Here is a 57671-nt window from a genome sequence, read left to right as displayed (position 1 = left end):
TGGACATCAATTTGGAGGCAATAATGAAAACATATACTTATAGGTATTTATATCATGTGGAGAACTAAACTAATCTACCTTGCCGCCGTTCTGCTCGTTATCGGGCTTGGCCTTGGCTCCAGAGCGTTTGCGGATGTGTTGCCGCTGTTTATCTCCAGGCATTTTGGCGATGCGCTATGGGGCAGTATGGTCTACTTTGGTTTCCGGCTGCTATTAACTAGACGACAGCTCTTGCTCTCCTTCTGGCTAAGTCTGCTGTTCAGTTATGGCATTGAATTCAGCCAGTTATATCAGGCGGACTGGATAAACAGCATACGCGATACTGTACTGGGAGGCCTGGTATTAGGAAAAGGGTTCCTATGGATTGATCTACTCAGGTATACTATCGGAATTACTGTCGTCTTTGTTCTGGATAGAGCGATCTCGCAAGCTTATAAAGTCAAGCATTGGAGATGAATGAGAACATGACCAACAGTCTAATTATTGTATGCCTGCTCACCTTGATCATCCATACCGCGGAGACTCTATCCTATTCGATTAGATTTGCCGGGGTGAGACTAAACAAAATTGCGATTGCCTTATCCCTGACTGGAATCATTGTTCTAGTATCCAGAACGGCCAATATGATACAGGCCCCGCTGACAGCTAAATTCGTCGATTATGCCAAGGTGAATCCCCATTTCCCGCTGCTTAACTATTTAATGATTATTATGCTGGCTTCATCTCTGGGCACCTTAATTGCTATAGCTGTCTTTCCGACATTTGTGGGACTGTTCGAGAGGGTCATCTCCAAGCTGGAAATCGAAGGGTCAATTCCTAAGCTGCTGAACAGTGTCACGATAAGCCAGCTCAAGAACACCCGAAAGTACATAAGAAAACCAAAAGTAAGATTTTACAGCTTCAGGTATCTGGGCATTCCTAAACGTTTTATCGTCATGAATATCTTCGTTACGGCCTTCTACACCGTAGGTGTGCTGTCTTCGCTCTATGCTGCACATCTCGTTCCACAGTTCAGCACGACTGCCTCACAGGCATCAGGACTTATTAACGGGCTCGCAACGATTATGCTTACAGTATTCATTGACCCGCAGCTGGGGATTATTACGCACAAGGCCACTCAGCATGCCGAATATCGGGATCAGCTCGGGAAAATATATGTTGTGCTGATGGGCTCAAGATTCCTGGGCACCTTACTTGGCCAAGTTGTGTTGTATCCTGCTGCGCTCTTCATAAGCATGTTGGTCAAGCTAATCTGAAAATAAAATGTGGCCGCATAAATAGCCCATCAGCACCGGTGTTTATTTGGGAAGTTTCAGCTCCGCTGCACGGAGCAGGGTGGAGATCTGCTTCTCCCAGCCTATCAGCTTCAGTTGCAAGGCTTGAACGATTTTCATCTGGGCAAAAGAGGTTTCCATTCCGGCAGCAGCACCGGGTGCGTCACCTTGCTTCATTCCTGCCTGATAGCGCTTATGCGCTTCTGTGCGAAGCCTTTGTGCAGCAGTAAGCTCTTTATTCCCGGCGGTGGTCTCCTTCCGAAGTGCTGATATAGCTGCTAGAGTTTCCCTCGCTGGCTGGGTCTTGTCAGTGGTCTGCTTTCGGGCTACCGCCAATGCTTCAGATTTAGCTTTGATCTCTGCTTGTGCCGCTGCAGCCGCTGCTTTGAGCTTGTTGCGCTGCAGATCGAGGACCGTGGCATTCTTTAGATCTTTGGCTTTGCGTGCAGCCGCCGCCTGTTGTCCTAGTGTCTTATACTTCTCCAGCAGTGGCGTATGTTTCTTACGTACTGCATCGGCCTGCAGCTTCAAGTTGTCGATTAGAACCTGGTCGGTGGAATTGAGCTTCCCCTGGATTGCCTTCAGCTCGTCATTGTTCTGCTTGCGCAGCTTCTGGAGGATTCCTGTATTCAGTGTGATGTTTTCCTGCAAGGCAGAATAGTCGTTGTACAGATTACTAATCCGTTCCAGCGCCATGTCCCAATCTGATGCTGCCGCTTTGGCTTGAGGCAGATGCAGAAAAAGCAGGGATAGAGTTAGTAAAATAGCGGCAGCGAACGTTCGGTATACCGTTATTCCCTTTGTAACCGCTAAGCGATTCCCCTTTTTGTTACCTGCTTCGTCTGCAATCATTGGCTCCCACATTGATCTCAACCTCTTTTCTGAAATAGTAGTAGGCACAAAAAAAAGCACCCCCAAGAAAGGCATTTCTGCCTGTCCTGCGAGGTGCTTCGCCCGCAAATCTATCATATTTATGTTTTTACTATAACTTGAAAATTACTGGATAGTCAATCAGAAAATAGAACATTTGTTTTCTTTTTGATCATGAAATATACTTTTGTTAACATAAAATAACCTATTGATAAAGGAGGGCCAGGATGACTCCCTACCAAGAACGTTCGAAGGAACAGGTAGCCCTGATAACCGGAAGCTCCAGCGGCTTTGGGCTGCTGACAGCTATTACGCTTGCCAAGAAAGGCTTCAAAGTGGCTGCAACCATGCGAAATCTCAGCCGCAACAGTGAGCTTGAGCAACGTGCCCGGCAGGAGGGCGTGCTGGATAAGCTGTACTTTATACATATGGATGTAACAGACCAGGCTTCCATTGATATGGCTGTGGCTAAAGTGACCGCAACTTTTGGAAGAATAGATGTGCTGGTGAACAATGCAGGATACGCTGTGGGTGGATTCGTGGAAGAAGTGACAATGGACGATTGGCGCGGGCAGATCGAGACGAACCTGTTCGGTCTTATTGCTGTAACTAAGGCAGTGCTGCCGCTGATGCGTAGACAGGAAAGCGGGACAATTATCAACGTTGGAAGTATTAGCGGTCTGTCTGGATTCCCCGGATATGCGCCTTACGCTGCATCCAAATTCGCGGTGGAAGGTTTCAGTGAAAGCCTGCGCCACGAAATGTCGCCGTTTGGCATCAAGGTTGTCATCGTTGAACCGGGCTCATTCCGCACCGCCATCTGGGGCAAAGGACTGGACAGCATTACCACCCGCCCCGATTCACCGTACAGAGAGCGGCTCGATGCCGTACTGAGCTACACCAGAAAGACCGCAGAATCGGCCCCTGATCCGCAGCAGGTAGCAGATTTAATCGGGAGGATTGCAGGAATGTCTTCACCACGGTTACGTTATCCGATTGGAAAAGGAACGCGTATCCTGAGGTGGGCCAAGACGCTTCTGCCCTGGAAGTGGCTTGAAAGAATCATAGATATGAATTTGAAGAAGTAGTGAAGTTTTGTGTTTTTTGGGCTGAATAAGGTAAACTATCATATATGGATTTGATATTTAACAGAAAGAATTGAGGTATGCTGATGCCGAAGCCTTTGGAGCTGCATATATGTTTTGATGAGCGAGGATTTGAGATTGAGGTTCTGGATGTAACCCCGGTAGACCGGGACATGTACCGAATAGAAGAGACACCGATTTTTAATCCTGGCGTATCTATGGGGGATGTAATCCGGCTAAAGGAAGAGCGGGGTGTCTACTACTATCAGGAGACTGTACGGAAATCGGATTTAAAAAGATATGCCTGGTTGCTAACCCAAGATACCGCGTATTCACCGATTTTGGCCGCCTTCAAGCAGCGGGTTAATGGTGCTGGTGGAAGCTGGGAGCAGATTTTTGGCGGATTGGTCGTAATACATATTCCGCAGGACTCTGTGCTGGATGTGGAAGATGAAATGAACCGCATTATTGAATGCTTTGGAGAATGAAGAGCAAAGAGCTAATTATAGAGATTGGTGAGGTGAATAATCATGATGAAATATGCCAAGCAATGGGTGCCGACACTCGTGATTGCCCTTGTAGTTTCCTTATTCCTGAGAACCTATGTCGCTGAAGCGATGAAGGTCCCTACCGGGTCGATGATTCCGACCATCCAGATCAATGACCGTCTTATTGTTGAGAAACTGCTGTGGATGACTTCACTGGAGCATGGCGATATTGTGGTTTTCTACCCGCCGGTGCCGGGCGATGAAGGTAAACGCTATGTTAAGCGGCTTATCGGACTTCCTGGTGATACAATAGAGATCAAGGAGGGGGCTTTGTACAGAAACGGCCTCAAGGTAGATGAGCCTTATCTGAAAGAGCCGATGAACTATAGCTTTGGACCGGTTACGGTCCCGGCGGATCATTATTTCTTCCTCGGAGATAACCGGAATATCAGTTATGACGGCCATTTATGGGAGAAGCCGTTTGTTGCCAAGGATCAGTTGATTGGAAAAGTGATTGCGGAAATTCCGACTCACCTACTTTTTCAGCGTTAACGGCGTTCCCGGTTCAGATTATGTATATGTAAAAATGATAAAGTAACCTCTGGAATCTTCTTAAGAGGTGAGGATGAGATGCTGGATCCATTTACAAAGAAACGTATAGAGAAAATCATGGATCATTATATAAAAGTCCAGAACTCCGGGCGCTCTAACCCGCAGCGTAAACTCAAGTATCGGATACATGAGGATACGGTAACACTGCTGGATGAGCGTCCGATTCTTCTGAATGGGCAATGGATAGAATGGGGTATTGCCCAATTTTGCAGGAGTGATCAAGGTTGGGGCATTTACTGGCGGGACCTGAAGAACCACTGGCATGTTCTGGACAATGTTAAGCCCGACGCTGATTTTGAGAAACAGCTAAAGATTGTAGAGCAAGATTGCCAGGGGATCTTCGGAGCCTGAACGACTGCTGCAATTTTGTTATCGTAGATCGAGAGCCAGTTCCGGTTATTGGATGGGGTAGTCCGCCACGACGACATTATCCAGGATGTCTGTCAGCATTTGCACAAATGCTTGATGTTTCGGATGAGGGCCGTATTGGCGCAGGGCTTCCTTATTTTCAAAAGTTACCCGTAGTCCCAGTGTATAACCACGCATATTGTCTGTTTCCTCAGTCTCATTCACGCCGGCTGTAATTTGCACAATGCCCGGAATTTCCCCTTTAAAAGATAATAAAGTCTCCACAAGCTGAGGTCCTGTCGCTGGATCATAGTTGGCATTGAATTTAAAAAGAACCAAGTGTTCGAACATTGTAAAAACTCCTTTATACATGAAGTGTAGGGCTAATGGACGTTGCTGCTCTAGCTTACCACAAAGAATTTTGTCAACAAAACCTGAAAAACGCGAGATAAGGCTAACTTCTCTCTTTGATATGGGTAGTGCTGCTAAAGTCGGGATACTTTGGACCTAGTCTACGGCGTTTATGTGACTTTCACCATATTGTCAGGCCAAACGTTAATAGACTATGATCAAGTAAAAGCAACAGGAAAAAATTCCTATACATAAGAAGGGGTGCTGATTCTTGAAAGTTCATGTCACGGATCTAAAACACGGCGACTGTCTTCTGACAGACACTTTCAATAGTGTTGGTCTGCACGTGCTCCCGAAAGGGACTGTCGTCCAAAGTGAAGAAATCACCATCCTCATCCGGCACAAGATTGATTATGTGGATATTGAGCCGCGCTCCATGCAACTGGGGGGGCAAGTCAATAATCTAGGGCAGAATCTGAAAGCCAATCTGGATCTTACAATCCAGAACTACGAAGCCATTTTTCTGGAAGCACTTGCCAAGGGCAGTTTCACCCAAAGCATGGTTGACAATACGCTTCAGCCCTTACTAGAGAGTCTGGATGAGCAAAAGGATGTCGTTTCGCTCCTGCTTTTGTTTGAACGTGACGACGTAGATACATACAATCATTCCCTGCAAGTCGGATTACTATCGTATTATATCGCTTCCTGGATGGGCCATTCCAAGGCAGAGCGATATGAGATCAGCAGAGCAGGTTATCTGCATGACATTGGTAAAAGCCAGGTTCCGGCTGGAATTCTGCATCATACTGGCGCTCTAACGCCTTCACAAGAGGAAGAATTGAAACGTCACACTACATACGGCTACGAGATTATTCGTGAATCCATGAAGGATGAAACTACCGCTCTAGTGGCCCTCCAGCATCACGAGTTCGAAGATGGCAGCGGCTATCCGGGCAAACTGCACAAGAATGATATTCACCCCTATACACGGATCGTGTCTGTCGCCAACACTTACATGGGCATGACGGCTGCGAGAGCTAATCAACCTAAGCAAGGCCTTGTTACAGTACTGCGTAAGGTGCATGAGCTTGGGTTTGGCAAGCTGAACGGGAATGCAGTACAAGCGTTGACAGGACACCTGCTGCCTAACTTTGTCGGGAAGACAGTACAGCTCAGCAATGGGGAGATGGGTACCATTGTCATGAACAATCCGCTGGACATGTTCAAACCGCTGGTGAAGGTGGATGAATCTTTTAGAGACTTGTCCAAAGAACGTAATCTGTCTGTTGAAGAAGTCTTTATCTAGTATGCTATGAAAATAAAGCTGTCCTTTGGTCTAACGACCGGAAGGGCAGTTTTATTGCTTTAAACCCCTTTTTCTTCCAAATTTGAATTCCGGTAGCGGATTGGCTATGATTAATTCATAACCTGATGAAGGAGATTTCCATGAAGACCGAAGATCAAATTGAGAAAATGAAGAGATTCCGTAACGAAATTACCCGGTTTATGCTGCTCTACAAGTTCGCACTGGATGAAATGGAGACCAAGGTTGAAATTCTGAAGCAGGAATTCCAGTCACTTCATGACTATAGTCCCATCGAGCATACGAAATCACGGTTGAAGTCTCCTGAGAGTATTATGAATAAAATGCTGCGCAAGAACTGCGAGATCTCGCTGGCCTCCGTGAAGCAGGATATTAAAGACATTGCGGGCCTGCGTATTACCTGCTCTTTTATTTCTGATATTTATCATGTTAGCGAGATGCTGCAGAAGCAGGATGACTTGACGGTGCTGGAGATCAAGGATTATATCAAGAATCCCAAGCCCAACGGCTATCAAAGCCTGCATCTGCTGATTCAAGTTCCGGTATTTATGTCCGACGGTCAGGAACTGGTGTGTGTCGAAGTACAGATCCGTACCATTGCTATGGATTTCTGGGCTAGCCTGGAGCATAAAATCTTCTATAAATACAACCAGTCCGTTCCCGAGCGTCTCACTCTCGAATTGAAACAGGCTGCTGAATCTGCGAACATGCTGGATGTGCAGATGGAACGTCTACACCGCGAGATTAAGGAAATCAAGGATGCACAGGGTGAGGACGACATGATAGAAGACCTGAAGCGGATTATTATCAATAATCAGAAAATTGCCTTGCCTTCCGGCTTCCTCAAACTTTTAGGCGAATAACAGGGCTTGTCTTTCTAACAGTCTTAATAGTGAGCAGAGCAGCGATTCTCCCGTTGGGGGATCGCTGCTCTGCGTTTTGGGTTATCATGGCTGAGAGCGTATAAGATAGATATGGCATTTTTTTCTTACCGTTCATGTGATGCTTTCGTTTATAATAAAATTAATCAAATTAACCATTGTTTTATTGTAAGAGTCACGTAAAAACACAGGGGGTGCAGGATGCCTTTACACCAAGAAGCCCATTTGGGTCGCAGACAAAAAATAGGCCTTACAGCGCTCCTCATTGGCTTGGTAACAATGGTCTTTGTCCTAACCTCAGCTATTCTTTTGATTGCATCTTACCAATCCGAGAAGGAATCCCTGACCGAAACGACATTGAATCTGAACTACGCGAATGCAAGTCGGATGAGTCAAACGGCAGAGTCACTCTTTCAATCCATGCTCAGCACCCTGGATTTTAGTGCGCATAACCTCATGAGTGCAGATGGACCAACGGAAGACCTGTACAATCATTATCTTGAGTTAATGCGACAAAGCAGCAGTTATTTCAATTCGATAGCTTTGGTGAACGAGAACGGGATGATCCGTAATGTGTCTCCAGAATCGCTGGGAACCGCCGGGCTACTGTATACCAGCAAACCAGTATTGGATGCTCTGGCCGCAAAGAAGACTTATATCTCACAGCCGTATATTACGAAAAACACCGCAAAAATGACTATGTTCATAAGCGAGCCCTTATTCGACAGTGAGGGGCGATATCAGGGGATGCTGGGTGGTACCGTATACCTTGAGGATAAGAATATCTTCAGTATGATTTTTGAAAATAATGAGAGGGATGAGACCGGCTCATATTATTATATCGTGGATTCTAAGGGGCATCTGCTGTATCACCCGGATAAAACGCGAATCGGTGAGGATATCAGTACTAATAAAGCGGTTGTGGAGCTAATGAAAGGTCACAGCGGCGAACAAGAGGTTATGAATACCGGCGGTGTGAAAATGCTGGCCGGATATGCTAATGTTCCCACTAGCGGCTGGGGGGTTGTGGTGGTGTCCCCTGTCGAGGTGATCCACAAGCAGATTATAGGCCATATGGAGAAAATCTTTTGGTATACTCTGCTACCTTTTGTGCTGTTGTTGGCCGTTGTTATTGTAGTGGCCCGCAGGCTTGCTAGTCCCTTCGTTTATCTCGCGAATTTGGTAAGCAAAGTCGGGAAGGGAAAGATCGAAATTCCTGCTGCCAGATCCCACTGGAACAGAGAAGCTGATTTGCTGACCAAGACGCTTTTTACAGCTCTAACTGTCATGCAGAAGCAGACGGATCAATTAACACGGCATGCCATGACGGATGCCTTGACCGGCCTTGCAAACCGCAGAGCTCTGGAGCTAATAATGGAGGAATGGATTGCAGAACGTACTCCGTTCTCTCTGATTGTAATGGACGTGGACAAATTCAAATTTGTTAATGATACCTATGGCCATCTCACTGGGGATGAGGTACTTAAGCGTGTTGCTACGGTTCTAGCGGCATCCGTCAGACCAGGCGATATTTGCAGCCGTTATGGCGGAGAGGAATTTATTATTTTGCTGGCTAATACACGAGTGGAGGATGCTTATATTGTGGCTGAACGCTTCCGTTTAGCGCTGGCAGCAAGCGAGGCCCCCACCGTGACGCCAATAACCGTATCGCAGGGCATTGCCCAGTATCCAACCCATGGACAGTCCAGCGAAATGCTGCTGAGGAATGCGGATCAGGCGCTGTATTATGCCAAAAATACGGGAAGAAATAAAACGATAATCTCCGGCAGTGAATCGGAGCAAGCGTGATTTGTGCATTAACGACAGGATTGGAGGAGTATCTTTTGTCGAATGATGTGCTAATTTTGGAGAATCCTGTGAACGCGGGTGCATTGCTTGGTAAGGAATAGTTTGAAGTGATCGTCCTGCCGCTGCGAATTCGGTCGGATTCCGCGATTGCCCGGGTAATCGCCAGGGTTGGCTGATGGACTGGGCAATATAAAAAATCTGCACCTGGGCCTAGGCAAACACATATCTTACCTTAGAGAGTCCAAAATTGGGATGAACAGAAGGGTAGGAATGTATTTTGACTTCTTATATGGATTATACGTCTCCAGGGACGCAATTTACTGCGGATGTGAACAAAAGCCCGCTTTTCAAAAAAGATGATCGGAACTTTATCAATGTGCTGTCTGTTCAACAATTGAACACGCTGGAGAACACGTCACTGCTGGATATCTTCCTCAGTAAATCCAATGTGGTAGAACCCCATTATCATCAGAATGCGGCAGAACTGGTCTATTGCATCTGTGGTTCGGCTGTGGTTTCACTGATTAACCCGTTCACGAATGAGCTTTTGCACTTTCCGATCACCCCTGGCCAAGTAGCGAATGTTCCGCAAGGCTGGTGGCATTACGAGGTGGCTACGATGGATGACACGCATTTGCTGGCTATTTTTGATGCGCCAATTCCAGAGGTTATCCTGGGTTCTGATATTCTGAAGCTTACTCCGACCAATGTGCTCGCCCATACTTACTGCCTGGATGAAGCTAAAGTAAAAGACGCGCTCGCTCCTATTCAAAAGAAGACTTTCATCGGTCCACCGGTGGGCTGTGTAAAAGGGGCGGTCAAGGGCAAGATGGAGAATGCGATGCCGAATCTCCAACCTCATGGTCAATCTCCTTATGGAGCTATCCCTCAGCAATATGGTCAATCTCCTCAGCCCCAATGGAATGCACCTCAACAAGGGTGGGCACAGACACCGCAGCCTTATGCACAAGCACCACAGCCCTATGGCCAACCCGTGTATACCCATCAGGTGTATGGACAGAGCAATCGGCAGCAGCCGTATGCACAACAGCAGCCGAACGTACAATACGCCGGAGCACCCGAGTCATTCTAATCCTCAGATGTCAAAGGGCGTCCACCAAGCCAGAACAACGGCTGCGGTGACGCCCTTTATTTAGCATATATGATCTTTAGGATAAAGAAACAAGCACACGTCCGCGGGTCCGGAAATTCAGAATATCCTCCAGCGCTTCAGGCAGTTCCTCCAGGGTCACTTCCCGGTCTACTAGAAGCTCCAGGTCATCAGGTTTTAAATCGCTTGCCATGCGTACCCAGACGCTTGCTCTAGTCTCCGCATCACAGAACACTGAATCAATACCTAGCAGGTTGACTCCCCTAAGGATAAACGGCAGAACGGTAGTCGGTAAGGCGGTCCCTGCGGTCAACCCGCTTGCAGCTACAGACCCCTTGTAAGCGAGCTTGCTCAGGACGGCTGACAGTGTAGTCCCGCCGACAGAATCGACGGCAGCCTGCCATAATTGTCTGTCCAGAGGTTTGGTGGATGTCCCAAGCACATCTTCACGGGAGAGGATTTCCTCAGCGCCCAATGCTTGGAGATAGTCTCCGGCCGCGCTGTTTCCAGTACTGGCTGCGACGCTGTACTCCTTGGCAGCCAGCATGGCGACAGCAGCTCCGCCGACACCGCCGGTAGCTCCGGTGACCAGCACTGTTCCTTTTTCAGGAGACAGTCCATGCTCTTCCAGTCCTTGAATGGACAAGGCAGCTGTAAAGCCGGCGGTGCCATAGATCATAGCTTCTCTTAAGCTAAGACCGTCCGGGAGGGGTGTGATCCAATCTGCGGGAATACGTGCATACTGGCTAAAGCCGCCAAAATGAGTTACGCCAATGCCATAGCCGCAAGCGATCACGGGCTGGCCTTCGGTAAAACGTTCGTCGCTAGACGAGACTACATAGCCTGACAAGTCTACGCCCGGGATGAATGGATATGATTTGAGAATTTTCCCATCGGGAATGCTGGCTAGACCATCCTTATAGTTTACACTGGAATAAGCGACCTTGATGATAACTTCTCCGGCAGGCAGGTCTGCCAAGGTAAGAGATTTGATGCCGACAGAGAAAGAGTTATCGGTCTTATCAACGATCAGGGCTTGAAATGAGTCTGGTAGTTGTGAGTTCATGTACGAAGGACTCCTTTGCTCGAAGTGAAATGTAAGACAGTTATATAATATTTATTCTGACCGGTCAACTTTTTTATGTCTGTGATATAATATGCATTATTACCCTTTTAATGGAGGTATTATGGTACGTTATAAGAAATCTGAGGAAAAACGCAAGCAAATCCTCTCCGCAGCCTTTCGGGCGTTGGCCGAATATGGATATGATGCCGTGACACTACAAGTCATAGCGGATCACGCCGAGGTGAGCAAGGGGGTAGTACATTACTATTTTGAGAATAAGGAAGCTGTCCTGACGGAGCTGCTGGAGTGGCTGACCGCCAGAATCTATGAAAAAGAACACGCAGCTGTTCAGCGACAGACGACGGCTACTGGTAAGCTGGAAGCGTACATCGATGCCGTATTCGTTTCCCCGGAGAAGAATCGCTCCTTTTACCGGGTCTACCTGGATTTTCTGGCCCGGGCCAGCCGACTTCCTGTGTACCGTGAGATCAATCAGCGATTCTATGACAACTGTACCCGCATTAGCACAGAGGTGCTGTTGCTCGGTCAGGAGGAGGGGCTCTACGCCGCCCATCTCTCCCCGGATACAACGGCTCCGGTTATCCGGGCCGTGATTGACGGTTGTCTGATTCAATGGCTGATGTCAGACCGGGATGATCTGCATGCTGTTTTTAAGAAATCCTGTTATGATGCGGTGTTCAATGTGCTTAGCAAGTAACCGGCAGTCTTTTTAAAGTAGATGCTAGACCAAGTTGCGCGAATACATGGAGGCTGTAGAAAATGAGGTGGCTACTATAAGCGGGAATGTGAAAATTGGATTGCTTAGACACTTCAAAGTTAATTTGCAAACAGAGAGAACATGGATGAGCGCGAAGCAATTCAATGCTTGGGTGGACGAATATAATGTGTGCGGCATACAAATGCCTCAGGCCATAGATGCTCTTGATGCAGGCTGGACACGTTGCTTATCGAGCAATTTATATCGGGCGACCGAAACAGCTAAGACCATGCACACTGGAGAAATTGTTATAACGGATCAGCTCCGGGAGATCGATGTTCGTGCATTCACTAAACTCCCTGTAAAACTGCCTCTAAGCTGGTGGATGGTGATTGGAAGGCTGGCCTGGTATGGATCACATCGTTCTCAGCAAGAGAGCAGGAGAGAGACGATATTAAGAGCAAGAAGTGTCATTGATCAGCTGGAACAAGATCAGAATAAGGCTACATTGCTCGTGACTCATGGCGCATTTATGAAGGTTCTCCGTAAGGAGTTGCTGCGAAGGGGGTACCAGGGGGAATCATTTACTGTTCCGAAAAATGGCGGTTTGTACACGTTTGAGAAGTCTCTTAAGTAGGGTGGATAGCAAACATAATTATAGTTATACTTTCCATGTTCTTCTGGTCAGTGACTGTGCTAAGTTAAAATATAGCGGTCTACATATATAGCGCGGTCTGGCCGGAAGCAAATCATTGGTGTATTGCCTACTAGCGAGAGTTAATGAAAAATGAACATAATCAAAAGCTTTAGTCTCGTAGACACCATACCTGATGTCTTTGGTCACGGTGCTGGGTGGAATGTCGTTCTGTGAAAGATACTGGTTTAGAAAGATTGGAGTACAAAGGAAGTAGGCTGAAGGATATGTTAAGACAGTAGGACTGTAAAGTTCTTCTGTCTTATTTTGTATGCATTTGTTATATTTATAAGGGATATCAATGTATAAAAGGAGTATATTGGAATTATAGGGCGAAAAACAAATAATTAAATGTAATCAATGGTAGAGCATACTTTTGGTTTATGATTATGAACTAAAGTTCATGTTACTTCTACGAATCAATTCTAATATGACCTAATAACTACGAATTATTTGGAGGTATTAATCCTAATGAACATTTTATATTTAGCTCAGTTTGCTGGAGTAAATGAGACCGAAATGAAACTAACTGAAGAAGAAAAACATTATGCAAATTACCAAAATAAGATCTTAGAGATTCTTAATACATCGAACCATAATATTGCGGTTAGTAACGACTTGAACAGAGTTATACACATGGAAAATAAACCCGAATATATTTTCACGTTGTACAACCGAGCGAGTTTTAATAACTCTGAAATCTTTGTTTCAGCTTTAGCCGAGTATTATAAGATTCCTTATTTAGGAGCAAGACCTAATATTAGAGCAATCGCTGAGGATAAGCATTTGGCGAAGATAATGGCCTACAAAGCAAATATTCATACTGCAAAATGGGCAGTATTTGGTGTAGGTACGAATCGTGAAGTAATTAGTATTGGCTTGAATTTTCTTCCTCCTTATTTTATAAAACCACGCTATGGAGCTTCTTCTCGCTATATCTCCTCTGATAGCATCGCACATTCAATAGAAGAAGCTATTTATAAAATCCAACTGCTATTTGATCAGAACATTGATGTGATAGTTGAGGAATACTTAGAAGGTACAAGTTATACGGTGCCATTAATTTTAGATGAAAAATTAGCTCCGTTGCCCCTTACCCCAATAAAAGAAGAAAGCTCAAAAGGAGTAATTACATACGAACATAAAAGAAAAACAGACCTCGGATTTTCCAGGCAAGTGTGCCAAGACGAGAAGATATCCAAAACATTACATAAACATGTTTTAGATTACTATGAATTAGTGAAACCGCTAGATTATGCAAGACTTGATTTCATTGTAACGCCTAAAGGAATACCCCACTTTTTGGAGATGAATTTATGTTGCAATTTAGGAGAACAAGCTGCGGTTGCTTTGGCTGCCTATTCTCATGGTTTCACACATTCAGAATTAGTATTAACAATTCTTGAGCGCAGTTTAAAGCGACAAGGTCTGACTTTCGAGTAGTTTCATAGGGTTGAAATACCAATACTCTAATAGACAAGGATAAAGAACCGTTTCATCCTCATATAAGTTCAGTTGGTGAGGAACACTTCGATAGATAGCAAGTTGTTTTTCAGAAATCTCTGGATTATATTGGTCTTTATTGGCCTCCAGAAGTCTTAGAGATACCGTTGTTACTCTTCCTTCTAATTTGTACTCAAGAAAACATTGAGTTGAAGCGTACATTTGTTGTACTCTGCTTAAGCAGAAGTCATCTTCTGCTACAACACATTCCATTACTTTTTGTGCAGATTGAAATTGATCTTCTAAAACAAACAGTAAAGCTTTGTTCATGAGAGAAAAAGCTCTAGGCATAGAGGTATTGGCAAGTGTTATCGCTAATTCTATATATTTTTTAGCTTGCTTAAGATCATTCTTACATAAGGATACACATCCGAGATTATTGTAGACTATATTTGCATGGATTTTAGGGAAAAATTTGATGGTGGAAAGAGCATCAATTAATAATTCTTCAGCTTTCGCGTATTTGTTTAATAAAATATACTGTCTCGCCATGTTATTTTGGCTACTTGCTTGCCCAAAATCGTCTTGGAGTTGCTGAAATTTATACTCTGCTTCTGTCAGCATTTTAACTGCTTTATTTGGATCAAAAATAACAGCACTATTTCTTAATAAATACGCAGAGTAATCAGATTCTACTACATCATCGAGACTATTTTGATAATAATTTCTGGCTTCCTCAATTCTATTTTCATGTATAAGGTTGCTGATTTGGTAAGAAGCAATTAATGCTCTTTCATTTTTATTTTTACTCGTAAAATAAAGCTTTTCCATTTCCTCATACGATTGTGAGTGTTGCCGAGTTCGATTTAATATTACAGCCTGAAGAAGTTCTAATGTTCTATTATCAGTAATTTCAGAGTTAACTTGCTGAATCAGCCTGTACGCATTCTGATATTTTCGATCCCTAACATTAATTATGCAATGTATCAACAAATCATCAGGGCTCGTCAAAGATATCGCTGATATCCAGTGATCCTCTACTTTTGAACCAGTTATTAAAGCAATCTCAATCAGTTTTCTCTTGATTTGCTTATAGATTGAGTATTCAGTTAAATGTAGCTCTTCAAGCAAAGGAAGAACTGATTTCATTAATGAAGAATTCCTAAATAGCAAACTGGAATTTTCATTAAAAAAATCACATAAAATACTTTTAGCAAGCAATATATCTGCCTCATCCTTGGTAGAATCCATGACTATAGGATGGTGTTCAGAAGATAGAAAATAACTATTTTTCTCAAAAGAAATATATTCTTGTTCTCTCAAATATTTAAGTAATTGTGAAATATCATCCTCAACAAAAAATAGGGTTTTATCGCTTTCAAGAAGGCGACAAAGGATCATTTCTGGAAAATATATTTTTAGTACAAATAAAAACCGAATCGTTTGGTTTAAGAGTGGGCTTTTCTCTTCTGATACGTGTTTTCCTTTAACAGTATGTAATTCTGCTATTACCGCATGTATATTGCTAGACCGATTCAAAATAATTTTATTTATGTTTTCAGTTGCTAATGTTAATCCAATCTCTTCAGATACAAGTTTAATTAGTTCTAGACTTGTTCCTGAAAATCCAGGTTTAACATAGGTGATCTTTTCTTCACGAAGTCTGTTTATTAACTTATTTATAAGGTACCGATCTTCATTATTTTTTATCCATCCTAAGATAAAGGTTATATTTATGTGATCAGTATACTTCTTGAGTTCATCCAGTGCTTCTTCACTTAAAACATTAGCATTATCAATAGCTATATAAACCTTTCCTTTATCTTTCAGATATGCACATATACAATCATAGTAAATAGATGTGTTATCACCCACATATATGTGAGGTGGGATGGTCTTACCAGATTCCCAATTCCCAAAAGCAGCGGCAGCAGTTTCTTTTAATACAAGAGAAAAATCCTTAATTATATTTTCAAATAAGCTATGGGGATACTTCCCCAGTTTAGATACGCAAAGGTCCTGAAATGCCTGTGCGTCGGATTTTTTTTTCATAAGTGCATTGAAAATAACTTCTGATAGTGAATCAATCTTAGATGTTTCATTAAGATAGATAAACACAGAGTTTTTTTCTTCTGAAAGGGACCGTTGGCTGTTCTCTAACTCTTTTAAAAATGTAGACATTCCAGACGCAGGTTCACCTTCATAAATTAGCACTTTATTATTCTTGGCATAATCTATAAATTCCCCTCGCTCAGAAAGACGATCCAAAAACTTCATTAGGATTAATACCTCCAAATAATTCGTAGTTATTTGGAGGTAACAATCCGGTTCCGGGGATTGAACTGGGAGAGGACGTCCCGTTTTCTTTTGACAGATACTTCGGTGTAGATCTCGGTGGTGCTTACGCTGGAGTGGCCCAGGATTTCTTGGACAGCGCGTAGATCAGCCCCGTTTTCTAGCAGCTGTGTTGCGAAAGAATGGCGCAGGTAGTGTGGTGTGGCTTTTTCATTAATGTTAGCGAGCTGCCTGTATTTCGTAAAAATATCCTCAACGCCATAAATAGATAACGCTTGGCCGTATTTGTTTACGAACAGGGTATCGACTTGGGGGCGGAAAAGCTCCCGAACGCTCAGCCATTCATTCAGTTTCTCAATAAGCTCTGTACTGGACAAATACAATAACCTCTCTTTGCGCCCCTTTCCGAAAATGACCACCACTCTATTTTTGAGATCAATATCCTGCAAATGAATTTGAGTCAGCTCTCCAATACGCATTCCTGTTGAAAATAACAGGTCGATTATCGCATCATTACGAATGGATAAACGTGTGCGAAAAGGAGTCTTTAATGTCTCACGGTCCAATTGTGGGGAGTGAAGCAATCGTTCGATTTCCTCTACCGCCAGTGTTTTTGGGATTCGTTTGGCCATTTTGAATTTTTTTCCGAAATTCTGAAGAGGGGATTGATCTAGCCACTCTTTTTGGACTAAAAATAAAAAAAAGGCTTTGATAGATATATATTTGCGCTTAATAGTGGAGTCTTTGAGTGTACCTGAACTGTTGAAACTATGAAAATAGAGGTGGAGACTCTCGCTTGAGATCCCTTCTATATCGTTTTCTATGAGCCAGAAGTGCAGCATGTTGAGGTCGGAAGCATAGGCTTTGATTGATTTGGACGATAAATTCTTCTCGATGATTAGAAAGGAAATATATTTCTCTAGATATGTAGGCAGTTCAGAAGCGGGGAGCGTCATGGTATTCCTCCTGGTGTATGTATGTTATGTAGGTTCTACGACTGCTCAAATTATAGCAAAGTTTACCGCTAGAACGTTAGGATTATCCATGTGTTTACCATGAGGGCTTGTAACACACTTTTTAAGTGTATAAGCCGAAATAAAGAAAGTAATGAAAAGCGAAGAGGAGCGAAGGGGGGAGTTTGGAACTGTAGGAGCGAAGCGCTCGCCTTTGTGCCCAGATTTCAACCGCTAGAAGCGGTTTATAAAAAAGAAATCTGGGGACAACAGCGACCGGAAGTCCAAACATTCCACCGTAGTGACGACCGAGCTTTACGTTCGGTTCTTAAGTTCGTCTTATATAGCGGGTTATACTGTGTCTTAATGTCATTTCTTTTGGATATCCTGACAATGATCAGCCGATCGGCGGGGGATTGAAATTTCCATCTATTGTAATGGGAATCTATCTCCTATAGTATGAGAGTTGTACAGCGGAAGCAGAAATGGAGACAAGGGGGCAGAATGTATGTCGATAGCGACAACAATGATTATCCGACTGGAAATACGGAAATCGATTGCGTCTTTTGGTGATGTAGCATCCAGAATTGCTGAGGTGGGCGGTGATATTGTTGCGATTGACGTCATACGTGCGGGTAAGGATGTGACGACCCGTGATATTACGGTGAATGTACCGGATGCGGCGAACGGCGAGATTGTCGGTGTGTTATCGGACATGCCGGGTATCAAAGTAATCAACGTATCTGACCGGACTTTCCTGGCTCATCTTGGTGGTAAGATTGAGGTTACTCCGAAGATGCCGATCAAGAACCGGGAAGACCTGTCGCAGGTGTATACACCGGGTGTAGCCCGTGTTAGCATGGCCATTCATGAAGATCCTAACAAAGCGTATTCCCTGACGATGAAAAGAAACACAGTAGCTGTTGTAACTGACGGCACTGCGGTGCTGGGACTTGGCGATATCGGACCTGAAGCGGCGATGCCGGTGATGGAAGGTAAGGCTATGCTGTTCAAGCAACTGGCGAATATCGATGCATTTCCACTGTGCTTGAATACGAAGGATCCGGATGAAATCGTGAAAATTGTGAAAGCGGTTGCTCCCGGATTTGGCGGGATCAATCTTGAGGATATAAGTTCACCGCGCTGTTTTGATATTGAGCGGAGGCTGGAGGAAGAGCTGGATATTCCTGTTTTTCATGATGACCAGCATGGTACAGCTGTTGTAGCTCTCGCCGGTCTGTTGAATGCGCTCAAGGTTGTGGACAAGGATATTGGAACTGCGCGCATTGTGGTGGTCGGTATTGGTGCGGCAGGTGTGTCCATCTGTAATCTGCTCCTGGCAGCGGGGGCCCGGAATATTTATGCGGTAGACCGGGAAGGCATCCTCTCGGCTAAAATACAATACAGCAACGCAGAGTGGAACAGGCTGGCTCAGCGTACGAATACCGAAGGGATTACCGGCGGCTTGCCGGAAGCGATCCGGGGCGCAGATGTGTTCATCGGGGTGGCTGGCGCCGGGATTTTGACTGTCGATTTGCTAAAAAGCATGGCTGAGGATAATATCGTTTTCGCAATGGCGAACCCTACGCCGGAGATTGAACCGGATCTGGCTGAACCGCATGTAAGGGTGCTGGCTACTGGACGAAGTGACTACCCGAACCAGATCAACAACGTGCTGTGCTTCCCGGGCATTTTCCGTGGGGCTTTAGATTGCAGAGCTAGGGCGGTTAATCTGGATATGAAGCTGGCCGCGGCTAAGGCCATTGCTTCTGTGGTGCAGCCGGACGAATTGAATGAGCATTATATCATTCCAAGTATTTTTAATGACAAGGTGGTAGAGTATGTTCGTTCAGCTGTGATTAAGGCGGCGATTGCAACGGATACAGCCCGCCGGATTCCCCCGGATTTCTCTGCAGAAACGAAGGAAGAGTAGCACTAGGGGCTTGAATGAGGAGCAGCACTAGGGGCTTGAATGAAGAGAAGGGCAGCTGATTGGGCTGTCCTTCTTTGCTATGAATGTGGGGCTTATATGCTGGCAGGAGAGGTTTCACGTAATGGCGAGTTCAGATGGAAGTAAACAAGTTGATCTACGAGTTCTTGGTGCCTGGTAAAACCCAACCGGTTCAGCAGTTGGATAGATCGCTCGTTCTGGGGTTCCACTGTGGCTTCAATCATCGATAGTCCCATTTTTTCAAAACCAAATGAAATCACTGGGGACATGACCTCTGTCATAAATCCCTAACCCCAGTATGCTTTTGACAGGTCATATCCGATTTCCGCCTTGGCTTCGCCGTTACTCTGGGTTACCCAACAATGATAACCACAAGTGCCAATAAGCGTCCCAGTGATTGTCTCAAATATTCCCCAGCGGCACCCCGGGTGATCTATGCCAAATTGGATGATCTCCTCAGCTTCTTCCACGCTTTTGCAGGGTGAAATATCCATGAACCTCGTGACGTCCTCATCCGCAAAATGTTTATACACCTCATGGCTGTCTTCGATTGTTGACAATCTTAAGGTCAATCTGGCAGTTTGCAAGGATGGGAATTCAAAGTCAGACATCTTATCGGTCCTTTCGTTAGGAAAATAATAGTATTATCTAAGTTTAGTCCTGCGGACGATATAACTGGTAGGTAAAGTTCTTTTTGTTGTAAAATTATACTAATCGTACTAATCATACTTGGGCGATCTTGAGCCAGGCAGACAGTTACCTTAATCAAAAAACAGGAGGTCTGGATGATGATGAAGGCACTACGTGTTTTGCTGATAGGGGCGGTAATCCTATTGCTTCTTGTATCCTGTAACTCGAAGACTTATAAGTATAATTATACGTTTAATGGTGAGGGGGAGCAGTGGGCAGCCGAGTATGTACAGAAAGCATCAACGACGCTGACCGACAAGAAAGGCGTGAGGCCGGAGTACAGTTCTTCGAATGAGCGCACCTTCCAGCTCAAGTACAAGGGCAAGCAAACCGATCTCGGTGATATAAAAGAGTTGAAATACAGCTACAAAGGGACTACCGGAGGAGGTAGTAGCACTATTGAAGGTCCGGTTCACTTTGGTGATTTGAAATCAAGGTCTGTAAGTAACGGATCTATCGAGCAAGAGGACGCCGTAATTCAAGTTGAGGTTGAATGGGATGGACAGAAGGAGCAATTTGAACTGCAGGTTCCCAAAAAATAAATCGACGGAGGACAATCATGGTTATTCTTAAGGAAATTGAAGCGGACCAACTGGACGCATTAAACGATTTGTATCATGAACTGGTGGAGAGAGCGGCAGAGCGGAGTAAGCTTGAGGAAGTTTTTAAGCTGGTGAAGGCTGATAACCGGTATATTCTACTGGGTGCTTTTATAGATGGAGAGCTGTTAGGGTCAGTAATGGGTATTCTGTGTTACGACCTTGTAGGGGATTGTCGACCGTTTATGGTGATTGAGAATGTTGTGGTCTCATCGCGTGCGCGCCGGCAAGGCGTTGGCAAGAAGCTAATGGTGCGGATAGAGGAAATAGCCCGCGAACGGGACTGCTATTACATGATTCTGGTCTCAGGCGAACAGCGGAAGGAAGCACATATATTCTATGAAACGCTGGGCTTCCGCGATGAGAAGGTAGAGGGTTACAGGAAGCATTTAAATTAGTGGCTAACCAGAGTGGCTGAATGAGAGCCTTATGCGGTATGGGATGAGGAGAGAGTAAGGAGAACGTACGCGGGATCGATTTTTTAAAGCTATCTTTTCCATACTGCGAGAACTCCCGCCATATTATACTCAGAATATTACTATCACGGAGGCGTATAATTTGGAGACTTTATTTCGTTATAACTGGATGGTTCGCGAGCAGTGGTACCGCTGGTGTGAGGATGTGCCGGAGGAAGAGCTTCTCAAAGTACGGACAGGCGGAGTAGGAAGCATTCTGAAGACGCTATTCCATGTTGCTGATGTCGAGTGGAGCTGGATTCAGTCCATTCAGGGCAAGCCGGATTTTCTGGAGGATTTCAATTTGTATCAAAGCCTGGCACAGGTGAGGGCGCTGGATGCACGTTTCCGGCACGATGTAGAGGGATTCGTATTAGGTTGGCGGGAAGAGCTGGAACGGAAAATGTTTGCTGATCTGCTGCCGGATGGGCGGGTGCGCTCTCTGGCTTGGGGTGAGGTGCTCCGGCATGTGATTGCTCACGAGATTCATCATATGGGACAGCTATCCGTATGGGCCAGGGAGATCGGCAAGGCGCCGGTGTCGGCTAACCTGATAGAAAAAGGGTTGGTATTTAGTCTGCCTGGCAGGGAATAGACCGCTATATTTAACCATTGAAGAAGCCTGGTAACTGTGAAGTTACCGGGCTTTCAAGTCTTCCGGAGGAAACCAGATATGACGCAGATCGACCCAGCCTTGGCTGTTGAAGGTGACGCCGCGAACCGAAGGGAGGTAGGCGGTTTGGGTCGGTTTTTCATATAAAATATGCAGATGATGCTCGTCCGTCAGACGCTTCTCAATCCGCTGAAAGATCTCGGCTCTGACGTGCGGATCGGGTTCGCGGGAGATTCTGTGAAGCATACCTTCGATATCGCCTCGCGTGTGTGCGTCCAGATGACGCGACAAGGTCTGGTAAAGGTCGAACAGCCGCAGCTGTTCATCCTGATCGCGGAATAGGGAGAAGACAATGAGATCTGATTCCAGGCGGATCGACCCTTTGAATTCCTCCGGGGAGACGGTGACGACCCTGCAGGAATAGCCGGCTGCAGTCAGTTTGAGTGCAATATCCTCTGCATCGCCCCCATATTGGGGGATAGTAGCAATCTGCAGTGGGCCCACGTGGGGGGCGGAAACTTCCGGGATATTGCCAGCTGCTGCCCCTTGCAAACAGGAGATCAGATGACCACGGACCAATGGATCGCTCAGCGGTCCTTTTTTGTGTGTATTGCAGGTCACAAATTTGCGCGTGGAGGACTCGGAGTGCATGCGGCTCCAGCTGGAAGACTCGGGGGCGGATGGGTTCTGGATTACATGGAACGCAGCACCGGAATCGGCAGAGGATGCATCAATCTCCCAAGGCACATAGATGATCTCTACACGATCCAGGTGGGCCCGTCCCTGAAAATAATACGGGAACACTTCCAGCACACATAGATGCTCATGCATCTCAGTGACCTTAAACGGTCCTGTCCCGGCAGGCTGACGTCCCAGATCTGTACCACGCGCGCCTTCCCAGTCCCGGGGCACAATTGCCGCACGGCTGGTGCAGAGGAAGGGCAGGAAGAGCTCGTTGGGCTTCTTGAGCTGTATCTGAACAGTCGTCGGACTAAGGGCGGTAACCGCCTGGATTTCTTTGAAAATATAACTGTAGAGCGTTCGCTGTGAAGTTTGCATCAGCCGCTCAAAGGAATAGACGACATCCTCGGCACCCAGCACCTTGCCGTGATGGAACAGGACCTCTTTACGCAGAAAGAAAGTCCATGTCGTCCGGCTCTCATCGGCCTCCCAGGCATGGGCAAGCCCCGGTCCGATCACGTTCTGTTCCCCGCTCTGACGCAGCAGACCATCAAATACATGGCTGGACACAAAAGACTCTGCCAGCAAATTCATATACAGCGGATCAAAGGTATGCAGTTGTTGTGTGACAGGCAGCCGCAAAGTATCAATCTGCTTGTCGCTGCGCATCTCGGAATGATGGCCGAAATAGGCGAGCAGCCAGCCCTGAAGGGTGTCCTGAAGCGACGAGGACCGGGCGTGATCCCGAATACCCTCGATGGAACTGAGGATATCCTTGCGGCTGATCGCCTGCTTCATCGATTGCAGGGCAATCTCCTCGGAAGGCAGCAGAAAGCGCAGCGTGGAGCGCCGCCCCCGTCCGCGGCTGGATGTCCAGACGATCCAGCTCTGCTGGACCATTTTATTTACAACATGCAGGGCGTTACGGTGGGTGCAGCCCAAGGTTTGTGCCAGCTCGTCCAGGGTGACGGTTACTTCGGCGGCGCTCCCATAGCGGGAATGCAGCTTCAAATATTGGCTATGCAGCTTCACGAGAGAGGGTCCTCCTTTGAAAATAAGAAATAATAATTTCGATTTTTCTATTTATCTTCTTATTTTAACATTTAAAATAAGGATTAGATAGTAATAAACTGGAGGTATTTACCATGTCTGAAAACGAAGTAAGGCGGATCCGCCCTCTTGTCGTATTGGGTGCTGCATTTTTGCTGGCTATCATTCACCAGTATCTGTTCTTTGGCGCACAACCCGGCATATCTTATCCGATCTTTGTGACCTTGTTTTACGTCTTTATACTGTACTATGCCCGGGAGCAAAGGCGTCCGTTCTCATGGTTCAGCTACTTATGGCTTGCTGCCATCGGTTTGCTCTCGCTAACGTATGTGTTGTTTCAGGATATGTTCTTCTTCGGCTTCAATTTGCTGGTTATCCCGATTCTGATTCTTTTACATATGACGTATATGCTGGGAGCAGACAGACTCTCCTGGGGCGAGGGAAAGCTGATTGTCAAGACGCTGGAACATTTTCTCCCGCAGAACTTTCGGCATTGGGCTACAGCCTTTGCCCAGTTGCGCAGCAAACAGGGTGGCAAAATCAAGGATGAGCGTAAGCAGGTTCTGATTAAGGTGTTGATTGGTTTGACCATTTCATGTCCGATCCTGCTGGTTGTAGTCTCGCTGCTTTCCTCTGCAGATGGCGTTTTCCTTCATCTGGTGCAGGAGTTTCCCAATATTTTAGGTAACTTGTCTCTGGGCGAGGGTTTTGTACGGGTGATGTGGGTACTGTTGTTCGGACTTGGCTTTTTCGGCTTTGTCTGGGGCTTTGTTGATCCCAAGGATTACAGCTGGAATGCCCGGAATCCTGCACTAAAGCAGCTAAATATGGAGACACCGGAACTACCGGTGTTCAGAATCGATCCTGTGATCATGGCGACGATTCTCATTTCGATTAATATGGTTTACGTGCTGTTTGTGTTCGTGCAGTTCTCCTATTTGTTCGGTGCGTGGGAGGGAATCCTGCCAACGGGCAGCACGTATGCTGACTATGCACGGAGCGGTTTTTTCGAGTTAGTGATGGTGACAGGAATCAATTTCATCCTGCTTATGTTATGCCTTCTGCCTTCAGGTGAAGGACAAGGTCTGCTGAGAAGAATCACCCCTGTCCTGCTATACATCCTGGTAGCTTGTTCTGGTGTTATGCTGTATTCCGCCTTTACCCGGCTGTCGTTATATGAGGAAGCATACGGATATACCTACACGCGTTTTCTGGTGCATGCGTTTATGATTTTCCTGGGTCTTCTGCTTGGCCTGGCAGCGCTGCGGATTGGAAGCAAGAAGATTTCTCTGGCCAAATGTTATATCGTGCTTGGTCTGGTGTCGTACGTCGTGATGAACTATATCTGCCTGGACGTAATCGTCGCGAACAAGAATATTGAACGGTATGTCACTAGTGGTAAACTGGATGCCGATTATTTGTTTACATTATCGCCGCAAGCGATTCCGACTCTAATTGATTTCAGCCGTAGTCAGAATGGGATTCTGGACAATGGTTTGCGCAGGGAATGGGAAGTCAGCCAGAAGAGTGAAAAATGGCAGTCGTTTAATGTATCACGCTACAGGGCAGAACATGAACTGAAAGAGTATTTTAAGGCAGAGACGAAATAAATCGCAAAAAAAGGACATATGTCCTTTTTTTGCGGGGCATTCTACATTACACTGAAGCATCGGAGGGATTGGCGAATGCAAATGATATATGACCGGGAGGCTGTTCGCCATCTGGCGGAAAAAAACGGTCTTGACGAAATTTTTGGCAATCCCATGATCGAGTCTATGGAGCTGCGATTGTACGGGAACGGCGAGGCAGTCTGCTCGGTTGGAGATAAGCTGAAATATCTGTTCATCCTGGTCCAGGGTAACCTTAAGATTCACACACTGCTGCCCAACGGGAAGTCAATGCTGGTACGTTTTGCGCGGCCGATGTCGATTATCGGGGATGTAGAGCTGCTGCGGGAGTATCCCGTGAAGAACCAGGTAGAATCGGTGGGAGACAGCTTGATCCTGCTTGCCAGCCGAAGACGGCTGCTGAAGGAAATGGAGCATAATGCGGTGCTGCTGCGTTTTCTATACGGAGAACTGAGCCACAAGCTCTATACGCTGGGACAGACTTCTGCGCTGAATCTCTTGTATCCGGTCGAGAACCGGTTCGCGAGCTATCTGCTGTCTCTGCTCACGGACAGTGAGGGGATACGATACGTAGATGAGATTCGCACCTCCACGTTGACAGAAACAGCGGAGCTGCTCGGTACCAGCTACCGGCATCTGAACCGGATTGTTCGTAAATTTATTGAACAGGGCATCATCGAACGTAAGCATGGCCGCCTAAGCATTCTGGATGAAGGAAAGTTATCTGAGCTGGCGAGCGGCAGTCTGTACGAATAGAGTGGCACAAATGCTATCAGAGATCGCTTTAAATCAGGCTGCGGCCGGAAGAAGCGGTCTTTTTGCTTTTTCTACAGGAAAAGGGTCAGTCTTTTGGAATAAGACTATTGGCATATTTTACGAAATCGTAAGATACCACACACAAATCATAGAAATTGCCATCGACTGGAAGATTACTGTATCTTATATTATTACCATTATTAGTTAGTTTATAGTCATCCTCCGATGTTCGATCTTCTTATATTGCGTGTTGAGTTGCAGTTATGCATGTTTACGCAAGCAAGGGGATCGTTCTTTTTTATGCGAAGATGCTGCTATTCTGCGTCTAAGAGGATCACTATCGGCTTTCTACTAGTAAAGAATGCTGCTTCATAAGGGTTTCTCTACGATTTTAGTATCCTGGAGGAGGCGGTAGATGACTTAAAGATCAGTTTTGAAAGCGTATACGGAATGGGAGTTTGCAAGATTTAGAGTCTGGGCATCCAAGACGTGTTTCTTTTCGAAAAGGTGCGTGTAGTCCAGAGGGTTGCAGAGGGTTCAAGCTTCACCATAAAAAATATGGAGGTTGGCTGTTCATGATAACAGGTCGCAAAGCTTCAACGGGAAGGTCAGTCCTGATGTACTGCCTGATTGCTGCATTATTTGTAGGCCAGTTAGCCTTTTTCCCATCTGTGAGTTCAGCAGCCGGAAATTTGGCCCAAGGTAAGACGATTACAGCTAGCTCTGTTGGTGATGTATATGTGGCTTCCAACGCCAATGATAGTAACCAGGGAACGTATTGGGAGAGCAGCAGCAATGCTTTTCCACAGTGGCTTAAAGTGGATCTGGGTGAAGCAAGCAATGTCAATCAGGTCGTGCTGAAGCTGCCGTCCAATTGGGGGGCCAGAAATCAGACACTGTCTGTAGAGGGAAGCAGCAACGATTCCAGTTACAGCAATCTGGCATCTTCCAGCAGCTATGCTTTTAATCCATCCAATGGAAATACGGTAACCATCAATTTTGCAGCAGCAAGCGTAAGATATGTGCGACTGAATATTACTGCGAATACAGGCTGGCCAGCCGCACAAATCTCCGAGTTTGAAGTCTACGGTACGACCGCAACACCTTCTGGAGCGTATGAAGCCGAAGCGGCTGCGCTGTCCGGTGGTGCGAAGGTGAACACCGATCACACTGGCTACACTGGATCAGGATTTGTAGATGGATACCTGACGCAAGGTGCCACCACTACCTTCACAGTGAACGTTCCTACAGCCGGCAGCTATGACGCATCGCTGCGTTATGCCAATGCTAGCGGAGGTACCAAGACCATCAGCGTGTACGTCAACGGGACAAAGGTGAAGCAGACTTCTTTGCCGAATCTGGCCAACTGGGACACTTGGTCCACCAAGGTAGAGACACTGGCCTTGAATGCCGGAACTAACACGATTGCGTATAAGTATGATGCCGGGGACACTGGCAATGTAAATCTGGACAACCTTAATCTCACACCGGGCGTGGCGCCGACAGTAGCACCAACACCGTCCCCAACTGTAGCGCCAACACCATCACCGACAGTAGCGCCAACACCATCACCGACAGTAGCGCCAACACCATCGCCGACAGTAGCGCCAACACCATCGCCGACAGTAGCACCAACACCGTCTCCGACAGTAGCGCCAACGCCATCACCAACTGTAGCGCCAACGCCGTCTCCGACAGTAGCGCCAACACCGTCGCCGACAGTGGCACCAACACCGTCGCCGACCGTAACACCAACACCGACGACCGGACCAGGGTCCAACCTGGCGTTGAACAAACCGGTCACCGCTTCCTCTTCTGTATTTACCTTCGTAGCTACCAATGCCAATGACGGGGATTTGAATACTTACTGGGAAGGTGCAGGCGGAAGCTATCCAAATACGCTTAGTGTGAATTTGGGCGCGAATGCTAACCTTAGCTCCGTTGTATTGAAATTGAATCCATCTTCGGCCTGGTCTACGCGCACACAAACGATTCAGGTTCTTGGGCGGGACCAGAACGGAACTACGTTCTCCAGTCTTGTACCGGCAACCGTCTATACTTTTAATCCGGCCACTGGCAATTCAGTGACCATACCGGTCAATGCTACTGCCAGCGAAGTTCAACTCAGAATTACGACAAATTCCGGTTCCAGTGCTGGTCAAATTGCTGAATTCCAAATCTTCGGCACGCCAGCTCCTAATCCGGATTTGACGATTACCGGGATATCCTGGTCTCCGGCAGCACCGATAGAGACGAATGCCATCACACTTAATGCTATTGTGAAAAATATCGGTACGGCTGCGTCTGGAGCCACGAATGTTAACTTCTACCTCGGTACGACGCTTGTCGGTACTGCCCCGGTTGGAGCCATTGCTGCAGGAGCTTCCACCAATGTCTCTGTGAACATCGGAGCCAAGGATGCAGCAGCTTATGCAGTAACTGCCAAGGTGGATGAGAATAACAGCATTATTGAGCTGGACAAATCCAACAACAGCTACACTAATCCGTCCCCGTTGACAGTTGCGGCAGTATCCAGCTCCGACCTGATTGCGGATTCCGTCAGCTGGTCGCCGAGCAACCCATCGCCAGGCAGCACGGTAAACTTCACGATTGCGATCAAGAACCAAGGCACGGCGGCTTCTGCATCAGGGGCTCATGCTGTTACTCTGACAATTACCGATGCCACAACCAATGCAGTAGTGAAGACGCTGAGCGGTTCTTACAATGGCGTAATTGCCAGCGGACAAACGACAGCTCCAATCAGTCTTGGTTCTTGGACAGCCGGCAACGGCAAGTACAACATCAAGAGCGAGATTGCTGTCGATGCCAATGAGCTTCCTGTAAAACAGGGCAACAACATCCAGAATCAATCTCTCTTCGTAGGACGCGGGGCTAATATGCCTTACGACATGTACGAAGCTGAGGATGCTGTTGTTGGCGGCGGTGCCGTTAAGCTTGCACCGAACCGCAACGTCGGCGATCTTGCCGGTGAAGCTTCCGGCCGCAGAGCGGTAACCCTGAATACCACAGGCAGCTACGTGGAATTCACCACCAAAGCCAGCACGAACACGCTGGTGACCCGTTTCTCCATTCCGGATTCCCCGAGTGGTGGAGGAACAGATGCTACACTTAACATTTATGTAAACGGTGTCTTCACCAAGGCGATCAATCTGACTTCCAAGTATGCCTGGTTGTACGGCTCGGAGACTAACCCGGGCAACACGCCAAGCGCAGGTTCACCGCGTCATATCTATGACGAAGCCAATATCATGTTCGACAGCACCATCCCGGCGGGAAGCAAGATTCGCCTGCAAAAGGATGCTGCCAATACGTCACAATATGCCATCGACTTTATCAACCTGGAGCAAGTGTCGCCAATTCCAAATCCTGACCCGGCCAAATATGTAGTGCCTACCGGATTTACTCATCAGGATGTGCAGAACGCACTGGATAAATTCCGCATGGATACTACCGGCAACCTCGTCGGTGTCTACCTGCCTGCCGGTACGTATGAGACTTCTAACAAGTTCCAGGTATACGGCAAGCCTGTAAAAATCATTGGCGCAGGACCATGGTATACACGTTTCGTGGCCCCAGCCAACCAGAGCAATACAGATATCGGATTTAGAGCTACCGATACGGCGAACGGCTCTACTTTTGCCAATTTCGCTTACTTCGGTAACTATACTTCCCGTATCGACGGTCCGGGTAAAGTCTTTGATTTCTCTAATGTGGCCAACATTACCATCGACAACATCTGGACCGAGCATCAGGTCTGCATGTACTGGGGTGCTAATACGGACTACATGGTCATCAAGAATTCCCGTATCCGTAACACTTTTGCCGACGGAATCAATATGACAAATGGTAGTACGAACAACCTGGTCTCCAACATTGAAGCACGCGCCACCGGGGATGACAGCTTCGCCTTGTTCTCGGCCATCGATGCGGGCGGATCTGATATGAAGGACAATGTGTATGAGAATCTGACTTCACTCCTGACCTGGCGTGCAGCTGGACTTGCGGTGTACGGCGGTTATGCCAATACGTTCCGCAACATCTACATCGCTGATACGCTGGTATACTCCGGAGTTACGATCAGTTCGCTTGACTTTGGTTATCCGATGAATGGTTTCGGAGCTTCTCCAACCACGAATTTCCAGAACATTACGATTGAGCGGGCGGGCGGACATTTCTGGGGCGCACAGACCTTCCCGGCTATCTGGGTATTCTCGGCCTCCAAGGTGTTCCAGGGAATCCGGGTCAGCGATGTAGATATCATTGATCCAACATACCACGGCATTATGTTCCAGACGAACTATGTCGGCAATACACCGCAGTTCCCGGTAAAAGACACCATCTTCAATAACATCACGATCTCCGGTGCGAAAAAGAGCGGTGACGCGTTTGACGCAAAATCCGGCGTTGGTATCTGGGTGAATGAATCCGCTGAGCCGGGTCAAGGTCCGGCAGTTGGTTCAGTGACCTTCAACAACCTGAAGATTACGAATACCGTAACACCAATCAAGAACAACACCTCGACATTCACCATTAATGTAAATCCGTAAAGGTTCATGATTTGACCGGTTAAGCAGCCGGTTGCAACAAGCCGTCTTCCGCTTTTACAGGGGAGCGGCTTTTTGTCGTGAGGCCATTTCGTAGATGTTTTTGGATTCGACAGTAGCCTTATTCACAGTTACAATGTAGGAATAGCATGTTTAGGAAAAGAAATGAAATGGAATGAGGAGGCTGCACCATGTCCCCAAAAATAGTCAATAATATCACCGAACTGATCGGAGATACGCCGGTTGTGCGTCTGAACCGTCTTACCGGTCCCGGGGATGCGGAAGTTTATGTCAAGCTGGAAATGTACAATCCCAGCGGAAGTGTCAAGGACCGGGCCGCATACAATCTGATTCTGCAGGCGGAGCAAGAAGGGCTGCTGAAGCCTGGCGGCACAATTATTGAGCCGACCAGCGGAAATACAGGCATTGGGCTCGCTATGAATGCAGCCGCGAAGGGCTATAAGGCCATTCTGATTATGCCGGACAACATGACCAAGGAACGTATTAATATTCTAAAAGCCTACGGTGCTGATGTTGTGCTGACTCCCGCTGCGGATCGTATGCCGGGTGCCATCGCTAAAGCGTTGGAGCTTGGCCGAAGTATAGAGAACAGCTTCATCCCACAGCAATTTGAGAATAAGGCTAATCCCGATATTCACCGGATCACAACAGCGCCGGAAATTCTGGAGCAGATGGAAGGGCGACTGGATGTGTTCGTAGCTACTTCAGGTACAGGCGGAACGATCACCGGTACTGGGGAAGTGCTGCGCCGGGAACTCCCGGATATCCGTATTCTTGTGGTGGAACCACAGGGCTCTCCGGTATTGTCGGGCGGAACCCCGGGTCCGCATAAGCTAGTGGGCACCAGTCCTGGCTTTGTTCCTGCGATTCTCAACACTGAGGTGTACGATGAAATTGTGCAGGTGGCGGATGAAGATGCTCTGGATATCGTAAGATCACTGGCGGCACAAGAAGGTATTCTAATCGGACCGTCCGGCGGCGCGGCAGTATGGACTGCTCTGCGGGAGGCACGGCGGCTCGGCCCAGGCAAGCGGGTGCTGTGTATTGCTCCGGATACCGGTGAGCGTTACTTGAGCATGGGGATTTTCTAATCCACTAACGGCGGAGGTACAGGAATGAAAAAATATGCGGGGATGACCGTTACTGCTGTGCTGGCAGTGATGCTGGCAGGATGTTCGGTTGTGAATCATACAGGGAGCGCTCAGACCGGTGGGAACGCTGCTCCGCAAGCGTCTTCGAGTCCAGCCGCTGCAGAGACAGCTTCGCCGGAGCCTGTGGCAGAGGCTTCCCCGACTGCGGAGAACGCCGAAGCGGCAGAGGTTCTGGACACTGGGAAGTTGTCCGAGAATTTCGGATTTGCCGATGCGGAGGGGAAGCAGATTCTGGTTACCGCACAGGAAGAGGGACAGGACAACGCGCTATCACTGCTGGATCGGGCTATCGGCAACAACGGACAAGTGCTGACCGTGAAGTTCGTGAAATGGCAGCCCGGCAGTGAGGAGGGGACAGGACGGGAGATGGCGCACAACTTTGCGCATTTGCCAGGATACCTGTTCACAGTCGAAGAAGGAAGCGCCGTCCCCGATGCCACCTATTATTTGACCACGGAAGTAGATTTCAACGCTAAGTCTCTACTAGACGTTAAGCCAGCCAATGAAGATTTGGCGCACCCTCCGGTAGTGGGTGAAGACGTGCGGAAGGCGATTGCTTCGGTCAAGAAGCGGGAGATTCAGAGCATCGGGAAGATTGCCGATCTGTCCCCGGACCGCGAGCTATATGTTGTCCAGTTTGTGCGGCAGGATAAAGATATGCTGTTCAGTCTTGTGTTGAAAGAAGGAGAATCCCTTGCCTTTATGGACTATCCCGCGGTTGTTCAGGATGACGATTACTCCGTATGGCGGGTGGATGATGGTGGAGAGGTATCTCCCGGCATGTTCTCGGTACTGTTTGCCGCCCAAAAAGCGGACGGTGTCCTGCTCGGGATCAACTGGTGGGGCGCAGAAGGGGTTAATACTTTTTTCCTGAATCAGCATGAAGCGACGTTTAAGGAACTGGACATTCAATATGGGCGTTATACCTCTCCTTTATAGAAGTGCTCAGAACGTTAAATAATCCGCCAAACCAAGTGCACAGGATCGAACAGAACTCGTCTAAAAATAATAAGCTCCCCTAACAGCAGGCAGGTTTAAATAATAACCGTAGCTGAGGGGAGCTTTTTTATGATCCTATGTTTGGAACTCTAGCATGTGTTAGCGGATATGTATGGTTAACAGGCTTTAGCTTTTCCAATATTTTTTCTTATCTTCTTCAGTGATGGCTCTAATCACTTTGCATGGATTCCCTGCAGCAATCACTCCGGATGGGATATCGCGGTTGATCACACTGCCTGCTCCGATAACGCTATTATCCCCAATGGTCACTCCTGGCAAAACAACGACATTACCACCAAACCACACATTGTTGCCAACGGTAATCGGGTAGGCGTATTCCAAGCCTTGGTTACGTTGTTCAACATCCAATGGATGACCAGCGGTGTAAAAGCCACAGTTTGGAGCAATAAATACATTATCTCCAAACGTTACTTTGGCACAATCTAAAATAACGCAATTATGATTAGCGTAGAAATTTTCACCAAGCTCGATATTATATCCGTAATCACACCAGAACGGCTGCTCAATGTGGAAGTTCTTGCCGGCTTTCCCGACCAATTGTTTAATTACTGCTTTACGTTCATTTATGCTAGAGGGACGTAATTGATTGTAATCGTGACAGAGATCCTTAGCATATGTTCTTTCTCTAATAAGTAAGGGATCATTGTTGTTATCATATAGCAATCCTTTGCGTGCTTTCTCTTTTTCGTTCATGTTTATTTCCTCCCGCTTCCAAGATCAATCTATATGATGATACCTACAATTTCCCATACAAGCAAGTAAATAAGGCACTGCATTACCTACTCAAACTGCTTGTCTCTCAGATAATCTAAATACCGTACAGCCACCCTGATACTACAATAGATTCGAGGTGATTCCAATGTTATGTAACTGAGGGGTAACGTCATAGAAGCTGGAGAAAGCCATTAATGGACTTTCTCCAGCTTCTATTGTGACCGTTGCTATTCCTCTATTGCCGCTTTTTTCGTATTAATTGCGCGAATGATCTCAGGATCTAGTTTGGGTGTTCTGTCGTAAGTATATAAGCCGTTGACTTCCAGCTCCACATCATACAGCTGTGTGTAACAGAATCCAAACATGCTGGGGTTATCGAGCAATGTGGTAGTGAGGCCGTCGTAGCGAGCTATGAATTCTTCAAGACTCTGCGGGCGCTCCCCATAGCCCCAGGAGTCCTGATCCAGCTGACCAGGATTCCACCAGATCCCGCCGTATTCGCTGACGAAATAAGGCTGTCCTTCATACTTTTGGCGCTCGGGGAATGAGTTGAACACTTCGCCACCCTCGGCCATAGGGGCGTAACGGGCCCGGAATGATTCCGTATTCTGATCGTAGTCGTGCACATCAAATATATCAGTCACAACGTGGAAATTGCCGCTCGTATCGATTACCGGCCGAGTTGGATCGATCGCTTTCGTGGTTTCGTAAACAATTCGAAGTACCTCGTTATCCTGACGTGCGCCGTTACGGGAATCCCATGTCTCATTGAATGGACACCAGCCGATCACACTCGGGTGGTTAAAGTCGCGCTCAATCCCCTCAATCCATTCAGGCAGAAATTGCGATAGTCCTTGGGCAGTAGATATATTCAAACCCCAGTTAGCATGCTCGCCCCACACGAGATATCCTAGCTTATCGGCCCAATACAAGAATCGGGGCTCGAACATCTTCTCATGGAGTCTTGCACCATTAAACCCAAGCCCCAGCGATATTTCAATATCACGCTTCAAATCATCATCGGTTGGAGCCGTATATATACCTTCCGGATAGAAGCCTTGGTCGAGAACAAGTCGCTGAAAGACTGATTTTCCGTTAATTCGGACAGCCATACCATCAAGCTGGATGGTACGAAGGCCAAAATAGGAGACGGCTGAATCGATTATCGTGTCACCGCTGACTATTTTTAAATTCAAATCATACAAGTTGGGTGAACCCGCTTGCCAAAGATGAGTCTCGGATAAAGGAAGCGTCAACTTAGTAGAGGAACCACCACAGATCACAGATACAGCGCCAACTATTTTTTTCCCGAAGAAAGCCTCACAAGTAAATTGCAACCCGTTCACCGCGCCATTAAATTTGGCTTCCAAATGAATGCAAGCGTTCTCAGTGTCAGGCGTTATGCGGAAGGAAGAGATATAAGTATCGGGTACGGATTCGAGCCATACGGTCTGCCAAATTCCGGTTGTCCGCGTATATTCGCAACCATGGGAATGATAGGCGGTGGATTGTTTACCACAGGGCTGTAGACCGGACCTATTATCGTCCTGAGCATATACGGTGATGATATTATCACCTTGCTTCAAGGCATTTGTGATATCGAACGAGAATGACGAGTAACCCCCGCGGTGTGTTCCGACAAACTGCTCGTTAACCCAAACCTCGGTTTCGTAATCGACAGCCCCGAAATGAAGCAGCGTTTTACGGCCCAACCATGCTTCAGGTGTCGTGAAGCTCCGCTTGTACCAGACAGCATTCATAAAATCAGTGTGGCCTATACCGGATAGTTTGCTTTCAGGGCAGAAGGGTACAAGGATCGATTGCTTCAACTGGATATCATCCTTCTGTAAACCACGAGCCTTTCCGCTACACCCTTGATCCATCTCAAACTGCCATTCTCCATTTAAATTCATCCACTGTTCTCGAACAAACTGAGGTCTTGGATATTCCGGGCGTGGCAACTTATTTGCTGACATAATCATTCTCCTTTTAGTTAATTTAAAAGTTAATTGATTAACAAATAATGATGATTCTCCATCATAATAATGTCGCTATTTCTATCTGTCAAGTCATTATTCTCTCTGCAATCTGAAGGTGAAGTAGTTGATTGGTTAACATTTAGGTTATATAATTGATAAAAGACTTAGAAGAAGAGGAGCATCATCATGCAATCGATCGAAGTGAACAGCAGTAACTTGGCATTTCTGGAATGTTTATCGTCGGGTACCCGGATTAGAATCATTGAGTTATTGAATGACAGACCGATGAATATTGGAGAATTGGCTGAGGCCATCGACGTTTCTTCCGCCATTATTACGAAGCATATTCAGAAGATGGAGCGTGCGGGGATTATCTCATGCGAGACCAGTGTCGGTAAGCGGGGAATGCAGAAGTTGTGTTCGCTTCAGATGGATTCCATTAACCTTCAATTCAGAGTCACTAAGCCGCAACCTAAGAAAAGCTACACCGTCTCGATGCCTGTTGGCCAATATGCTGCCTTTGAGGTGAATCCGACATGCGGACTGGCCTCCGAGTTGAAAATGATCGGCATGGTCGACGATCCGCGCTATTTTGCCGATCCTGAGCATGTTCAGGCGAAGCATCTCTGGTTTGGTAGCGGGTGGATCGAGTATCGTATCCCCAATTTCCTGCTGAGTAATCAACTGCTCAAACGTTTGGAGATATCACTTGAGATATGTTCAGAAGCGCCGGGCTTTAACGAACAGTGGCCTTCAGATATTAGTTTTTTCATCAATGGAATCGATGTAGGAATGTGGACGTCACCGGGGGATTTTGGCAGCAAGCCTGGTATATTTACTCCCGACTGGTGGCATCATGGTACGCAGCATGGTCTACTTAAGACGCTGGTTGTAATGGAAGAGGGCACTTACATGGATGGTGTCCGGATATCTGATGTGACAACATCAATGCTCGGCATCAACTTTAGCAAAGAGGTAACGCTACGGATAGCTTCGCTGACAAGTGCAGAAAACTGCGGAGGAGTTACGTTATTTGGTAAAGGGTTTGGAAATTACGACCAGGATATAGAGGTCAATATGTATTATTGATTGTTTCAATGTCTATTCATTTATATTATGCTTAATTAAAACACTTTTGATAATAGCTATAAAAGAGGTGTGTAAAATTAGTCAGATCACGAACAATTCGATTCGCGTTAAAAAAATCAACCAGGAACTGATCAAGCAAGCTTTAAAAATGATGAAGCAAGGCACAAAGTCTATGATTGCAAGTGCTACAGGCTTAAGTGTTGCTACCTGCGGCAATATTTTAAATGAATTTCTTGAAACAGGTGAAGTGATTGAAACTGAAATGGAGCAGCCAAACGGGGGAAGACCAGCGAAGCGCTTCGTATATAATTCCAATTTTGCCTACATCGCTTGTATATATATTAACGCTGAAGGGGATCAACACTCATTAACTTATCGGGTAGCGAACTTATCGGGTGAGGAGATTGATGCTGGTCTTCATGCCGTGGAGCTGGCCGACGTTACTGTTATTGAGCATGTAATCGAATCGCTGATCACCAAGCATCCCGAGATTAAGGCCCTTGGTATTGGGATTCCAGGTCTTGTTCATCAAGGGGTCATTAACGTTTGTGACATTGCAGAGTTAATTGATGTACCTTTAGAATCACGTTTAAAAGAGAAATATGAGATCGAGGTTACCGTTGACAATGATATGAACCTGACGGTTTATGGCTTTTATAAAAAGCAGGATTATGAAGAGGACAAAACCATTGTAGTGGTGACCTTCCCGCGGAATAACTTTCCCGGATCAGGCATGATGATTGACGGATATATTCATCGCGGAACAACCCAGTTTGCGGGGGAGGTATCCTTTCTGCCCTTTGGGATCTCACGTCAAGAGCAGTTTGCCAGGCTGCACCAGCAAGATACATTTGAGTCTTTGGCAGCCACGACGATTATGTCGCTCATTGCAGTTATTAACCCCGAGACGATAGCACTAACTGGAGAACTGGCGAAAGAAGAGCATATTAAGGGAATCTATCAGCTCTGCTCGGGCGTCATTCCTGATGAGCATATGCCACAAATTATCGTGTTAGATCATCCGCATGACCACTACATGAATGGATTAATTGCTGTCACGCTGGAAAGCTTGAGCTATAATCTGCAGTTGGTTGAGAGACGACGGTAGGGTTTTTGAAGAGGATAGTTATTGGATTAAACGCCTGAGAAGGCGTTTTTTGTTGTATATATGCATATCAGTAATACGTTTTTTGAATTAAAACACAAGTTAAAGAGTATTTCTCGTATTAATCTCTCTTTGTTACAATCAGGTAGTTATCTAAAGGAGGTTATACAATCGCAGTAATCCGCGCCATTGCAGATACGAGGCGAGCATTTCGCCCAATTTTGCTACTGCTGGTTATCCCACCCTTCATCCGAAATCCTGTCCTTTACCTACACAGAATTTAAAACAGATGTACTTGCCATAATTCAGTTGTCAGATGAGTAGCTCTGCGTATCAAAAAATATGGATAAATTGTTAATTCCACCCTTATAGTCACTAAAATCGATTATAATTAAATTTATGTTCAATTCGAATACACACTTATGTATAAGAGGAGGCGAATGATATGACGATAATGCCTGTTATAATAATGATCTTTGTATTTGTACCTACCATTGTACTCATGGTAAGCATGCCTTATTTAACAAGAGAGACGATTAGTTTTGGGGTCACCGTCAGCGCTGTACAATTCCACAGTGAGCCTCTGCGCCAGATGCGGAAGTCATATGCTAGGATTAGTGCCACCTTGCATACCATGCTATTCATTGTTTGTATCATCTGCCTAATATACGGTGATGAACATTCCAAGCAACAAAGTTGGATCATTGTCACTTATTCTCTCGCCATGGTCGTAATCTCCCTGGTCATAAACATTAGCTATTATTTCAAAATGAAAAGTTTACTACCTATGCTGCCGATTGCTCAGGAATCATCAATCATGGCAGTGGACACTGGTTTTGGAAAAAGAAACATTGGCTTGTCTAATAATTGGTTCCTCATTCATGTTTTAATTATTGTTGTCAGTATTGTAACTGTACTACTCAACTACGATAAGATTCCTGATCAGATTCCGATCCATTACAACAGCAGTTGGAACGTTGACCGCTATGCAGATAAATCTTATGGTTTTGTGTTTATGGCTACGATAATACAAGTGTTCATAACACTTTTGTTCATATTTGAGAATTGGAGTATTCGCAGAGTGAAGCAGCAGGTTCATCCCACTGATCCGAACCGCTCCATTAGACAAAACGTAACTTTCCGCCGTACTTGGTCATATTTTATGATTACAGCAAGCTTCTTATTAGTGATCCTATTTTCCGTCGTGCAGCTAAACATGATATCTCTGCTTAACATCAATTTCGCTATCCCCATTATCCTGTTCATAATAGCCTTTATCATACTATACGCCTTCGCCTTATCGTTCTGGGCTGGTCAGGGCGGAAGCCGCTTGGAGCGATCTGCCGATTACTCCAATATCAGACCTGTCCATGATGATGATAAATGGCTGTTAGGTATTATTTATTTCAATCGTAAGGATCCAAAACTAATCGTCGAGAAAAGGTTCGGAGTCGGCTGGGGATTGAATTTCGGTCACCCAGTAAGCTGGCTGATTTTGCTCGGTATTATTGTACTGTTAGTTGCGGTAACAAGGCTTAGAGGTTAGTACACTCCGGAGTATTTTAGCTTTCAACAAATAAATATTTGGCTTCCAAATTAGACAATCAGATTCTGAATATAGCCTTTCATTTTTTTCTTAGCTCGTTGAATTCTTTTTGTAACAGCAGCAACAGTATCATTAAAGCATCAGCAATCTCCCTGCTCGTATAACCACAAATCACATTCAATATTAAATACTGTCGCTCTACAATAGATAACTTATATAGAAATTCCTGCAATTCATCGTGGAATATATCAACGGATAGACTGACAGTGATATTCATAATGTCGTACCCTATATAAGTACCACCCTAGGTGCCTATCGTTACTGCAATCTCCTTCAATGCGGAATCTAGCTTCTCTTGTTTGCCTTTCTTTTATACATATTGACTGTGTATGCGGGAAACAAGCTCGCACAGTTGCCATCACAGCTCGGGCAAAGAAATGGGGGATAAAAAAAGTTGGGAAAAGAACGAGGTCAAAAATCCGGACAGGATAAAGAAAAAGAACTATGTCAATAAAATGGGTTCTTAACCACCTGAACCAGGGCGGCAAGCCTGTCGATGGACTTACGAAAATCGGTATTTCCGGTGAGTGATAGTGCGTAATGCTCAGAGTCCATTCCTGCTGGCATTGTTCACATGTGCAAAAATAATAACGGCTGCCCACTGACAGCCGTTTCTAGTATAGTTTCCGTTAATCCGATTAAAAATGTATCATCATGATGGTTGTCTTCCCGGGAAAGGCATATGAGATAGATTATGAATAGTTCAAAATGATGGAAGCGATGGTCTCTACATCTTTTCGGGTCATTTCCAAATGCAAAGGTAAAGAGATAATGGTATGACTCAATCTTCCTGCATTTGGACAAGTGTTGGCCGACGAAGCAAAGATATTGTATTCCGTATTGTCGCGGTAATGGACGCCCGGATAGATCCCCTCATGATTCAATTGTTCAAACAGTTCGTCTCTGTGATTCACTTCAATAACATACAAGTGTCTTGAGGAAAGGCAGCCGTCTGCCACCGGAATGGGTTTCACCTTGTCCTTGGCTTGCTCAAAACAGGCATCGTACCAGTCGGATACTTTTCTTCTATAAGCATTGTCTTCATCCAGATATTTGAGTTGAACCAAACCTATTGCAGCCATAATCGAGTTCCCGTGATACTTGTACCCTACATCTCCGATTTCGTACATCCATTTATAGTTCCCCTGAGATCTGCTGTAAGTATCTTTATCGATTCCCATCCATGAAAGCTTTCTGCATAAGAGATCATGTTCGGGTTCACGCAAACAAATCATGCCGGAATCTGCGGTTGGCAGGTTCTTTACCGCTTGAAAGGAGTAGACTACGGCATCTGCTTCTTTTCCAGGAACGACTCCGTCAAGCTGAGTGCCCGCCATATGGGCTGCGTCAAGAATTAAGCTCAACCCATAATTAGCACAAAGTTCTACAATCCTTTTATATTGGCCAGTGTTCCCGCCCAAACCTACAAACATAACTGCTCGGGTTCGGGCTGTAATCTTCTTTTCCACATCATCGGGATCTAGGCATAAATACTGATCGACATCTGCAAAAACGACATTTAGATGTTCATACAATATGCTTTGGTTGGTCGCAATAAAGGTCAATGGTGTCGAAATGATTTCATCTCCGTCTTTCCAACCATAATTCTCTTTTAATACTTTGATAGCCAAGTGAAGTCCGGAGGTCGCCGAATTTACATAGTGAGCTTGCGGTAATCCTGTATACTTTTTCCACTGCTCTTCAAACTCGACCGTTTTGTGTCCCAATCCCGTCCAACCTTTTTCGAGGCACTCCCGTATCCCGTCCAAACACTCTTCCACTCGGTATACGGGTTTAAATAGTTGGATTCTACTCATTTAATGAAAGAGCCCCTTTCCAAACCCAATAATTTGTCGTTGATCTATCTTATGTTTATCATTAAATACATGGCACGGCGTTTGTCCTTTTAGATTTTAGTGAGGCAGGAATTAAAGCAATTAGGGCAGATGCGCCGGGTGTAGATATTTGCATGTTAGATGGGTAAATTCTAAGTGCTCCTGGTCATGTGGAATATTTTTTGCCGAACAATATTTTAATTATGGAGGTTGTACAACGAACTATCGTAAATTAGGAGCGAGTGGCTTACATTTAAGTGAGATTGCCATGGCAATTGGATTACACATGGTGCTCAAGTGGATAATGATACAGCCATGCTTATGTGCACGCTGCATTGGATGTAGGGATCACTACTTTTGATACTGCAGATGTATATTCCGATACGAAAGCTGAAGTGGTGCTGGGCCAAGCATTAAAAGGAGTGCACAGAGCTGATATCGAATTATGCACTAAAGTGTGCCATCCTACAGGGACAGGACGTAATGCAAGAGGTCTTTCTCGCAAACATATTATGGAGGCGTGTCACGCTTCACTGAACAGATTGCAGACTGATTACATTGATATCTATTATGCGCATCGCTTTGATGCAACAGTATCACTTGAAGAGACCCTTTTGGCTTTTTCAGATCTGGTTCGTCAAGGTAAGGTTCTCTATGTGGGGATAAGTGAATGGACGGCGGATCAGATAGCAGAAGGTGCTGTTTTGGCGAGGAAATTGAAGGTGCCATTGGTGGCTAGTCAACCTCAATATTCGATGTTATGGCGTGTTATGGAGACGGAGGTAGTTCAAGCTTGTGAGCGGGAAGGGATTGGACAGGTTGTCTGGTCACCACTTGCTCAAGGGATAAATATATGCCAGGGCAACCGCTGCCAGAGGGCTCACGTGCTTCGACAGCTGCGGGCTCATCATTTATGAACAGATTGGCCGGTCAGTGGCTGCGGACTGAAGTACTTGCGGCGATCTCAAATCTCTCTTCCATCGCAAGTGAAGTAGGGTTGACGCTTTCACAGCTGGCTATAGCATGGGTGTTGCAAAATCCACAAGTCTCCTCTGCGATTATTGGGGCATCCAAGCCTGAGCAAGTAATCGAAAATGCCAAAGCTGCGGGGATTCGTCTTGATAGCGAAGTGATGTTGCAAATCGATGCTGTGCTAGAAGGACTCGTTGAACGTGATCCTGAAAAAACGGGCTGAATATTATATTATTCAGGATTAATAACTTCTGGACTCAATTGCTCTATAATCTCAAGTAACGCGGATAAGGAGGCACGATTGGAATCGGTTCTCCAAGCTGCATAAAGGGGAATCGATGGTGTGCTTTCTTCAAAGGAACGAAATACGAGACCTTTCCGCTGAAAAATAGCAACTGAAGAGGGCACAATGGAAACGCCAAGATTAGCAGCTACCAAGTTTACAATGGTATACATCTGAATGGCTTCCTGTACAACATTCGGATACACATCGTGTTGGGCCGCAAAAGCTCATAATGAGGTCATGAAAAGGAGCTCCCAAATGACGTGGGAACGATATGAACGGCTCTGAAGTTAAAGTGCGAATTGACAACGCCGGTAAATGAGCGAGGTGATGCTGTTCAGGCAAAACGGCAAACAGGGATTCATTTACTAGGGGAAGATGGTTGAAAAATTTGCTAGATTCTGTGTAACTTACAAATCCAATATGAATCGTTCCTTCATGTAAAGCCTGCCACTGCTGAGCAGACGTCATCTCATGTAACGTGAGTTGTATTTGCGGGAAACGCTCCCGAAACACCTTCAACATATCAACCAATACTCCACCTGCTGCAGAATCAATAAACCCAATATTCAAATGTCCAATAATTCCTTGATCGGCTAGTTGCGTGTTTTTAATAGAGCGCTCTAGTTGAGACAGGATTAGTTTGGCTTCCTCTAGAAAAACTGCCCCCGCTGGCGTGATCCGAACCTGCCTCTTGTTTCGTTCTAATAATTTCACACCAATCTCATTCTCCAGAGCTTGAATTTGCTGGCTTAGAGGAGGCTGTGTCATATTAAGCTTCTCTGCTGCACGGTTAAAATGCAGTTCCTCTGCTACTGTGATAAAGTATTGCAATTTTTTTTATGTCCATACTTCTCATTCTCCCTTGAAAGGCTTCTTCAAGCAAGTATTTAATCTAAAAAATGGAAACTATCACTAACAATATGTAGTATTTATATGATGAATGAGTGCATGACGGATTAATATCGGTTACAAATGATAGACGAGGGGTGAGTGATTTGAGAAAATTTTTTCATGATTGATATTTCTCAAATGGCAAGTATACGGGAGGTAAGAGATCAATATATCAATGCAAGTAATCCTCCGGCCAGTTCGGCAGTTGAAGTTAGAAGGCTCATTCGTGATGACCTGCTGATAGAGGTGGAGGCTATCGCGGCAGTTGCGATGCCCTAGACAAGTACGGACACTTCTACAATCTGAGCTCAGAGATTTCTGCACTACCTCCGAGAAGACATGAGTAAGCGTATAACTTTATAACGTTCACTACGCGCGACAACAAGCCCATATTTCTATCTATTGGGTATAGCTAATTATTGACCCACACGAACCTGTCATTGATGGGATGTTCGCGTGAATCAATTTTATATAACATAATTATGCTGCGCCAAGTTAAGGGCAGCTTTTTCTTATTCGCTATATTTATACCCTGTTCATAATTCAATTTATATGAGAAAGTATTACTAATGGAGTTGATACATTTCAAAAATTTGTATATTAAGTATTTAATTTCAAATGTAATTCAGCTTATAATTGCTCATCGAACAATTTAACTGCTGCCCAATTACTAATACCCAGTTGTTTCATGCAAACTTAGCAAGTTGGAAGTGAATACTCGGGAAGATTCCCGTATTATCCCTAAGGTACTTTTCAATATAATTATTTAAATGAGGGCTATATTAATGATATTACTAAATGTATATGGGAAAATCGAACCGCTTATCATCTCTAGGAAACTTGGTATTGAGGTTTCAAACCTTCCTAATGACTGGGTTCTTGGGTTTCAAGATGATCTAGCGGAAGAAATTCTTTTGCGAGAACAGAATATAAGAGTTTGGGGGAAAACGAATATAAGCTCTATGGGAATTACTAATTATAAACCAAGCGAATTAGTAAAGGCCGCGAATTGGTCTGTAGATTCGGGAGTTCACGTTTCTGATTTACAAATTATAGCTGAGAATCTTATTGGCATTCAAATGTTAGACTTAGACAATTCTTATATGCGGCTGAAAAATGAAATGATGGATAGTCCAAGTTGTGAAACTTCATATCCGTATATGTTTATTAAATTTTGTTGTACTATTCAAAATGCATTTAGTGCAAAAAATATCTTGCATCAAAGAATACCTTTTTGTACCTATTCCTCTGATGAATTCAACTCTAAACCCTTGATTTTAAATTTTTTGTCAGCAACGATGAATTATGATTCTAATACTGAAAAATATAAAAAAGAGTGCATTTCTTCTCTTATAAAAGTGGGAGCTATAGTAGATAACTTTCTTGAAAGTGAAGAAGATTTTTGGATGTTCGACTATATCATAAATTCAATGTTTTTTGATCAAAAATATAATGCTTATCATATTTTCAAGGTTATGTCCTTAATCGAAATGCTTATAATAAATCCTAATGGCACTGGCAAAACAGTCGGCGAATTAGAAAGCAAGCTTCCTCAGTTTTTAACGGGAATACGAGTCGAAGATACTAAGAGAACTATTTTCGCAGAAATAATGAGAAAGTTAAGAAATAAAATTGCTCATGGAGATTTTAAAGCTGTACAGCAGTTATTAGAGCGTTATAGAACAGAGTTTATGGGCAATTATGATTATGATGAATTTGAATATAGCATAGAAAACTGGACATATCTTTCTATTTGTTGTGCACTGGATGAAATTCTTAGTGAAATTATATGGCAACTAATTACGAATAAATCAAAAATTAGAAGTATTCAGATAAGTTAAACTAATATGAGTGAACAGTTTGTCAAATGAAATAATAGACAATATATTGATCGTGTGTTCGCTGAATCAATTATTATAGAGGTTTCTGAATGAATTGGTGGAAGTTTTTTTATAGGAGCAGCAAGGGACTAGCTTACGTTTACAGTTTTCCAGATTATAGTATAATGAGGGCTATAATACATAAGAACCATTTCATTAAATGAAATTCACAATTTTTCTTCTTAAAAAGGAGTATCTTGAGTAGATGAGTTATACATCAACTAATATCCTTTCAAATTATGCAATTATTTCGAAAGTGAAAAATTTAATTGAATTATTGGGTTATGAAAAATTAAAAGATGATATAAAGGCTCCTAATTTAATAGCAAGTTATTTTTGGTATGATCATAAAAATTATAAATCCTTCGTAGGAGTAGAACTTTATATTTATCGAGAGGATGGAATTATTAGAGTAGATACCAGATCTAGAGCAGGCAGAAGCTACTGGGATCTTGAACAACAAAATAAAACTATTAAATATTTAAGAGATTTTTTTAGTGGGAGTTTTTCTACTGACGAAGGGAAAAATCGTTACTTGCCTGTAAATAAGATACCTCCTACAAAGTTAGAATCAGGGTTATTTATCTCGCGCTGGATCTATAATAATGCGCTAATAAAACCCAAAATATATCTTGATTCAAGGAATATGAAGGGTCAAGTTGCAAAACCTGAACCAACTGGTCTTGAGTTTATAGATCAAATGAATCCCAAACTGTTCTCTAATAACTTATTGATTCCATATTTAGTTGCAATATGGGAAGAATATCTTAAAAGTTCTTTTATAGTATTGCTAAAATGTACTGATAATCAAGATAGAATTCTAAAAAATGCTAGGCTTTCTGTAAATAATTTAAAGGATATCTCTATAGGCAAAATTTCAATTGAAGAAGCAGTTGTTGAAGGCCTATCTTTTCAAAGACCAAAGATAATTGCTGCGAATTTTAAAGTTTTAGATGAAAAAATTGATATATATTCAGTACTAAATAAACCAATTAAAAATAGAAAAGTATCGTTATTTGATTCTATTGATAGAACAATTGATTTGCGCAATGACTTTGTTCATACAGGGGGTATGGACATTAGTATTACAGATAAGAAGCTTAGAAACATTATAATTGATTTTGAAGTTGCTGTAGATCGAATTTATAATCGATTTGGAAGTTACTTTAGATTCAATCCTAGTAAAGATTTTTGAAATGATTAATAAAATTAATGTTATCTAACACCAAAATCGTGCTGCTCCGTTAATGCTTTGAATCTGGTTGGAGTTAATTATTTGTTAAGAAAACGCAGTCTGAAAACTCTGCATATTAACTTGCTTTATTCAGTTATTTGGTTATTTGTAATCTTTTAAGGTTCTTGATTATTGTGAATATAACAACGCTATTAGCAATAATACTAGAGCTAATTAATTAATTCGGGAGGTATTCTTGAATGTTAGAATATATTGGTGAGGAAGAGGACTATTCTACAGTAATTATTAACGGAGAAGAATTTGCTATAGAAGATGAGTATAAATTTATCATACCTAAATCAATAGTCACTGGAGTTAGGTTAGACGAACTACACCCTTTGTATAAAATGGAAATTTGTGAGAAGATTCAAGAAAATACAATTTATATAGAAACAGTTCCATATACAATTACCAGGGAATTTAGTGGGAATATGGCAGTAGTTGAATTTGAAGATTCTGGGAGACGGAAATTCTGGGATGGTCCTGTTGGCTTTAAGTTATATATGGAAACTAAACGTGATTTAATTATTGAGAGGCAGAAAGAATTATCAGATATTGTATTTGATGATTATGAAGACGATGGTGACTATATTTTTCTAAGATATTCTACGAGAATTGAGGCTGAATTACTTGAAACAGTAATTCAGCAGGCAGAACAAATAGTGAAAGAAATAGAAGGGGCTGCAGATCTAACACTTAATTCTCCTTTTAAAGAAGTGCACCGAGCAAAAAATGAGGCTGATTTTACAATTTCAATACTCATTCCTCTCATTAGAAAACTAGGTTTTTCTAATGTACGTTATAATCATGGAAAAAAAGAATATGGTAAGGATGTAATTTTTACAAGAAGAACTGAATTTGATGAATACGAGTATTGGGGGGTTCAGGTTAAATACGGAGATATTTCTGGAGGTGTAAGATCAAACATTGATGAATTAATAGGGCAAGCTATAGATGCCTATAGAATGCCTTTTTACGATGTATACACTAGATCAAAACAGAGAATATCTTAGCTGGTAATTGCGATCTCCGGGAGATTTAAAGAGAATGCAATTGAAAAAATTGTTGAGGGTATTGAAAACCATGCTCTTAGAAATAATATTGTATTTATTGATGGAGAAAAAACAAAAACTTTAATTGAACGATATAATCGTTAAGGTATTCTAAGAAGTCAGTAAACGTCCATTAAAATTGCATTTCACGCTATGGGCTCTTGATTATCAGGTATGAAGAGGACATGATAACGAAACAAGTGTTTTTAGAGCGAAAGGCTGTTCGTTCAAGACAGATACAGAAGCTGGAGGAAGAGTTGAAGGATTTGCGGAAGGTTGTAGTAGATGAAGGGAATTATCCGACTGTGGAGCAGATATATGAGCGGATAGGGGAGTTTAGGGAGTTATGGGGCGCTGCGGTGACAAGTGAAGAGAAGAATCGGGCGTTGAAGAAGTTAGTGGAGCGGATTGTGTATGATAGGAAAGGGAATCGGGTGGAGCTGACGGTTTGTTATAAATGAAGATTGATATATTCGTTCTTATTGCTTTCTCCTCACATGTTGAGTGCTGTGTGTTGTTGGTTAGGGAGTAGTGAGTTGGAGCCACATTCACCTGTTTAAATAGCTACTTTGCCCGAAGCTTCTAGAGTTCGGGCTATTTGTTATAACCAAAGTAATTAATTCAGCGTAAGACATTTGATGAAGATACCGTTTGTTGGATAGAGAATAGTATATATAGGACTACTTAAAAATGATGCTCCTGTCACTTGAGGAGGTCTTTTTTTGTTGCAAATGGGAAAAATTTCTGGAATTTAAAACCTAAATGGTCTATGCTTATTGTAGTTTTAGCATGTGTATAAATGATAGATTGTCAAGTTTTATTGATAGAAACCATCCAGAAGATTTTCCGGAATGAAATAAATAGGACATATAAAAATCTTCCTGCAAAGTAGGAGGATGTGAGTTTGGATAGATCAATGGAAGCTTTGTCCCATTTGTCTCGACGAATATCGAGAGGCTATTTTATTACAAGGGAGTAGATAGTTTATGACGTTTCGTGAGAAAATCCAACAATTGCGTAAAGGTGCAAGCGAGGCTCAATCTGCAACAAAAATTATCGATAAGCTCAAGGCCCTTAAAGACAGCAATGGTCCAGATACATCGTATAGATGGATATGGGAGTTGATTCAAAACGCTAAGGATGTCGTGAATGCAAGTGGATTCGTTGATATCGAGATTAAATTTAGCGAAGTTAATAAAACTATTGAATTTAACCATAATGGTCGATTGTTTACGACTGAAAACATAGTTTTTTTGATTGAGCAGGTTTCAACAAAAGAACGCTCATTGACCGCTGAGAACAAAAAGAAATCTACTGGTAAATTTGGAACGGGTTTCTTGACGACTCATTTGCTTTCTGAGAAAGTTCAGGTGCATGGATTTCTACAAGATGATAATGAAAGCCCTCGTTCCTTCAAGACGTTATTAGACAGGACTGGACAAGATAAAACATCAATCATGAATGCCATAAGTGACAGTTGTGATATGCTGGACAACGGAACAGAATGTGCTGTTGATGAGAGTCAAATGAATACAAAGTTTGTTTACGAATTGGATAGAGTAGGGATAGAAACAGCAAAGTCAGGCCTAAAAAATCTTCTAATTTCTATTCCATATGTATTTGCATTTGTGCCAGAGTTAAGTTCAATAACCGTTAGCATGGATAATTATGAAAGAGTGATTCGAAGAGGGGGGAAATTATCTGTAGAACTTCAATCTGCTAATGTTACCGAGGTACAAATCTCAACATCAAAAGGCGAAAACACTACTTTCGACAATAGGTATGTCTTTGTGCAAGCGAATAATGAGGTATCGATCGCTGTAGAAATTAAAAAAAACAGCACAAATGAAAAACATTTAATTGGGCTGCATAAGGAATTGCCACGGATTTTTTGCGATTTCCCCTTATTAGGCACTCATGACTTTGCATTTCCGGTAGTTGTCAATAGTCCATTGTTTAATCCCACAGAGCCTCGTGACGGCATCCCCTTGATTCATTCCGAGCGTTCAGGTGGTGACTCAGATGAGAACAGAAAAAGAATTATAGAAGCAATAAACCTATATAACGATATGCTTGACTATTTTTCAACGAAAGGTTACAAAGACCTCTATAATATTGTTAAGATTTCTGAACAATCCGAAAAAAATTGGCTCGACTCAGATTGGGTTGAGGAAATTCTTATTCATCCAATCAAAGAGCATATAAAAACAACTACTTTCATTCATAATAGTTTGGATGAAATTTGTTCTCTTTATGATGTTTGGGGTACCTCAAGCATTTTGATTATGAAAGATGAAACTCCTGAATATAGAAGTAAAGTTTGGGAGTTGTCAAATATATTGATGCCTGCGAAGATGACCCGAAAAGATGAAATCGAAAACTGGTACAACTCATTGTGGGTGGAGTGCCGCAATTTTGGCATTGTTGATCTAATTAAAGAGGTTGAGGACTGCGGTAATTTGGTGACCCTGAGTACTCGTTTGGGCTGTGATTCGATAAAATGGCTTAACGATTTAATTATTCTTCTATATCATAATTCAAGTAAGTTCATTGCTGAATTAGGGCGTAATCCATCCATTCTTCCTAACCAATGTGGAGATTTCTTACCTTTGGACAGAATATATGCTGAAAACAATATCGGCGAAATTTACAAGGATATAGCCTTAATTGCAGGTATTAATTTCAGAGAAAGATTGCTTGATAACAGGGTTTCAAAAGATTACCTGCAAGGGTTACAAGAATTTAACTTAAAGAATGTATTTAGTGAGCTTATTCAAACCCAAATTAATCAAGAAACAAAACCTGAATTTTATAAAGCTATCATCAATCTTCGTGCAGGAAAAAATGAAAAGCAAAATGAGTTTGTTGATATTGCTAAATGCCTATATCCAAATTGCTTTGATCAGTACAGCAGAGTAAATTATCTTAATGATAAACTGCTCTCCGACGCATTGAAGTTTTGGAGGGAGAAGATTTGTATAGATTTAAGTGACTGTGCTTCTATTAGTAGTGTCCTTGTTCATTATGACTTTCAAAATGACAGAGAAGTAGCTGAATGGGTTTCAAAATTGGCAAACCATTTCAGAATATGTGAGGATGAAAACTTACTTGATAGATACGCTGTATTACCAAATCAAATTGGGGATTTTATGTGTAAGAGTGCAATCTTTTTTGACGACGGAAGTCTTAATGAAATTCTAAAAGACGCGGCTACGTATTCAGGCAATGACGTAAGGGAAAAAATGTTGTTTGAAGGCATTGCAATTGAGTTACCCTTAAACCGAACTATATCGCTTGAAACTATAGCTCCAACAATCACTGACTATGTTAGAAATAACAATAAATCAATAAGACTAAACGATTTCGAGCTTAGAGAAACATTTAGAAACACTTGCGCATGGATTAGGGATAACCGCAAAGATAGTAGAGTTAGTAAGTGTTTTAAAGAACTTATAGAAAATCTTCATTGGTTCTATGACGATGAAGAAATTGCTGAAAGTATGGCAAAGTCAGAACAGTATGATGAAGTTTTAAAAAGATATAATGTAGCTGATATAAATGAATTGGCGAATATACTTGCAACTCAATCATCTGCGGGGAGCGAAGCTATTAGCATTTCAAAAGAACTTCTTGCTCAGTGGGGTATATCATCAGAAGAAGAACTTCGTAAGGCTCTGTCAAAGAACGTCTTTGGCTCTGCCCAGATTCATCAATCTACAAATAGTGCTGAGCTCTTTAGTTACGTTAAAAATATTCTAAATCGCTCAAGAACGAATATTGTAAACTTCTTATATGAACATGATGATTACGAGTTTGACAAAGACAATCTTCAGCTTATAGAAAATACAGCAAATACGATTTTTAGAGTTCGTAAATTAGGGCGAGAAATTTATATTATTGCTAGACCTTCGGATTTTGAACAAATAATTTTGTACTACGATACTGAAATAGATCTGCTGGATTTCGATAAAGATTGTGAACTATGGGTGGAGAATGAAGTTGATCCAATCCCCAAAAAAATTACTCTTGGCAGAATACTGAAATTGACGGGGGTAAACAAAATTCCATTGAGGAGTTTAAAGAATAATGATTGATAGACATACAATCAGTACGTTGTTAGGTTCAACATCTTTTAAGAACCTAGTCGGTGTAGGGATGGAATTAAAGCCGTATGAATTGGCTTTGCTTATGTTGCGTGCATTAGACAACTCTGAAGAATATGGGTATATCGTGATGGGTGTATCTAAGCTTATCAACAATTACGCGGTTGTTGGGTTAAGCCTCACGGTTAAAGACAGTGCTAAAGAACCTATCTCTACTGCATTGAGCCTTATATCCGTTGAACTTGAGGTTGAGTACGATAACATAGATGTTAATGGGAGAAATGTATTTGTAATAAAGTTGAAGAATAGCCCCAAAGCTCTTTCTATGAATTTTACAAGAGATCTCGATTCGCAAGAAGGTTTTATCAAAAATTTAATTGTAGCTTGTTTAACTTTACAAGCAAGAAATTATTATTCTAATGCAAGTGAAGACGAGCGTAATGATTATATTGGTGACATGCTTGCAGCCATCGGTTATAACATAAAAGACCAAACTAGACGAGGAAGTTCTTCGTCAGGCAAAGGTTCTGGTGAACTTGATATATTCGTGTCAAAAGACAGATTACCGTTTACTGTTATTGAAGCAATGAATCTTAGTTCTTTAAGTACAAACTACATTAACGAGCATTTGGATAAGATTTTTTCATACGATACTTCAGGTAATAAATTCAATGTATGCCTATCTTACGTCAAAATCGCAGACTTCAATTCGTTTTGGGAAAGATATTCTGCGCATGTGACGAATCACAGCTATCCTGCACCTTTGCTCTCATCAGATACAAGTATCGATGATGAATATGGGTATTCAGAATTAAGAATAATGAAGACCAATCATAATCGTTCGAGTAGAACGGTTATCTTGTATCATATTTGTGTCAAAATTCATTGATTTATATTAGATAATATGAAGGGTTGGAGTGAAGCTTGCTCTATGATATTTGGAACAATACATGATATGGCATCCTACTATAATAAAAGTTTTATAAATCAAAGAACCCCAGAAAACAGACAAGCATGCCTGGAAATGGCGATTACAAGGTATTTTTCTGATTTGGAAAGTGTTCGAATACTGACAAAAGAAACTTTTTAAAGATTGTAGTTACTTATGGGTATATTAAATGGTGGTGTTAATGACTATCATGAGCAAATACTTCAATTGTTTTCACTGCGCCTTCCCCCACCTTTTTGGGTAAACTACCCCTAAGCAATACTTTACCCAAATTCAACACGAAACGAGGTGATGCCCCATGACAACTCAGAAAGTACCCAATAGATTAGCCAAGGAAAAGTCGCTGTAATTGCTGAAACAGGCACACAATCCAGTTGACTGGTTTCCTTGGTCGGAAGAAGCTTTTGACAAAGTCAAGATAGCTTTAGTGCGCAAAAATTCTAGATAATAAAAAAATTCACCAATAAAACGTAACCACTTATTTTTCAATAGGTGGTTAGTTTTTAGTTTATAATAAAGTTACATAATGTAGAGCGACCTTCTACTAATTCTATATCTATTTTAGAAGAAATCAGAATCAGCCGCAAATAAAATTCGCTTGCAGGAAACAAAAATATTTCTAATGAAATGGGGGCTTTATGAATGGAGGTTAATCCTAAAGATCCTATTGTTCGTTATGCAATTTTGGAAGCACATGGTTTTCAATGCTATTATACTGAAAAATCATTGAATATGTTTAATGCAACAATAGATCATATAGTTCCGCAATCTTATGAAGGTAAATTAGACGAACTAAATGAATATAAGAGAGTACTTGGTCATGATGTAGACATAAATCATTTGTATAATTTGGTTCCTGCAACCTGGAAGATAAATTTATTAAAAAGCAACAAATTATACGAAGTACCACACGCAATTTTTTTAATAAATCGGGCAAAAGAAAAAGCCTCGGAAATAATAAAAAGAATCCAAGAGTTGAGGAATTTTAAAGATTTCGAAAGATATCTTGCGGCAATAAGCGCTTACATTAGTAGTTCAAATAACCCAAGGATAGAGTTTTCAAAAATAGTAGAATTATTACCTGAACAATTTGGTCCTTTTGAGAATAAAAGAGAAGTTACATCTGAGCATTTTTCAAGAAGTCTGCCTTCGGTAAGTCTTATGGCATTTTTACCTAGGATTTATGAGCAGTGTGGTAGTTGTTGTTTTGAATTCAGAAGTGTCTTTGTTAGTGATTGTATGATCACACTTTCACATAAGCAAATTACCCAACAACTGTTTTTAGGTTTGAATACTGATTACAAATTAGAGAAAAGAGGTTTTATAGTAGGTAAGCATTTTAATCTTCCAAATCTGTATTATATACAACTTGGTAATAATCGTTTTACATTAAAGGAAGAAGAAGTTGAAGATCTATGTAAAATAATTGATGACTTTGGAGGAGTTTTTGTTAAACGATTTCAATCAATTGAAAACAAATGGGGAGTATCAAATTTTTGTGAGTTTGATCCATATGAATGTTCAGTAAAACTTATTGAAATTAAAAGAAGTTTATGGAGGAAGATGATTGAGTTTTCGTGGGAATTTGATTATGCAAATGGAAATTCAGAATGGCATATATTTAATCGTACAAATGGCACTATAATGCTTTATCCAAATCGTATAATCTTGACAAGACTAGAACCTGAGAACATAGAATCTTATCATTATGAATCTTATATGAATCCCGATGAAACTTTATGGATTAAATGGAAGAGGTATGATAATCGATTAATAAAGGACGAAGAACCTTGGACGGCGGAACAGACATTTCATTGGTTGACAGAAAAGTTTATTCCTTATGTTGTCTATTACTATGAACTAGTCAATATAAAGAAACGCTGGTTTGAAAAAAGTATGGCTTTTCTTGAATTCAGTAACGATTTTAAAATTGACAACTACATAATAAATTCTAGTTTTCAGATAAAAAGAGACTTTAAACTTATTGACAGTGCTGATGATTTGTTATCTGAGATGTGTTCATTACAAATGTTTTTTAGTACTAACCCAAGTATTTCTTTATCTCTAGAAGAGATCAAGTCTATTTTTTTAGGAATAAAGTATATTCTGATGAATATAGAGTTACCAAACTACTCTTACTATTACATAAAAAAGCAAATTAATTATTCAATGCTTGAAAAAAATAATCATATGGATGCAATAGCTTTAATTAATCATAAATTAGAGACTATTGTTGAAGAAAATATAACTTTGGGGCAAATTGGTGAGTTATTTAAGTGCTATATTGAAGCACTTAAATGCAAGAATGCAATAAATAATCTTAATAAAATAGTCATTAAGGAAGTTATTAAACTACTCGAACCAATTTGGGAAAGATATTATTTTATTGAATACATAAAGCGAATTGGTAAAGATAACAATTAGAATTATTGTGTAGAGCAAGTTATTGACCCACACGAACCTCTCATTGATGGGATGTTCGCGTGAATCAATTGTTAAGAAGCTTCTGCCAAAGGAACTGGCGGAGGCTTTTTGTTTGAAAGTATAAGATTAGTGATCGTCATATTCTTCCATTTAATAGTATAATAAAAACATGCTCCAAAAAGGCTATTTAAACACGATGTTTTCGTTTAATCAATTGTATTCCTTATATTTATGAACTTCGTGAATATTACGTTATATGAAAGATCGGCAATTTAAAAGCTTGACTAGAAAATAAATAATAACAAAGGAATTAATCGATGAAAGTATACTTAATTATCATTCAAGGTTTTTATTTATTGACTCTACTTCCTTGGTTTTTTATTTGGGGATTATCCTTTATGGTATTTGATAATGGAATCTCATTATGGGGTATATCGATAATGATTGTAGTTTCTTTGTATCCTGTTGCTGTTGTAATATGTTCAATTTTGTCTTGGCTATTAAAGGAAAAGGTAAAATCACTAAATATTTTTCTTATTAGCGCAATTCCATTACTGTGGGTGATCTCTTTGGTGGCAGTAATAATAGGGTATTAGTTTTGAGCTCAATCATGCGTTCGTTAATTAGAAACTAGTAAAATTATGGATCTAGATAAGTTGGAAAATGAATTGCAAGAGGAAATTTGATAGTTATTTCGAAGATGACCGATCCATCATATAACACCATATTCACGCATCGGGCCATCCGGCGGTTGAAATACTGGAATTTGTTACACCAAACTTTTTTAGATGAACACAAAATACCAGATAGCGTGCTTGGGAAAGAATTTGATAAAATCACAACAGCAGAGGCAAAAGAACTGGATGAATACAAAAAACGTAAATACAAGAGTTAAAACATTTTCTAATGTTGTACCCAAACATAAAATTAGAGATTGGGTATAGCTAGTTGTTGATTCACACGTACCTGTAATTGATGAGATGTTCGTATGAATCATATATTAATAGAAACTTCTGCTGCAAGAGCAGGAGTTTTTTGTTTCTAGCTTTTGTTTTAACTATATTACACCCACGTAACTTCCTCCCCTTAGATGATACAATATACACATTCTATTATCCGACAATCCCACTTCATTTTTCAATAAACTTCCAAGGAGTCAAACATGGAAATATCCCATACTTTGCAAACCAGAAATTCAATCATTAAAGATCTAAAACAAATCGGCGTTAAAGAGGGCATGACGCTGATCGTCCATGCTTCCCTGAAAGCTTTAGGAAAAGTTGTGGGGGGGCCTGTCACTGTTATTTTAGCGTTGGAAGAAGCGGTGGGGCTGAATGGAAATATTGTTATGCCGACACAAACTGAACATTTGTGTGAACCGATGGAGTATAATGATGGTTTGACTGAAGAGGAAATACAAATAATAAAAGATAATATGCCTATCTATTACCCTGATCTAACGCCAACTTCATATATGGGATTTATCCCTGAAACGTTTAGAAAACAAAATGGAGTGCTCCGAAGCTCGCATCCTCATGTTTCATTTGCTGCATGGGGGAAGAATGCTAAGCGCATAACGGACAATCATAGCTTGGACTATGGGTTAAGCGAGACCTCTCCCCTGGGTAGGATCTACGAATTAGAGGGATATATTCTATTCCTTGGCGTTCCAGCGGATACGAATACTTCATTACATCTAGCAGAGTACAGACAGAAGAACACTTTTATTCAACCGAAAGTCTGGGGAGTGAAGATGCTAGTGGATGGAATTGAACAGTGGACTACTTATAATGACATTAATAATGAATCTGACGATTTCGGTCAGATTTTTGATGACTTCAAGTCCAACAGTGACTTGGTAAAAGAGGGACTGGTAGGAGAAGCTAAGAGTTATCTGATACCCCAGAAAGAAATGGTTGATTACGCTTTAGAATGGATGAATCGGAATAGAAGATAAGTCCTTCTGAGAATTAGCTTACTTATAAAATGCTCCAATTATAAAGGCCCTCAGAGGTTGACTTCACACAGGCAGCAAAGCAGAGCGGAGGGTCGGGGGGATTCAGAAGAAACGATAGTGTTCGGTTTTAACAGCGATCGTAAGACCCCCCCCCCGAACCCGCAGCGGCCTCATCCGGCGCCAATAGCTGATTTAACTTCGATCCATTTTTAAATACTTAAAATTGTAACAATTATTGGGGCCGTATAGCCCTTTCGAGTCATGCTGACAACATCCTTGTGGTGCTATGGTAGATATTAAGGTTTTTGGGAGGGGACAGCCACGTATAAACGAATCAAGCTGATGATCTTGCTGCTTCCGACGCTCATGGTCGGGGTCTGGGAGATTGTTCGCCATCAATTTCTGATGGAATATATCTCTATGGATATGGGGAATTACTTGACACCAGTGCTTGTGTTTCTGCTAAGCATCGTGCTGCTTGTACCGCTGTTCTCGATCATGGAGCGGGGGCAGCAGGAGCTGGAGCAGGAGCGTGCGGTCAAGAACGCCATGGAGGCGCGGGAAAGATTGGCCAAGGAGCTGCATGACGGAATGGCGCAATCGCTGTTTCTGCTGTCGGTCAAAATCGACCGGTTGGAGAACAACCGTAAGAATGGTGAGGTCAGCGAGGACAATGTGCGTCAGATTACGAAGACGGTACATGAAGTGGACCGCTACGTCCGTCAGGCGATAGCCAATCTCAAAATTCCAGTATCAGACCAGGTTCCATTCTCGCTGGAGCAATCCGTCAAAGGCCAGCTGGAGCAAATTGCAGGCGAGGTAATGATCGACGTCTCTCTGGATTGGACGTTGCCGGATCTGGCGTTCACTGCCAAAGAAAAAGCCGAGCTGCTGTCATGCATCCGCGAAGCCATCATTAATGTACGGAAGCATACACGGGCAGCCAGGGTGTCGATCTCCGGCGAGGGCGACAAGGACCATTGGCGAGTGACGGTGATCGACGACGGCGAAGGTTTCCGGCATAACCCGTTTGAGGTGAGCGGTAGCTATGGTCTCCAGATTATGAAGGAACGTGCTGAAGGCATGGGCTGGG

43 protein-coding genes and 5 pseudogenes (1 of these 48 running past the window's edge) are annotated in these 57671 nt (G+C 43.2%); 37 read left to right on the top strand and 11 right to left on the bottom strand.

Annotated elements, in window-relative coordinates:
- The first annotated feature begins 54 nt into the window (after window positions 1-54).
- The gene (locus ACFRAM_RS13800) at window positions 55-456 is read left to right on the top strand and encodes a ribosomal maturation YjgA family protein (protein WP_379466326.1); all 402 of its coding nucleotides are present in this window, start codon (window positions 55-57) and stop codon (window positions 454-456) included.
- Window positions 457-464: 8 nt separating this feature from the next.
- Window positions 465-1256: a lipid II flippase Amj family protein gene (locus ACFRAM_RS13795; RefSeq protein WP_379466325.1), complete on the top strand. Its 792-nt coding sequence runs from the start codon at window positions 465-467 to the stop codon at window positions 1254-1256.
- A gap of 42 nt (window positions 1257-1298) precedes the next feature.
- Here ACFRAM_RS13795 and ACFRAM_RS13790 read toward each other — a convergent pair whose 3' ends face one another.
- Complete coding sequence (locus ACFRAM_RS13790) at window positions 1299-2138, bottom strand: hypothetical protein (RefSeq protein WP_379466324.1); 840 nt, start codon at window positions 2136-2138, stop codon at window positions 1299-1301.
- A gap of 233 nt (window positions 2139-2371) precedes the next feature.
- Here ACFRAM_RS13790 and ACFRAM_RS13785 point away from each other — a divergent pair, with 233 nt between their 5' ends.
- The 4 genes from ACFRAM_RS13785 (at window position 2372) to ACFRAM_RS13770 (ending at window position 4680) form a co-directional block, all read left to right on the top strand.
- On the top strand, window positions 2372-3232 hold the full coding sequence (locus tag ACFRAM_RS13785; protein ID WP_379466323.1) for an SDR family oxidoreductase: 861 nt from the start codon (window positions 2372-2374) through the stop codon (window positions 3230-3232).
- Between the two features lie 83 nt (window positions 3233-3315).
- Window positions 3316-3717: a DUF4265 domain-containing protein gene (locus ACFRAM_RS13780; protein WP_379466322.1), complete on the top strand. Its 402-nt coding sequence runs from the start codon at window positions 3316-3318 to the stop codon at window positions 3715-3717.
- Window positions 3718-3759: 42 nt separating this feature from the next.
- A complete protein-coding gene (lepB, locus tag ACFRAM_RS13775; protein WP_379466321.1) occupies window positions 3760-4269 on the top strand; it encodes a signal peptidase I in 510 nt (169 codons plus the stop codon).
- 78 nt (window positions 4270-4347) lie between these two features.
- Window positions 4348-4680: a DUF3024 domain-containing protein gene (locus ACFRAM_RS13770; RefSeq protein WP_379466320.1), complete on the top strand. Its 333-nt coding sequence runs from the start codon at window positions 4348-4350 to the stop codon at window positions 4678-4680.
- A gap of 45 nt (window positions 4681-4725) precedes the next feature.
- On the opposite strand, the gene ACFRAM_RS13765 is transcribed toward ACFRAM_RS13770, so the two are convergent.
- A complete protein-coding gene (locus ACFRAM_RS13765; protein ID WP_379466319.1) occupies window positions 4726-5028 on the bottom strand; it encodes a Dabb family protein in 303 nt (100 codons plus the stop codon).
- Between the two features lie 271 nt (window positions 5029-5299).
- Between ACFRAM_RS13765 and ACFRAM_RS13760 the strand changes: the two genes are divergently transcribed.
- From ACFRAM_RS13760 to ACFRAM_RS13745, 4 genes are all read left to right on the top strand, one after another.
- Window positions 5300-6334, top strand: a complete 1035-nt coding sequence (locus ACFRAM_RS13760) for an HD-GYP domain-containing protein (RefSeq protein ID WP_379466318.1) — start codon at window positions 5300-5302, stop codon at window positions 6332-6334.
- Between the two features lie 140 nt (window positions 6335-6474).
- Window positions 6475-7215 carry a GTP pyrophosphokinase gene (locus ACFRAM_RS13755; RefSeq protein ID WP_379466317.1) on the top strand — a complete coding sequence of 247 codons (741 nt, stop codon included), beginning with the start codon at window positions 6475-6477 and terminating at the stop codon, window positions 7213-7215.
- 219 nt (window positions 7216-7434) lie between these two features.
- A complete protein-coding gene (locus ACFRAM_RS13750) occupies window positions 7435-9042 on the top strand; it encodes a sensor domain-containing diguanylate cyclase (RefSeq protein ID WP_379466316.1) in 1608 nt (535 codons plus the stop codon).
- Between the two features lie 274 nt (window positions 9043-9316).
- Window positions 9317-10135, top strand: a complete 819-nt coding sequence (locus ACFRAM_RS13745) for a cupin domain-containing protein (RefSeq protein ID WP_379466381.1) — start codon at window positions 9317-9319, stop codon at window positions 10133-10135.
- Window positions 10136-10211: 76 nt separating this feature from the next.
- Here the strand turns inward: ACFRAM_RS13745 and ACFRAM_RS13740 are convergent, their stop codons facing one another.
- Complete coding sequence (locus tag ACFRAM_RS13740) at window positions 10212-11219, bottom strand: acrylyl-CoA reductase family protein (protein ID WP_175374459.1); 1008 nt, start codon at window positions 11217-11219, stop codon at window positions 10212-10214.
- Between the two features lie 121 nt (window positions 11220-11340).
- Between ACFRAM_RS13740 and ACFRAM_RS13735 the strand changes: the two genes are divergently transcribed.
- The 3 genes from ACFRAM_RS13735 (at window position 11341) to ACFRAM_RS13725 (ending at window position 14074) form a co-directional block, all read left to right on the top strand.
- Window positions 11341-11937, top strand: a complete 597-nt coding sequence (locus ACFRAM_RS13735) for a TetR/AcrR family transcriptional regulator (protein ID WP_379466315.1) — start codon at window positions 11341-11343, stop codon at window positions 11935-11937.
- 145 nt (window positions 11938-12082) lie between these two features.
- Window positions 12083-12574: a histidine phosphatase family protein gene (locus ACFRAM_RS13730; protein ID WP_379466314.1), complete on the top strand. Its 492-nt coding sequence runs from the start codon at window positions 12083-12085 to the stop codon at window positions 12572-12574.
- A 528-nt stretch (window positions 12575-13102) separates the two neighbouring features.
- Entirely contained in the window at window positions 13103-14074 is a 972-nt protein-coding gene (locus ACFRAM_RS13725; RefSeq protein ID WP_379466313.1) for a D-alanine--D-alanine ligase family protein, read from the top strand.
- Here ACFRAM_RS13725 and ACFRAM_RS13720 read toward each other — a convergent pair.
- Both ACFRAM_RS13720 and ACFRAM_RS13715 read right to left on the bottom strand, forming a co-directional pair.
- On the bottom strand, window positions 14045-16351 hold the full coding sequence (locus ACFRAM_RS13720) for a tetratricopeptide repeat protein (protein ID WP_379466312.1): 2307 nt from the start codon (window positions 16349-16351) through the stop codon (window positions 14045-14047). The two genes, ACFRAM_RS13725 and ACFRAM_RS13720, sit on opposite strands and share 30 nt — an antisense overlap.
- A gap of 29 nt (window positions 16352-16380) precedes the next feature.
- The gene (locus ACFRAM_RS13715; protein WP_379466311.1) at window positions 16381-17325 is read right to left on the bottom strand and encodes a tyrosine-type recombinase/integrase; all 945 of its coding nucleotides are present in this window, start codon (window positions 17323-17325) and stop codon (window positions 16381-16383) included.
- Window positions 17326-17830: 505 nt separating this feature from the next.
- Between ACFRAM_RS13715 and ACFRAM_RS13710 the strand changes: the two genes are divergently transcribed.
- Entirely contained in the window at window positions 17831-19255 is a 1425-nt protein-coding gene (locus tag ACFRAM_RS13710; protein ID WP_175374462.1) for an NAD-dependent malic enzyme, read from the top strand.
- A gap of 92 nt (window positions 19256-19347) precedes the next feature.
- On the opposite strand, the pseudogene ACFRAM_RS13705 reads toward ACFRAM_RS13710, so the two are convergent.
- Window positions 19348-19884 (bottom strand): annotated as a pseudogene (locus ACFRAM_RS13705) (GNAT family N-acetyltransferase).
- Window positions 19885-20058: 174 nt separating this feature from the next.
- Here ACFRAM_RS13705 and ACFRAM_RS13700 point away from each other — a divergent pair.
- From ACFRAM_RS13700 to ACFRAM_RS13690, 3 genes are all read left to right on the top strand, one after another.
- Window positions 20059-20505, top strand: coding sequence for a hypothetical protein (locus ACFRAM_RS13700; RefSeq protein WP_379466310.1), 447 nt, complete (start codon window positions 20059-20061; stop codon window positions 20503-20505).
- Between the two features lie 17 nt (window positions 20506-20522).
- On the top strand, window positions 20523-20960 hold the full coding sequence (locus ACFRAM_RS13695) for a GNAT family N-acetyltransferase (protein ID WP_379466309.1): 438 nt from the start codon (window positions 20523-20525) through the stop codon (window positions 20958-20960).
- Window positions 20961-21120: 160 nt separating this feature from the next.
- On the top strand, window positions 21121-21612 hold the full coding sequence (locus ACFRAM_RS13690) for a DinB family protein (protein WP_379466308.1): 492 nt from the start codon (window positions 21121-21123) through the stop codon (window positions 21610-21612).
- Between the two features lie 42 nt (window positions 21613-21654).
- On the opposite strand, the gene ACFRAM_RS13685 is transcribed toward ACFRAM_RS13690, so the two are convergent.
- A complete protein-coding gene (locus tag ACFRAM_RS13685) occupies window positions 21655-23343 on the bottom strand; it encodes an ABC transporter substrate-binding protein (protein ID WP_379466307.1) in 1689 nt (562 codons plus the stop codon).
- Between the two features lie 113 nt (window positions 23344-23456).
- Here ACFRAM_RS13685 and ACFRAM_RS13680 point away from each other — a divergent pair, with 113 nt between their 5' ends.
- From ACFRAM_RS13680 to ACFRAM_RS13660, 5 genes are all read left to right on the top strand, one after another.
- A complete protein-coding gene (locus ACFRAM_RS13680) occupies window positions 23457-24971 on the top strand; it encodes a DUF4153 domain-containing protein (protein WP_379466306.1) in 1515 nt (504 codons plus the stop codon).
- Window positions 24972-25046: 75 nt separating this feature from the next.
- Window positions 25047-25745, top strand: a complete 699-nt coding sequence (locus tag ACFRAM_RS13675) for a Crp/Fnr family transcriptional regulator (RefSeq protein ID WP_379466305.1) — start codon at window positions 25047-25049, stop codon at window positions 25743-25745.
- 575 nt (window positions 25746-26320) lie between these two features.
- Entirely contained in the window at window positions 26321-30313 is a 3993-nt protein-coding gene (locus ACFRAM_RS13670) for a discoidin domain-containing protein (RefSeq protein ID WP_379466304.1), read from the top strand.
- 188 nt (window positions 30314-30501) lie between these two features.
- On the top strand, window positions 30502-31422 hold the full coding sequence (gene cysK, locus ACFRAM_RS13665) for a cysteine synthase A (protein ID WP_379466303.1): 921 nt from the start codon (window positions 30502-30504) through the stop codon (window positions 31420-31422).
- Between the two features lie 24 nt (window positions 31423-31446).
- Window positions 31447-32421: a hypothetical protein gene (locus ACFRAM_RS13660; protein WP_379466302.1), complete on the top strand. Its 975-nt coding sequence runs from the start codon at window positions 31447-31449 to the stop codon at window positions 32419-32421.
- A gap of 186 nt (window positions 32422-32607) precedes the next feature.
- Here ACFRAM_RS13660 and ACFRAM_RS13655 read toward each other — a convergent pair whose 3' ends face one another.
- Both ACFRAM_RS13655 and ACFRAM_RS13650 read right to left on the bottom strand, forming a co-directional pair.
- Window positions 32608-33195: a sugar O-acetyltransferase gene (locus tag ACFRAM_RS13655; RefSeq protein ID WP_379466301.1), complete on the bottom strand. Its 588-nt coding sequence runs from the start codon at window positions 33193-33195 to the stop codon at window positions 32608-32610.
- Between the two features lie 248 nt (window positions 33196-33443).
- On the bottom strand, window positions 33444-35192 hold the full coding sequence (locus ACFRAM_RS13650; protein WP_379466300.1) for a glycoside hydrolase family 2 protein: 1749 nt from the start codon (window positions 35190-35192) through the stop codon (window positions 33444-33446).
- A 189-nt stretch (window positions 35193-35381) separates the two neighbouring features.
- Between ACFRAM_RS13650 and ACFRAM_RS13645 the strand changes: the two genes are divergently transcribed.
- From ACFRAM_RS13645 to ACFRAM_RS13635, 3 genes are all read left to right on the top strand, one after another.
- Window positions 35382-36284 carry an ArsR/SmtB family transcription factor gene (locus ACFRAM_RS13645; protein ID WP_379466299.1) on the top strand — a complete coding sequence of 301 codons (903 nt, stop codon included), beginning with the start codon at window positions 35382-35384 and terminating at the stop codon, window positions 36282-36284.
- Between the two features lie 148 nt (window positions 36285-36432).
- Window positions 36433-37392, top strand: coding sequence for an ROK family protein (locus tag ACFRAM_RS13640; protein ID WP_246317488.1), 960 nt, complete (start codon window positions 36433-36435; stop codon window positions 37390-37392).
- 442 nt (window positions 37393-37834) lie between these two features.
- Complete coding sequence (locus ACFRAM_RS13635) at window positions 37835-38935, top strand: DUF1648 domain-containing protein (protein WP_379466298.1); 1101 nt, start codon at window positions 37835-37837, stop codon at window positions 38933-38935.
- Between the two features lie 752 nt (window positions 38936-39687).
- On the opposite strand, the gene ACFRAM_RS13630 is transcribed toward ACFRAM_RS13635, so the two are convergent.
- Window positions 39688-40812 (bottom strand): DegT/DnrJ/EryC1/StrS family aminotransferase, encoded by a 1125-nt coding sequence (locus ACFRAM_RS13630; protein ID WP_379466297.1) that lies wholly within the window; start codon window positions 40810-40812, stop codon window positions 39688-39690.
- Window positions 40813-41005: 193 nt separating this feature from the next.
- Between ACFRAM_RS13630 and ACFRAM_RS13625 the strand changes: the two are divergent.
- Window positions 41006-42025, top strand: a pseudogene (locus ACFRAM_RS13625) (aldo/keto reductase family protein).
- A gap of 8 nt (window positions 42026-42033) precedes the next feature.
- On the opposite strand, the pseudogene ACFRAM_RS13620 reads toward ACFRAM_RS13625, so the two are convergent.
- A pseudogene (locus tag ACFRAM_RS13620) lies at window positions 42034-42907 on the bottom strand (LysR family transcriptional regulator).
- A 186-nt stretch (window positions 42908-43093) separates the two neighbouring features.
- On the opposite strand from ACFRAM_RS13620, the pseudogene ACFRAM_RS13615 reads away from it, so the two are divergent.
- From ACFRAM_RS13615 to ACFRAM_RS13565, 11 genes and pseudogenes are all read left to right on the top strand, one after another.
- A pseudogene (locus tag ACFRAM_RS13615) lies at window positions 43094-43258 on the top strand (RidA family protein); the annotation flags it as partial.
- A 506-nt stretch (window positions 43259-43764) separates the two neighbouring features.
- Window positions 43765-44820 (top strand): hypothetical protein, encoded by a 1056-nt coding sequence (locus ACFRAM_RS13610; protein WP_379466296.1) that lies wholly within the window; start codon window positions 43765-43767, stop codon window positions 44818-44820.
- A 244-nt stretch (window positions 44821-45064) separates the two neighbouring features.
- A complete protein-coding gene (locus ACFRAM_RS13605) occupies window positions 45065-46054 on the top strand; it encodes a hypothetical protein (RefSeq protein WP_379466295.1) in 990 nt (329 codons plus the stop codon).
- A gap of 239 nt (window positions 46055-46293) precedes the next feature.
- Window positions 46294-47106: a hypothetical protein gene (locus ACFRAM_RS13600; protein WP_379466294.1), complete on the top strand. Its 813-nt coding sequence runs from the start codon at window positions 46294-46296 to the stop codon at window positions 47104-47106.
- A 224-nt stretch (window positions 47107-47330) separates the two neighbouring features.
- Window positions 47331-47606, top strand: a complete 276-nt coding sequence (locus ACFRAM_RS13595; protein WP_379466293.1) for a hypothetical protein — start codon at window positions 47331-47333, stop codon at window positions 47604-47606.
- A 525-nt stretch (window positions 47607-48131) separates the two neighbouring features.
- Window positions 48132-51239 (top strand): ATP-binding protein, encoded by a 3108-nt coding sequence (locus ACFRAM_RS13590; protein WP_379466292.1) that lies wholly within the window; start codon window positions 48132-48134, stop codon window positions 51237-51239.
- A complete protein-coding gene (locus tag ACFRAM_RS13585; protein ID WP_038593750.1) occupies window positions 51232-52137 on the top strand; it encodes an RNA-binding domain-containing protein in 906 nt (301 codons plus the stop codon). The genes ACFRAM_RS13590 and ACFRAM_RS13585 overlap by 8 nt, the downstream gene beginning before the upstream one ends.
- A 358-nt stretch (window positions 52138-52495) precedes the next feature.
- A pseudogene (locus ACFRAM_RS13580) lies at window positions 52496-52615 on the top strand (DUF255 domain-containing protein); the annotation flags it as partial.
- A gap of 224 nt (window positions 52616-52839) precedes the next feature.
- Complete coding sequence (locus ACFRAM_RS13575; RefSeq protein ID WP_379466291.1) at window positions 52840-54621, top strand: HNH endonuclease; 1782 nt, start codon at window positions 52840-52842, stop codon at window positions 54619-54621.
- A gap of 1162 nt (window positions 54622-55783) precedes the next feature.
- Window positions 55784-56578: an AAC(3) family N-acetyltransferase gene (locus tag ACFRAM_RS13570; RefSeq protein ID WP_379466290.1), complete on the top strand. Its 795-nt coding sequence runs from the start codon at window positions 55784-55786 to the stop codon at window positions 56576-56578.
- 342 nt (window positions 56579-56920) lie between these two features.
- A protein-coding gene (locus ACFRAM_RS13565) for a sensor histidine kinase (protein ID WP_379466289.1) crosses the window boundary here: on the top strand, window positions 56921-57671 show its 5' portion. It continues 68 nt past the right edge of the window; 751 of the gene's 819 nt are visible here — the first part of the coding sequence; the start codon lies at window positions 56921-56923; the stop codon falls past the right edge of the window.

The sequence above is a fragment of the Paenibacillus sp. NPDC056722 genome, from assembly GCF_042790635.1.
Classification (GTDB): Bacteria; Bacillota; Bacilli; order Paenibacillales; family Paenibacillaceae; genus Paenibacillus_AQ; species Paenibacillus_AQ agri.
Note: the sequence above shows the minus strand (reverse complement) of the source record. Positions and strands in the feature narration are given on the sequence as shown.

What these genes read in the sequence shown, in the direction of transcription:
- ACFRAM_RS13610 (WP_379466296.1), top strand. Translation starts at nt 43,765, where the DNA reads ATGATATTACTAAATGTATATGGGAAAATCGAACCGCTTATCATCTCT.
- ACFRAM_RS13790 (WP_379466324.1), bottom strand. Translation starts at nt 2,138, where the DNA reads ATGTGGGAGCCAATGATTGCAGACGAAGCAGGTAACAAAAAGGGGAAT.
- ACFRAM_RS13725 (WP_379466313.1), top strand. Translation starts at nt 13,103, where the DNA reads ATGAACATTTTATATTTAGCTCAGTTTGCTGGAGTAAATGAGACCGAA.
- ACFRAM_RS13595 (WP_379466293.1), top strand. Translation starts at nt 47,331, where the DNA reads ATGATAACGAAACAAGTGTTTTTAGAGCGAAAGGCTGTTCGTTCAAGA.
- ACFRAM_RS13740 (WP_175374459.1), bottom strand. Translation starts at nt 11,219, where the DNA reads ATGAACTCACAACTACCAGACTCATTTCAAGCCCTGATCGTTGATAAG.
- ACFRAM_RS13730 (WP_379466314.1), top strand. Translation starts at nt 12,083, where the DNA reads ATGAGCGCGAAGCAATTCAATGCTTGGGTGGACGAATATAATGTGTGC.
- ACFRAM_RS13735 (WP_379466315.1), top strand. Translation starts at nt 11,341, where the DNA reads ATGGTACGTTATAAGAAATCTGAGGAAAAACGCAAGCAAATCCTCTCC.
- ACFRAM_RS13635 (WP_379466298.1), top strand. Translation starts at nt 37,835, where the DNA reads ATGACGATAATGCCTGTTATAATAATGATCTTTGTATTTGTACCTACC.
- ACFRAM_RS13680 (WP_379466306.1), top strand. Translation starts at nt 23,457, where the DNA reads ATGTCTGAAAACGAAGTAAGGCGGATCCGCCCTCTTGTCGTATTGGGT.
- ACFRAM_RS13570 (WP_379466290.1), top strand. Translation starts at nt 55,784, where the DNA reads ATGGAAATATCCCATACTTTGCAAACCAGAAATTCAATCATTAAAGAT.
- ACFRAM_RS13720 (WP_379466312.1), bottom strand. Translation starts at nt 16,351, where the DNA reads ATGAAGTTTTTGGATCGTCTTTCTGAGCGAGGGGAATTTATAGATTAT.
- cysK (WP_379466303.1), top strand. Translation starts at nt 30,502, where the DNA reads ATGTCCCCAAAAATAGTCAATAATATCACCGAACTGATCGGAGATACG.
- ACFRAM_RS13700 (WP_379466310.1), top strand. Translation starts at nt 20,059, where the DNA reads ATGATGATGAAGGCACTACGTGTTTTGCTGATAGGGGCGGTAATCCTA.
- ACFRAM_RS13785 (WP_379466323.1), top strand. Translation starts at nt 2,372, where the DNA reads ATGACTCCCTACCAAGAACGTTCGAAGGAACAGGTAGCCCTGATAACC.
- ACFRAM_RS13645 (WP_379466299.1), top strand. Translation starts at nt 35,382, where the DNA reads ATGCAATCGATCGAAGTGAACAGCAGTAACTTGGCATTTCTGGAATGT.
- ACFRAM_RS13660 (WP_379466302.1), top strand. Translation starts at nt 31,447, where the DNA reads ATGAAAAAATATGCGGGGATGACCGTTACTGCTGTGCTGGCAGTGATG.
- ACFRAM_RS13590 (WP_379466292.1), top strand. Translation starts at nt 48,132, where the DNA reads ATGACGTTTCGTGAGAAAATCCAACAATTGCGTAAAGGTGCAAGCGAG.
- lepB (WP_379466321.1), top strand. Translation starts at nt 3,760, where the DNA reads ATGATGAAATATGCCAAGCAATGGGTGCCGACACTCGTGATTGCCCTT.
- ACFRAM_RS13670 (WP_379466304.1), top strand. Translation starts at nt 26,321, where the DNA reads ATGATAACAGGTCGCAAAGCTTCAACGGGAAGGTCAGTCCTGATGTAC.
- ACFRAM_RS13750 (WP_379466316.1), top strand. Translation starts at nt 7,435, where the DNA reads ATGCCTTTACACCAAGAAGCCCATTTGGGTCGCAGACAAAAAATAGGC.
- ACFRAM_RS13800 (WP_379466326.1), top strand. Translation starts at nt 55, where the DNA reads ATGTGGAGAACTAAACTAATCTACCTTGCCGCCGTTCTGCTCGTTATC.
- ACFRAM_RS13770 (WP_379466320.1), top strand. Translation starts at nt 4,348, where the DNA reads ATGCTGGATCCATTTACAAAGAAACGTATAGAGAAAATCATGGATCAT.
- ACFRAM_RS13585 (WP_038593750.1), top strand. Translation starts at nt 51,232, where the DNA reads ATGATTGATAGACATACAATCAGTACGTTGTTAGGTTCAACATCTTTT.
- ACFRAM_RS13605 (WP_379466295.1), top strand. Translation starts at nt 45,065, where the DNA reads ATGAGTTATACATCAACTAATATCCTTTCAAATTATGCAATTATTTCG.
- ACFRAM_RS13755 (WP_379466317.1), top strand. Translation starts at nt 6,475, where the DNA reads ATGAAGACCGAAGATCAAATTGAGAAAATGAAGAGATTCCGTAACGAA.
- ACFRAM_RS13715 (WP_379466311.1), bottom strand. Translation starts at nt 17,325, where the DNA reads ATGACGCTCCCCGCTTCTGAACTGCCTACATATCTAGAGAAATATATT.
- ACFRAM_RS13695 (WP_379466309.1), top strand. Translation starts at nt 20,523, where the DNA reads ATGGTTATTCTTAAGGAAATTGAAGCGGACCAACTGGACGCATTAAAC.
- ACFRAM_RS13640 (WP_246317488.1), top strand. Translation starts at nt 36,433, where the DNA reads ATGATGAAGCAAGGCACAAAGTCTATGATTGCAAGTGCTACAGGCTTA.
- ACFRAM_RS13600 (WP_379466294.1), top strand. Translation starts at nt 46,294, where the DNA reads ATGTTAGAATATATTGGTGAGGAAGAGGACTATTCTACAGTAATTATT.
- ACFRAM_RS13780 (WP_379466322.1), top strand. Translation starts at nt 3,316, where the DNA reads ATGCCGAAGCCTTTGGAGCTGCATATATGTTTTGATGAGCGAGGATTT.
- ACFRAM_RS13575 (WP_379466291.1), top strand. Translation starts at nt 52,840, where the DNA reads ATGGAGGTTAATCCTAAAGATCCTATTGTTCGTTATGCAATTTTGGAA.
- ACFRAM_RS13765 (WP_379466319.1), bottom strand. Translation starts at nt 5,028, where the DNA reads ATGTTCGAACACTTGGTTCTTTTTAAATTCAATGCCAACTATGATCCA.
- ACFRAM_RS13630 (WP_379466297.1), bottom strand. Translation starts at nt 40,812, where the DNA reads ATGAGTAGAATCCAACTATTTAAACCCGTATACCGAGTGGAAGAGTGT.
- ACFRAM_RS13655 (WP_379466301.1), bottom strand. Translation starts at nt 33,195, where the DNA reads ATGAACGAAAAAGAGAAAGCACGCAAAGGATTGCTATATGATAACAAC.
- ACFRAM_RS13710 (WP_175374462.1), top strand. Translation starts at nt 17,831, where the DNA reads ATGTCGATAGCGACAACAATGATTATCCGACTGGAAATACGGAAATCG.
- ACFRAM_RS13795 (WP_379466325.1), top strand. Translation starts at nt 465, where the DNA reads ATGACCAACAGTCTAATTATTGTATGCCTGCTCACCTTGATCATCCAT.
- ACFRAM_RS13675 (WP_379466305.1), top strand. Translation starts at nt 25,047, where the DNA reads ATGCAAATGATATATGACCGGGAGGCTGTTCGCCATCTGGCGGAAAAA.
- ACFRAM_RS13650 (WP_379466300.1), bottom strand. Translation starts at nt 35,192, where the DNA reads ATGTCAGCAAATAAGTTGCCACGCCCGGAATATCCAAGACCTCAGTTT.